The sequence below is a fragment of the Haloarchaeobius marinus genome (assembly GCF_051207415.1).
Classification (GTDB): Archaea; Halobacteriota; Halobacteria; order Halobacteriales; family Natrialbaceae; genus Haloarchaeobius.
In genome coordinates this window covers 56,827-111,823 of sequence record NZ_JBPKGD010000004.1, presented here as the reverse complement: position 1 = coordinate 111,823, position 54,997 = coordinate 56,827, and the positions used below count along the sequence as shown (strand labels likewise).

General features: G+C 67.9%; 55 protein-coding genes and 1 tRNA gene (2 of these 56 running past the window's edge). 29 read left to right on the top strand and 27 right to left on the bottom strand.

Translation table 11 applies throughout. The annotated features are described in order from the left end of the window. On the bottom strand, positions 1–1,433 hold the 5' portion of the coding sequence (locus tag ACSC1W_RS15505; protein ID WP_435348470.1) for an ABC transporter substrate-binding protein. It extends 238 nt beyond the left edge of the window; only the first 1,433 of its 1,671 coding nucleotides appear in the window; it begins with the start codon at positions 1,431–1,433; its stop codon lies beyond the left edge, outside the window. 178 nt (positions 1,434–1,611) lie between these two features. On the opposite strand from ACSC1W_RS15505, the gene ACSC1W_RS15500 reads away from it, so the two are divergent. From ACSC1W_RS15500 to ACSC1W_RS15485, 4 genes are all read left to right on the top strand, one after another. After that, positions 1,612–2,277, top strand: a complete 666-nt coding sequence (locus tag ACSC1W_RS15500; RefSeq protein WP_435348469.1) for a type 1 glutamine amidotransferase — start codon at positions 1,612–1,614, stop codon at positions 2,275–2,277. 67 nt (positions 2,278–2,344) lie between these two features. Continuing rightward, the gene (locus tag ACSC1W_RS15495) at positions 2,345–3,586 is read left to right on the top strand and encodes a M20 family metallo-hydrolase (protein WP_435348468.1); all 1,242 of its coding nucleotides are present in this window, start codon (positions 2,345–2,347) and stop codon (positions 3,584–3,586) included. A gap of 163 nt (positions 3,587–3,749) precedes the next feature. Next, the gene (locus ACSC1W_RS15490; RefSeq protein ID WP_435348467.1) at positions 3,750–4,571 is read left to right on the top strand and encodes an IclR family transcriptional regulator; all 822 of its coding nucleotides are present in this window, start codon (positions 3,750–3,752) and stop codon (positions 4,569–4,571) included. Between the two features lie 1,153 nt (positions 4,572–5,724). Continuing rightward, positions 5,725–6,456 (top strand): cupredoxin domain-containing protein, encoded by a 732-nt coding sequence (locus ACSC1W_RS15485; protein WP_435348466.1) that lies wholly within the window; start codon positions 5,725–5,727, stop codon positions 6,454–6,456. Between the two features lie 50 nt (positions 6,457–6,506). Here the strand turns inward: ACSC1W_RS15485 and ACSC1W_RS15480 are convergent, their stop codons facing one another. Next, entirely contained in the window at positions 6,507–6,869 is a 363-nt protein-coding gene (locus ACSC1W_RS15480; RefSeq protein ID WP_435348465.1) for a DUF7344 domain-containing protein, read from the bottom strand. Positions 6,870–6,908: 39 nt separating this feature from the next. Beyond that, on the bottom strand, positions 6,909–8,249 hold the full coding sequence (locus tag ACSC1W_RS15475; protein WP_435348464.1) for a bacterio-opsin activator domain-containing protein: 1,341 nt from the start codon (positions 8,247–8,249) through the stop codon (positions 6,909–6,911). A 153-nt stretch (positions 8,250–8,402) separates the two neighbouring features. On the opposite strand from ACSC1W_RS15475, the gene ACSC1W_RS15470 reads away from it, so the two are divergent. Beyond that, positions 8,403–9,122: an SDR family NAD(P)-dependent oxidoreductase gene (locus ACSC1W_RS15470; protein WP_435348463.1), complete on the top strand. Its 720-nt coding sequence runs from the start codon at positions 8,403–8,405 to the stop codon at positions 9,120–9,122. A gap of 131 nt (positions 9,123–9,253) precedes the next feature. Further along, positions 9,254–9,937, top strand: coding sequence for a rhodanese-like domain-containing protein (locus ACSC1W_RS15465; RefSeq protein WP_435348462.1), 684 nt, complete (start codon positions 9,254–9,256; stop codon positions 9,935–9,937). On the opposite strand, the gene ACSC1W_RS15460 is transcribed toward ACSC1W_RS15465, so the two are convergent. The 5 genes from ACSC1W_RS15460 to ACSC1W_RS15440 form a co-directional block, all read right to left on the bottom strand. Beyond that, complete coding sequence (locus ACSC1W_RS15460) at positions 9,938–10,090, bottom strand: hypothetical protein (RefSeq protein WP_435348460.1); 153 nt, start codon at positions 10,088–10,090, stop codon at positions 9,938–9,940. A 122-nt stretch (positions 10,091–10,212) separates the two neighbouring features. Then, positions 10,213–11,550, bottom strand: a complete 1,338-nt coding sequence (locus tag ACSC1W_RS15455) for an oxidoreductase (protein WP_435348459.1) — start codon at positions 11,548–11,550, stop codon at positions 10,213–10,215. Between the two features lie 108 nt (positions 11,551–11,658). Continuing rightward, a complete protein-coding gene (gene cgi121, locus ACSC1W_RS15450) occupies positions 11,659–12,183 on the bottom strand; it encodes a KEOPS complex subunit Cgi121 (RefSeq protein ID WP_435348458.1) in 525 nt (174 codons plus the stop codon). After that, positions 12,183–14,567: an ATP-dependent DNA helicase gene (locus tag ACSC1W_RS15445; RefSeq protein ID WP_435348457.1), complete on the bottom strand. Its 2,385-nt coding sequence runs from the start codon at positions 14,565–14,567 to the stop codon at positions 12,183–12,185. Before ACSC1W_RS15445 ends, cgi121 begins: the two co-directional genes overlap by 1 nt. Before the next feature lie 52 nt (positions 14,568–14,619). Beyond that, a complete protein-coding gene (locus ACSC1W_RS15440) occupies positions 14,620–15,051 on the bottom strand; it encodes a hypothetical protein (RefSeq protein ID WP_435348456.1) in 432 nt (143 codons plus the stop codon). A gap of 105 nt (positions 15,052–15,156) precedes the next feature. Here ACSC1W_RS15440 and ACSC1W_RS15435 point away from each other — a divergent pair, with 105 nt between their 5' ends. Beyond that, complete coding sequence (locus ACSC1W_RS15435) at positions 15,157–15,405, top strand: ferredoxin (protein ID WP_435348455.1); 249 nt, start codon at positions 15,157–15,159, stop codon at positions 15,403–15,405. Between the two features lie 61 nt (positions 15,406–15,466). Next, a complete protein-coding gene (locus ACSC1W_RS15430) occupies positions 15,467–17,443 on the top strand; it encodes a bacterio-opsin activator domain-containing protein (protein ID WP_435348454.1) in 1,977 nt (658 codons plus the stop codon). 368 nt (positions 17,444–17,811) lie between these two features. Here the strand turns inward: ACSC1W_RS15430 and mdh are convergent, their stop codons facing one another. Then, the gene (gene mdh / locus ACSC1W_RS15425) at positions 17,812–18,726 is read right to left on the bottom strand and encodes a malate dehydrogenase (protein ID WP_435348453.1); all 915 of its coding nucleotides are present in this window, start codon (positions 18,724–18,726) and stop codon (positions 17,812–17,814) included. A 152-nt stretch (positions 18,727–18,878) separates the two neighbouring features. Here mdh and ACSC1W_RS15420 point away from each other — a divergent pair, with 152 nt between their 5' ends. Continuing rightward, entirely contained in the window at positions 18,879–19,571 is a 693-nt protein-coding gene (locus ACSC1W_RS15420; protein ID WP_435348452.1) for an Sjogren's syndrome/scleroderma autoantigen 1 family protein, read from the top strand. A gap of 12 nt (positions 19,572–19,583) precedes the next feature. Here the strand turns inward: ACSC1W_RS15420 and ACSC1W_RS15415 are convergent, their stop codons facing one another. From ACSC1W_RS15415 to ACSC1W_RS15385, 7 genes are all read right to left on the bottom strand, one after another. Beyond that, positions 19,584–22,031: a DEAD/DEAH box helicase gene (locus ACSC1W_RS15415; protein ID WP_435348450.1), complete on the bottom strand. Its 2,448-nt coding sequence runs from the start codon at positions 22,029–22,031 to the stop codon at positions 19,584–19,586. A 102-nt stretch (positions 22,032–22,133) separates the two neighbouring features. Then, the gene (locus ACSC1W_RS15410) at positions 22,134–22,742 is read right to left on the bottom strand and encodes a dolichol kinase (RefSeq protein WP_435348449.1); all 609 of its coding nucleotides are present in this window, start codon (positions 22,740–22,742) and stop codon (positions 22,134–22,136) included. Between the two features lies 1 nt (position 22,743). Beyond that, on the bottom strand, positions 22,744–24,474 hold the full coding sequence (gene glyS / locus ACSC1W_RS15405) for a glycine--tRNA ligase (protein ID WP_435348448.1): 1,731 nt from the start codon (positions 24,472–24,474) through the stop codon (positions 22,744–22,746). Then, positions 24,467–25,321: a CBS domain-containing protein gene (locus ACSC1W_RS15400; RefSeq protein ID WP_435348447.1), complete on the bottom strand. Its 855-nt coding sequence runs from the start codon at positions 25,319–25,321 to the stop codon at positions 24,467–24,469. The genes glyS and ACSC1W_RS15400 overlap by 8 nt, the downstream gene beginning before the upstream one ends. Before the next feature lie 165 nt (positions 25,322–25,486). Beyond that, positions 25,487–29,071 carry a DNA polymerase II large subunit gene (locus ACSC1W_RS15395; protein ID WP_435348446.1) on the bottom strand — a complete coding sequence of 1,195 codons (3,585 nt, stop codon included), beginning with the start codon at positions 29,069–29,071 and terminating at the stop codon, positions 25,487–25,489. Next, the gene (locus ACSC1W_RS15390; protein WP_435348444.1) at positions 29,072–29,491 is read right to left on the bottom strand and encodes a PPC domain-containing DNA-binding protein; all 420 of its coding nucleotides are present in this window, start codon (positions 29,489–29,491) and stop codon (positions 29,072–29,074) included. It lies immediately after the preceding gene. Positions 29,492–29,630: 139 nt separating this feature from the next. Continuing rightward, complete coding sequence (locus ACSC1W_RS15385; RefSeq protein WP_435348443.1) at positions 29,631–29,801, bottom strand: DUF7556 family protein; 171 nt, start codon at positions 29,799–29,801, stop codon at positions 29,631–29,633. Positions 29,802–30,065: 264 nt separating this feature from the next. Between ACSC1W_RS15385 and ACSC1W_RS15380 the strand changes: the two genes are divergently transcribed. The 8 genes from ACSC1W_RS15380 (at position 30,066) to ACSC1W_RS15345 (ending at position 40,284) form a co-directional block, all read left to right on the top strand. Then, on the top strand, positions 30,066–31,925 hold the full coding sequence (locus ACSC1W_RS15380) for an ABC transporter substrate-binding protein (RefSeq protein WP_435348442.1): 1,860 nt from the start codon (positions 30,066–30,068) through the stop codon (positions 31,923–31,925). Between the two features lie 159 nt (positions 31,926–32,084). Next, entirely contained in the window at positions 32,085–33,170 is a 1,086-nt protein-coding gene (locus ACSC1W_RS15375) for an ABC transporter permease (RefSeq protein ID WP_435348441.1), read from the top strand. Between the two features lies 1 nt (position 33,171). Then, entirely contained in the window at positions 33,172–34,986 is a 1,815-nt protein-coding gene (locus ACSC1W_RS15370) for an ABC transporter permease (protein ID WP_435348439.1), read from the top strand. Continuing rightward, a complete protein-coding gene (locus tag ACSC1W_RS15365; RefSeq protein ID WP_435348438.1) occupies positions 34,986–36,371 on the top strand; it encodes an oligopeptide/dipeptide ABC transporter ATP-binding protein in 1,386 nt (461 codons plus the stop codon). The genes ACSC1W_RS15370 and ACSC1W_RS15365 overlap by 1 nt, the downstream gene beginning before the upstream one ends. Next, complete coding sequence (locus ACSC1W_RS15360; RefSeq protein ID WP_435348436.1) at positions 36,368–38,032, top strand: ABC transporter ATP-binding protein; 1,665 nt, start codon at positions 36,368–36,370, stop codon at positions 38,030–38,032. Before ACSC1W_RS15365 ends, ACSC1W_RS15360 begins: the two co-directional genes overlap by 4 nt. Before the next feature lie 3 nt (positions 38,033–38,035). Then, positions 38,036–38,509 (top strand): DUF7555 family protein, encoded by a 474-nt coding sequence (locus ACSC1W_RS15355; protein ID WP_435348435.1) that lies wholly within the window; start codon positions 38,036–38,038, stop codon positions 38,507–38,509. 63 nt (positions 38,510–38,572) lie between these two features. Beyond that, positions 38,573–39,130 carry a DUF7529 family protein gene (locus ACSC1W_RS15350; protein ID WP_435348434.1) on the top strand — a complete coding sequence of 186 codons (558 nt, stop codon included), beginning with the start codon at positions 38,573–38,575 and terminating at the stop codon, positions 39,128–39,130. 68 nt (positions 39,131–39,198) lie between these two features. Next, positions 39,199–40,284, top strand: a complete 1,086-nt coding sequence (locus tag ACSC1W_RS15345; protein ID WP_435348433.1) for an aminopeptidase — start codon at positions 39,199–39,201, stop codon at positions 40,282–40,284. Positions 40,285–40,440: 156 nt separating this feature from the next. Here the strand turns inward: ACSC1W_RS15345 and ACSC1W_RS15340 are convergent, their stop codons facing one another. Both ACSC1W_RS15340 and ACSC1W_RS15335 read right to left on the bottom strand, forming a co-directional pair. Then, positions 40,441–40,875 (bottom strand): MaoC family dehydratase, encoded by a 435-nt coding sequence (locus ACSC1W_RS15340; RefSeq protein ID WP_435348432.1) that lies wholly within the window; start codon positions 40,873–40,875, stop codon positions 40,441–40,443. Positions 40,876–40,941: 66 nt separating this feature from the next. Then, the gene (locus ACSC1W_RS15335; RefSeq protein WP_435348431.1) at positions 40,942–43,239 is read right to left on the bottom strand and encodes a histidine kinase N-terminal 7TM domain-containing protein; all 2,298 of its coding nucleotides are present in this window, start codon (positions 43,237–43,239) and stop codon (positions 40,942–40,944) included. 360 nt (positions 43,240–43,599) lie between these two features. Here ACSC1W_RS15335 and ACSC1W_RS15330 point away from each other — a divergent pair, with 360 nt between their 5' ends. Further along, on the top strand, positions 43,600–44,964 hold the full coding sequence (locus ACSC1W_RS15330; protein WP_435348430.1) for a PQQ-dependent sugar dehydrogenase: 1,365 nt from the start codon (positions 43,600–43,602) through the stop codon (positions 44,962–44,964). 29 nt (positions 44,965–44,993) lie between these two features. Here ACSC1W_RS15330 and ACSC1W_RS15325 read toward each other — a convergent pair whose 3' ends face one another. Further along, positions 44,994–45,260 (bottom strand): hypothetical protein, encoded by a 267-nt coding sequence (locus tag ACSC1W_RS15325; protein ID WP_435348429.1) that lies wholly within the window; start codon positions 45,258–45,260, stop codon positions 44,994–44,996. Positions 45,261–45,409: 149 nt separating this feature from the next. Continuing rightward, positions 45,410–45,484, bottom strand: a tRNA-Arg gene (locus ACSC1W_RS15320). A 110-nt stretch (positions 45,485–45,594) separates the two neighbouring features. Between ACSC1W_RS15320 and ACSC1W_RS15315 the strand changes: the two genes are divergently transcribed. After that, on the top strand, positions 45,595–45,759 hold the full coding sequence (locus ACSC1W_RS15315) for a hypothetical protein (protein WP_435348428.1): 165 nt from the start codon (positions 45,595–45,597) through the stop codon (positions 45,757–45,759). Here the strand turns inward: ACSC1W_RS15315 and ACSC1W_RS15310 are convergent. Then, positions 45,741–46,118, bottom strand: a complete 378-nt coding sequence (locus ACSC1W_RS15310; RefSeq protein WP_435348427.1) for a YccF domain-containing protein — start codon at positions 46,116–46,118, stop codon at positions 45,741–45,743. The genes ACSC1W_RS15315 and ACSC1W_RS15310 overlap by 19 nt on opposite strands. Positions 46,119–46,202: 84 nt before the next feature. On the opposite strand from ACSC1W_RS15310, the gene ACSC1W_RS15305 reads away from it, so the two are divergent. Then, complete coding sequence (locus ACSC1W_RS15305; protein ID WP_435348425.1) at positions 46,203–46,775, top strand: AAA family ATPase; 573 nt, start codon at positions 46,203–46,205, stop codon at positions 46,773–46,775. Beyond that, positions 46,772–47,191 (top strand): RNA-binding domain-containing protein, encoded by a 420-nt coding sequence (locus tag ACSC1W_RS15300; protein ID WP_435348424.1) that lies wholly within the window; start codon positions 46,772–46,774, stop codon positions 47,189–47,191. Before ACSC1W_RS15305 ends, ACSC1W_RS15300 begins: the two co-directional genes overlap by 4 nt. Here the strand turns inward: ACSC1W_RS15300 and ACSC1W_RS15295 are convergent. Both ACSC1W_RS15295 and ACSC1W_RS15290 read right to left on the bottom strand, forming a co-directional pair. Beyond that, positions 47,188–47,403, bottom strand: coding sequence for a DUF7561 family protein (locus tag ACSC1W_RS15295; protein ID WP_435348423.1), 216 nt, complete (start codon positions 47,401–47,403; stop codon positions 47,188–47,190). The genes ACSC1W_RS15300 and ACSC1W_RS15295 overlap by 4 nt on opposite strands. Before the next feature lie 25 nt (positions 47,404–47,428). Further along, a complete protein-coding gene (locus ACSC1W_RS15290; RefSeq protein ID WP_435348422.1) occupies positions 47,429–47,713 on the bottom strand; it encodes a hypothetical protein in 285 nt (94 codons plus the stop codon). A gap of 162 nt (positions 47,714–47,875) precedes the next feature. On the opposite strand from ACSC1W_RS15290, the gene ACSC1W_RS15285 reads away from it, so the two are divergent. Genes ACSC1W_RS15285 through ACSC1W_RS15275 form a run of 3 tightly spaced genes read left to right on the top strand, consistent with a single transcriptional unit; the run spans position 47,876 to position 50,452 of the window. Beyond that, positions 47,876–48,763 carry a YkgJ family cysteine cluster protein gene (locus ACSC1W_RS15285; protein ID WP_435348421.1) on the top strand — a complete coding sequence of 296 codons (888 nt, stop codon included), beginning with the start codon at positions 47,876–47,878 and terminating at the stop codon, positions 48,761–48,763. A 58-nt stretch (positions 48,764–48,821) separates the two neighbouring features. Further along, positions 48,822–49,739 carry an NAD(P)H-binding protein gene (locus ACSC1W_RS15280; protein ID WP_435348420.1) on the top strand — a complete coding sequence of 306 codons (918 nt, stop codon included), beginning with the start codon at positions 48,822–48,824 and terminating at the stop codon, positions 49,737–49,739. After that, entirely contained in the window at positions 49,736–50,452 is a 717-nt protein-coding gene (locus ACSC1W_RS15275) for a DUF7530 family protein (RefSeq protein ID WP_435348419.1), read from the top strand. Before ACSC1W_RS15280 ends, ACSC1W_RS15275 begins: the two co-directional genes overlap by 4 nt. On the opposite strand, the gene ACSC1W_RS15270 is transcribed toward ACSC1W_RS15275, so the two are convergent. After that, positions 50,449–50,622 carry a DUF5786 family protein gene (locus ACSC1W_RS15270; RefSeq protein WP_435348418.1) on the bottom strand — a complete coding sequence of 58 codons (174 nt, stop codon included), beginning with the start codon at positions 50,620–50,622 and terminating at the stop codon, positions 50,449–50,451. The two genes, ACSC1W_RS15275 and ACSC1W_RS15270, sit on opposite strands and share 4 nt — an antisense overlap. A gap of 119 nt (positions 50,623–50,741) precedes the next feature. On the opposite strand from ACSC1W_RS15270, the gene ACSC1W_RS15265 reads away from it, so the two are divergent. Beyond that, entirely contained in the window at positions 50,742–51,749 is a 1,008-nt protein-coding gene (locus ACSC1W_RS15265) for a DUF5784 family protein (protein ID WP_435348417.1), read from the top strand. Positions 51,750–51,789: 40 nt separating this feature from the next. Here ACSC1W_RS15265 and ACSC1W_RS15260 read toward each other — a convergent pair whose 3' ends face one another. After that, positions 51,790–52,080 (bottom strand): DUF5789 family protein, encoded by a 291-nt coding sequence (locus tag ACSC1W_RS15260; RefSeq protein WP_435348416.1) that lies wholly within the window; start codon positions 52,078–52,080, stop codon positions 51,790–51,792. Between the two features lie 136 nt (positions 52,081–52,216). Between ACSC1W_RS15260 and ACSC1W_RS15255 the strand changes: the two genes are divergently transcribed. Then, positions 52,217–52,996, top strand: a complete 780-nt coding sequence (locus ACSC1W_RS15255) for a PHP domain-containing protein (protein WP_435348414.1) — start codon at positions 52,217–52,219, stop codon at positions 52,994–52,996. A gap of 64 nt (positions 52,997–53,060) precedes the next feature. Next, positions 53,061–53,222 (top strand): DUF6757 family protein, encoded by a 162-nt coding sequence (locus ACSC1W_RS15250; RefSeq protein WP_435348413.1) that lies wholly within the window; start codon positions 53,061–53,063, stop codon positions 53,220–53,222. 140 nt (positions 53,223–53,362) lie between these two features. Here the strand turns inward: ACSC1W_RS15250 and ACSC1W_RS15245 are convergent, their stop codons facing one another. Then, on the bottom strand, positions 53,363–53,683 hold the full coding sequence (locus tag ACSC1W_RS15245) for a tRNA-binding protein (RefSeq protein ID WP_435348412.1): 321 nt from the start codon (positions 53,681–53,683) through the stop codon (positions 53,363–53,365). 71 nt (positions 53,684–53,754) lie between these two features. On the opposite strand from ACSC1W_RS15245, the gene ACSC1W_RS15240 reads away from it, so the two are divergent. Both ACSC1W_RS15240 and ACSC1W_RS15235 read left to right on the top strand, forming a co-directional pair. Beyond that, positions 53,755–54,222, top strand: a complete 468-nt coding sequence (locus ACSC1W_RS15240) for a cupin domain-containing protein (protein ID WP_435348411.1) — start codon at positions 53,755–53,757, stop codon at positions 54,220–54,222. A gap of 42 nt (positions 54,223–54,264) precedes the next feature. Next, a complete protein-coding gene (locus ACSC1W_RS15235; protein WP_435348410.1) occupies positions 54,265–54,660 on the top strand; it encodes a thiol-disulfide oxidoreductase DCC family protein in 396 nt (131 codons plus the stop codon). A 67-nt stretch (positions 54,661–54,727) separates the two neighbouring features. On the opposite strand, the gene ACSC1W_RS15230 is transcribed toward ACSC1W_RS15235, so the two are convergent. Next, on the bottom strand, positions 54,728–54,997 hold the final stretch of the coding sequence (locus tag ACSC1W_RS15230) for a phosphotransferase family protein (RefSeq protein WP_435348409.1). It continues 690 nt past the right edge of the window; the window shows 270 of its 960 coding nt (coding positions 691–960); its start codon lies off the right edge, out of view — the gene reads right to left on this strand; the stop codon is at positions 54,728–54,730.

The following is a 54,997-nucleotide window of genomic DNA, read 5'->3' as shown; positions in this document are numbered from 1 at the left end:
CCGGTGAAGAAGAACGCGCCGTCCGGGTGGAGGAACTTGTAGAAGGACACGTCGGGGTAGTAGAGCGCGAGGTAACTCGACGTGGTCGCCTGGAAGTTCCGGTCCGTGTAGACGTCGCTGAGCCACGAGTTCCACGTGATGCGCTGGATGTCGAGTTCGATGCCGACCTCGCTGGCCTGGTCCGCGATTATCTGTGCGGCCTGGACCTGCGCCGGGTACGACTGCGGAATCTTGAACGAGACCGAGAACCCGTCGGAGAGGCCGGCCTGGTCGAGGTGCTGCTGTGCCTGTTCGAGGTCGCGCGGCCGGGGTTCGATGTCCGGGTGCTCCCACGGACTGCCCGGCGGGGCCGGGGTCGCGGTGGCCTGTCCGGTCCCGTAGAGGGCCGCCTCGGTGGCGTCCTGCTTCGAGAACGAGTAATCGAGCGCGAGTCGTGCGTGCTTGTCGTCGAAGGGCGCCTCGTTGCAGTTGAGTCCGAGGTAGACGAGCGCCTTCGGGAAGATGGACTCGAAGTTGACGCCCGGGTCGTTCCGGACCTGCTCGACCTCACGCGGCGGGATGCCGTTGATGAAGTCGTACTCGCCGGCGCGGAACGACTGCAGGCGGACGCTGGGGTCGGTGATCTCGGACTTGACGACCTCGTCGAGGTAGGGACCGTCCACCTCGTCGTTCCAGTAGTCGTCGAACCGGGACAGCGTTATCGAGGACTCTATCTCGCGGCTCTCGTACTGGAAGGGACCGGTCCCGACGGGTTCGGTTATCTCGTCCTTCGCGGCCTCCGACTCTGGTAGTATCGCCAGTTCTGCGGTCGAGAGCTTCGCGATGAACGGCGCGAACGGCTCTGCGAGGTCGATCTCGAACTGGTAGTCGCCCGGTGCGGCCATCGACTCCACGTTCTGCATGAAGCCGTAGGAGATGTACGCCTCGTTGTTCCTGACCCGTTCGAGGGAGGCCATGACGTCCGCGCTGGTCATCTCGGAGCCGTCGTGGAACGTCACGCCCTGTTCGAGTTCGAACGAGAGCGTCGTGTTGTCTTCGCTGGTCTCCATCGACGACGCCAGGTGCGGCGAGAACGTCAGGTCGTAGTTGAGCTGGACGAGCCCTTCGTAGACGTTCTCGAAGACCCGGGCCGACGCCGCGGCGGTCTCGAGGTGCGGGTCGAGCGTCTGCACGGGGACGGCACCGCCCCACCGGAGCGTGCCGCCCATCTTCTGTTCCTCGGTCAGTCCCGTATCCTCGGGTTCGGTCCCGGTGTTGTCACCGTAGCCGCCCTGGTCCGAGGTCTGGGTGTTCTCGGAATCGTCGTCGTCTCCCCCGAGACAACCGGCCAGCGCGAGCGCCCCGGTCGCCGCTGCACCGCCGAGGAACCGACGACGGCGGACGAACCGGTCGATACGCTTCCCCTCACTGCACCTTTTGCTATCGCGTGCCATACACCGAGGAATATAGTCTACCATAATAAACTTGTGGGAATCCGTATTTTTGTTGATGGATGTCGACCAGATGGAATCTTACAGCCCCGGAGTATGACCAGGGTAGCTGGATACCTGTGGGAAACACATTTCTATACGGAGTCTGAACCCTACGTTCGTCGAATCTACTGGATCAGTCATGCACGTCGCTTATCTCGTTCCCCCGGACAGGCTGGATTACGCAACGGGAATCGGTCGGTCGCTCGACCGGCGGTTGCCGGACGAACTGGCCGAGACCCGCTTCTCCCTCGCCGACGACGAGTGGCCGGCCGACCCGGGGCGGTTCGACCTCGTCGTCGTCACGGGGTCGGAGACCAACGTCTCCGACTCGGCCGCCTGGTTCGACCCCCTCGGGGACGTCGTCGACGAGGTGATGGCCACCGGGACGCCACTCGTCGGCGTCTGCTTCGGCCACCAGTTCCTGGCGACCCACCTCGGGGGAACCGTCGACCGCCTCCACGACAGGCGCGAGGGCGTCCGGACCATCGAACTCACCGACAGGGGCCGGACGCACCCGCTCTTCGACGGCTTCGACGCCCGCTTCGAGAGCTTCGTCTATCACGAGGACGTCGTGATCGACCTGCCGCCGGACGCGGTCGAACTCGCCCGTGACGGGGCCGGGTTGCAGGCGTTCGGCCTCGAGGGGTCGCCGGTCGCGGGCATCCAGTTCCACCCCGAGTTCGACGACGAGATGGCACGGCGCGTCCGCATCATCGACCCTGCGGTCGACCGACGGGTCGCGGCGAGTCGTGCCGTCTACGCCAACGCGCTCCGGGTCGGGCAGGCGAAACCGAAGCGAGAATAGCGACGACCACTCTCCGTTCTGGCAGGTAGCGCAACGGTCAAGTGGGTCCCCGGAAAAGCGTGCCAGCATGCCTATTCGAACGGGACGCCTCCGGGAGGACCTCGAGACCAACGCCCGGTTCGGGGCCGTCGAGGGACCGGGGCACGGTCGAACCGTCCTCACCGGGACCGACGCGGACCGGAAGGCCCGGGAGCACTTCGTCTCCCGACTCGAGGACGCAGGCCTCTCGGTCCGCGTCGACGCCGTCGGGAACGTCGTCGGCCGATGGACGCCGGAGAGCGCCGCCGCCGACGCCGCACCGGTGGCCGCCGGGAGCCACCTGGACTCGGTGCCGGAGGGCGGCATCTTCGACGGCCCACTCGGCGTCTACGCGGCGCTCGAAGCCGTCCGGGCCATGCAGGAGGACGGCGTCGAACCTGCCCGACCGGTCGAGGTCGTCTCGCTCACGGAGGAGGAGGGACAGCGGTTCGGCGGCGGCGTCGTCGGGTCCTCCGTCGCCAGCGGCTCGATGTCCGTCGACGAGGCGCTCGCGCTGACGGACGACGGCGAGACCCTCGAATCCGCCCTCGAGTCCATCGGGTTCCGGGGTGAGGATGTCCTCGACGCCAGCGAGTGGGACGCCTGGCTCGAACTCCACATCGAGCAGGCGACCCGACTGGAGGAGGCGGGGGTGCCCGCCGGCGTGGTGACGACGATTACGGGACTCACCCGGTGTGCGGTCGACATCGAGGGCGAGTCCGACCACGCCGGGTCGACGTCGATGGCGCGTCGGACCGACGCGCTCGCGGCGGCCAGCGAGTTCGTCCTCGACGTCGAGGACGCCGCACGGTCCCGGGGAACCGAATCAAGCACCGCCGTCGGGACCGTCGGCCGCGTCGACGTCACGCCGAACGCCCCGAACGTCATCCCCGGGCGCGTGGAGACGACCATCGACGTCCGCGACGTCGAGACGGCGTCCATCGACGCCATCGTCGAGGCCGCGGGCGAGAGCCTCGACAGACTCGAGGCGGAGCGCGGCGTCCGGACGTCCCTCGACCGGGCGTGGGACCACGACCCCGTCCCGATGGACGACCGGGTCCGTGACGCACTGCACGGCGCGGGGTCGGCGGCCGGCGTCGACACGATGGACCTGCACTCCGGTGCGGCCCACGACACGATGTACATCGGGCGGGTGACCGACGTCGGACTGCTGTTCGCGCCGTCGCGGGACGGCCTCTCGCACACCCCCCACGAGTGGACGGACTGGGAGGACTGCGCCGCCGCCACCGAGGTCCTCGCCGGTGCCATCACCGAACTGGCCACGGACTGAACGGCGTCCCGGCGGGCGTCCCGTTCTCGAACCGAGAACAGCGTGCCGACGAACGTCGACAGGTGACCGAGGTCCCGCAGGAATCCTCGTGGCACCTGGCCACGACGCGGGCGCTGTTCTCGTGACGCGAACACCTATTGTGGCTCGATTCCTTGGGGTGAGCATGCCGGAACGCGAACCGAGTACGGATTCGCCGCGGACCCACTCGACGGTCCGGAACGCACTGGACGTCGTCCGTGCGCTCGAATCCCTCGACGGGGCCGGGGTAACCGAACTCGCGAACCACCTCGGGCTGTCCAAGAGCGCAGTGTACAATCACCTCGGGACGCTCCGCGAGGAGCGATACGTCGTCAAGGAGGGCACCACCTACCGGCTCAGCCTCCAGTTCCTGCTGCTCGGCGAGTACGTTCGCAATCGACACGTCCTGTATCGACACGGCAAGGAGGAGATAGAGCAGCTGGCCCAGGAGACGGGCGAGTACGCCCACCTCTCGACGGAACAGCACGGACTGAGCGTGAACCTCTACAAGGTGCAGGGCGAGAAGGCGGTCGGCAGCGACTACCAGACCACGAAGCTCCAGAAACCGGACTACCTGCACTTCTCCGCCACCGGGAAGGCCATCCTCGCACACCTGCCCGAGGAGCGCGTCGAGCGCATCATCGACCGCTACGGGCTGGTCGGGAAGACCGAGAACACAATCACCGACCGGGACGAACTGTTCGCGGAACTGGACCGCGTGCGCGAGCGTGGATACGCGACGAACGAGGAAGAGGAGATAAAGGGCCTCGAGGCGGTCGGGGCACCCATCCTGGACGCCAACGACCGCGTGCTCGGTTCGGTGTCGGTCTCCGGCCCGGTCAACCGCATGCAGGAGTCCGAGTACCACGCCCACGTGGTCGACAGCGTCACCAGCACGGCCAACATCGTCGAGGTGAACATCAACATGGCCGACACGGACACCGAACTCCCTGACTTCGGGGGTTGACGGGACCGGGGACGGCGCGTTCAGTTCGTCGTCGAGTGACAGACGGCGATTCCGTTCTCGAAGCGAGAACGGGGTTCCGATCCGGCACCGTTCCCGGCGTTACACTCCTATGGATGTAACGGAACGTTCCAGCGTGGGCCCGGCGACGGGTCCGGCCGAGTGTGAACCGGCAGGACCGTTCGCGTCTTCGCCTCGAAGGTCGTTCGTCCGAGGGTACCGAAGGAGAAACGCTACCGGGAATTATAATCCTGTAGTATTATTTCGAGATATGTCACGTATGCGCTCCTGACCCGAATCGCCCCGGACCTTCGACGCCGACGGCTACCCCGACCGTGGGCCATCGCGTTCCCTTCGTTCGCCTCCCTTATCGGGCCGCACACGTGCGAAACTGTTCGTACGGCACGTTGGGCCGATACGCGACCGAACAGTTCCGGGCGTCCCACTCGACGCGGACACGGGTGCTGGTCGAGTTCCATCTCTCCCGGTCCTGTACGGCGTTCTCCTCGACTCTGTGGCCCGGAAACCGTCTGTACGTTGCCGGTCGAGCCGCGCTGGCAGGGTCGACTACACGTCCCTGGACGAACGAAACAGCTAATCGACAGGACCGTTTAAAGGTAACATTCCTGTCTTACAGTCCGTGGTTTCACAGGGATTCGATGTGGGTGCCCTGGTTTCGTCGTGTTCCAGGGACCCGGCGAGTGCTCGCCGTCGGTGGTTCGTCGTCCGCGCCGTAGCGTCGGACCCGCCGGGCGGCCGGTCTCGACAAGAGGGGTCGCACTCCGTACGTAGCGTCCCGACCGAATCGCGACGCTGTGTGCTGTCTAACTACCAACGAGGAGGCGAACCGGGCAGTCGACAGGTGACGGGTCGTGGCCGCGTCGATAGATACCGACGAGGGTAACGCGGGTGGCGAGTACGTCCGCTGGCTTGCCGAGATTCACGGCCGTGAACCCCGACGGGACCCCGTCGGCCCGGTCGACGTCGCTCACGCGGTGGGGACGGTCGACCCGGAACCGGGCCCGGAACGACCCTCCGAGCGTAGCGTGACGACCTATCGTCGTCTCTCCCGTTGCCTGTACACATGACGCGCGACAGGGAGTCATCTCGGACCGAGGCATCGACTCGCGACCGATTCGGACTCGGACGGCGGCCGATGTTGAAGGCGCTCGGCGTCGGCGCCGCGCTCTCGGTCGGCAGCGGGGCGGCGGCCGCGGACCACCGCGACCAGAGGCAACCACGAATCGACCCGTACTACGGGTACACGACGCCGGACGCCGCCAACCTGCCCCAGTCGCTGGCTCCGGACCACGTGGTAGAACTCCACGTCGAGGACCCCTCGCCGGGTGAACACGGGCCACTCTTCCACTTCGAACCGACGGGCCTGTCCGTGGACCCGGGGGACGTCGTCCAGTTCACGTTCACGACCCCCGACCACACCATCACTGCCTATCACCCCGCACACGGCTTCCAGCGTCGGGTACCCGAGAACGTGCCGCCGTTCTCGTCGCCGGTCGTGAACGCTGGCGGGGCCTGGCTCTACCGGTTCGACCGACCGGGACTGTACGACCTGTACTGTGCGCCACACCACATCCTCGGGATGAACATGCGGATCGTCGTCGGCGACCTCGCCGAGGAGGACGTCCCGGCGTACGAAGACACGTTCCAGGGGTCGCAGGGGCCGCCGCCGCTACTGGCTCCCTTCAGCGAAGCGTTCCTCGAAGGCGAACTCCAGCACTTCAGCGACCCGAACGAGAACCAGTCCCCGGAGTGGGTGTGGCTGACGCCCCAGGAGGTACTCGACGCGACCGCGCTGGACCCCGCGAACATCCCGTCGGGGAATGGGACCGTCTCGTTCGAACAGGTCCGGTCCGAACTCGGCCTCTGAGGCCGGACGGCCCGCCGGCCAGTCGCCCCAATCGGATTCCCGGTCCCTCCCTACCTCCAGTTGCCGGGGAGTCGTTCGGGGTTCTCGTAGAAGAGTTCGAGCAACGGCCGGATGCGCTCGAACGCCGGCCCCGTCAACACCTCGTGCCGGTCGCGGTCCCAGTGGACGAATCCGGCGGCCTCCAGTTTCGGGAGGTGTGTGTGGTGGAGCTGTGTCGTGTACGGGTCGATGGCACCGTCGCGGTCCCTCAGTTCGCCGTACGTGAACGCCGCCTCGCGTCGCGAACTCGCTTCGACGAGGGCCGATAGAACCCGGCGCCGCTGTGGGTGGCTGAGCGCCTCGAACGCGGCGTCGAGGGTGTTCGTCTCGCGGAGGTCGTGGTCGCCAGTCTGCCTCTCGTGCCGTATGGACATGAGACGATACTACAGGGCGACGGCCCAAAGCGACTGGCGCTAGATAGCTAGCTCGTCGAAGAACGACCGGACGAGCGTCCGCTCCGCCTTGCGAAGGTGGCGGAGCCACGTCGAAGAGGCGACGCCCATCGACGCCGCGACGTTCTCCGCCGTGCTCTGTCGCGGCCACTCGTAGTACCCGGCCAGGAAGGCCGCCCGGAGCGTCTCGAGTTGTCGGTCGGTGAACCGGTCACGCAGCGAGTCGTGGTACTGTCGCGTCGTCATGAACGGACGACTCAGCGTCCGCTTGGCGACGAACTCGGAGTCGGGGTACCGGTCCAGGAGGGCGTCGATGACGCCGTGGAGGTCTGCTTCCGGAGCCGTTTCGGCGACGATGGTCGCATGGCCCCCCTCGGCGGCCACCGTTCGACCGCTCGCCCCGGCCGCTATCAACGTCTTCACCGCCGAGGTCTCCAGGTCGACCTCGAAGAGCGCGTCCCCCTCCGACCGATGGACCACCCGACAGTCGTCGACCTCGGGGGTCGCTTCGGCCACCGCGAGCACGTCCTCCGGCGGTGCGCCGTCCACCCGCACGTAGTGCAACATCGTCTCGTCCGTCGTCGAGACCATGCCCTCGAACGTACACCGGCAGTCGAGGCGGTCGGAGACCGAGACGAAGAAATCGCCGTCGTCGGTCGTCTCGAACTCGACCTCGACGACCTCGTCGGCGTAGAGGGTCTTCTGGTACTGCTGGGCGCGGGCCCGTTCGCTCTGCAACTGGGCTTCGACCTCCCGGTACTCGGTGACGTCGCGGAGGATGGAGAGGTGCCGTCCGGGGAGGACGTCCGTGGTCGCCCCGAACTCGACGACGCGCTCCTCGCCATCGGCCCGGACCAGGGGGAAGAGGCCGCGGTCGGCGTCCGACTCGTGGAACGCGCGCCAGGCCGACTCGACGTCGTAGTCTTCGGCGGCGAACTCGGTGATGGACCGACCGACGAGTTCCTCACGCGGGAGGCCGAAGAGTTCGCAGGCGGCGGGGTTGGCGTCGACGTACCTGGCGTCGTCGTCGGCGATCAGTATCGCGTCGAACGCCCCCTCGAAGACCGCCCGGAAGGTGCCCTCCTCCGTATCGAGCGTCCCGTCGGACCGGCCGTCCCCGGAAGCTACCGACGTGTCGCTCTCGGCCGGCAACCACCAGACGCGACCCCTGGCTCCGACCTTCTTCGTCCGGAGGGTTCCGTCGTCGACCAGGTCCTGGAGTTTCCCGTACGCGGTCGTCCGTGCGCAGTCCAGCCGGTCCGCCACCTCGCTCGACGTGTACGGCTCGCCGGACGGTGCCGCCTCGAATATCGCCACCGCGGCGTCCCTCGAAATCTTCGGGTCGGGTCCCCGTTCTCCCATGGTCCCCGGTGGCGACGAGCGACCAAAACCCCATCGTTGACGGTTCGGTTTCGAACCAAGGTCACGGAACCCGTTCGGGTCCGAGGGTCGCTCGCGGCGAGCGCGTCTCGAACTACCAGAGAAGTGATGCCCCTCGCACTCGCAGTGGCCTCTATGACCGACAGTGCGATGGTGGTGGGCGCATCTTCGGGCATCGGCGAAGCCCTGGCGCGCAAACTCGCGGCCGAGGGCTACGAGGTAGGGCTCGCAGCCAGGCGGCGCGAGCGACTCAAAGAGATCGGTGCGTGCCTCCCGACGCAGGCGTACGTCGCCCGCATCGACGTGACCGACGTCGAGGACGCACGGCAGGGCTTCGCGGAGGTGGCCGACGCGATGGACGGCATCGACCTGGTGGTGCTCAACGCGGGCGTGGGGTTCGAGAACCGCGACCTGGACTGGGAACCCGAGCGCGTCACGGTGGACACGAACGTCCGGGGGTTCGTGGCGCTGGCGACGGCCGCGATGGACCACTTCGAGCGCCGGGGGCACGGCCGACTCGTCGGTATCTCCTCGGTCGCGGCGCGCTTCGGTTCGGGGCTGGGCCCGGCGTACAACGCCTCGAAGGCGTTCGTCTCGACGTACCTCGACGGCCTCAGGTACCGGGCGCGGACGCTCGACGCGGACGTCGGGGTCACCACCATCGAACCGGGGTACGTCGACACGGCCCTCGCACAGGGGACGTTCTGGATGGCCGCGCCGGAGACGGCGGCGGACCAGATATACGGGGCGATCCGGCGCGGGAAGAACCACGCGTACGTCACGCGGCGGTGGCGACTGGTCGCGGGTCTCGTCGACCTGTTGCCCGACGTGGTCCGGCGACGACTGTTCTCGTAGGCCGGCCGTCGCACCCACGGGCCGACTTCACGTGGAACGACTGCGTATCCACGGGTGCCGATTTCCAGTCGAAACGAAGGGGGTCGACCGGCACCAACACCGATTTCTACCCGCACTCCATAGGCCTGCGCATGCAACGTCGAAGGTTCCTCGCGAGCGCGAGCGCGGTTGCCGCCGGGCTCGTCGCAGGCTGCCTCGCCGGCGGAGACGGGAAGACGACGACCGTAAACGGGGAGACGATACGACTGATGCCGGTCGACACGACGTACGAGTGGCACCAGGACGAGTCCGCCCGGTTCGTCGACGCCCGTGGGATCACCCAGTACGAGCGGTCCCACATCACCGGCGCCGTGAGTAGCCCGGCCAACACGGCCGGCAGTTCGGACGACCCGGTGATGGACTGGCCGACGGACACGCGCATCGTCTGCTACTGCGGCTGCCCGCACCACCTCTCCTCCATCCGGGCCGCACACCTCCAGCAGAACGGCTACACGGACGTCCAGGTCATCGACGAGGGCTTCTTCGAGTGGGTCGACCGGGGCTACCCCGTCACCGGGAGCGCCAGCAACGCCTACTACGAGATAACGGGCCGCACCGACCCCGCGTACGCCGGCGAGATGGTCTGGGTGCGCGACGTCGCCCGCGACCAGCTGGAGGCCGCGCCCATCCGGAGCGACGGGTCGTACACGGTCCACGTCCGATTCTCCGGGCTGACCGAGGAGTCGGTGCTGTCGCTCGAGACGCCGACGTACACGCTGGAGCGACCGCTGGCTGCGCTCGTCGACGGCGTCGTTACGGGACCGACGGACGAGTAGTCAGTCCCGCGCCTGCTCCAGCAGACAGCCGATGCTGCAGTAGTAGTGCCGAATCTTCCGGGTCGAGCCCTTGTACTCCATCGGTTTGACGACCACTATGTGCGTGTCCTCCTTCTCGTCGACGTCGTCCATACAGACGTTACATTGTGGCATGGTCCTGGCACCCCCGACCTGCGAGTCGTGACCGCTCGTCCCCGGTGCGGTCCATGCGAACCACCGGGGCGAACGGTGATAAATATTGTAGCCACCGGCCGTGTTCGCACCGGAGGAGCCTTCTACCGGTTATTTCCGTCGGAACCGGCGGCCCGCCCGTCGGTGTCGTACGCGCCAGCCCTCTCGTGGCGACCGCGTTCGCGCAGGACGCTGGGGGTGCGACACTGCCCCGGTGCGCCCGTCACCTGCGGGACGGTGCAGTTGTTACAGCTCTCGCAGACGACGCGGGTGTCGTCCGTCGCGTCGCCCCCGAGCAGTCGTGCGGGCAGGCGCGGTTCGGCGTAGAACGGGCGCGCCATCCCGACGAGGTCGGCGGCGTCGCCCAGCAGGCGGTCCATCCGGCCGCGTTCCCGGACCCCACCCTCCAGCATGACCGCGCAGTCGACGGCGTCGCGCACGCGCCGGGCGACGTCCGCGTTCCACGCCGGTTCGAAGTCGTAGGCGAACGACTCCAGCCAGTTGCCCAGCCGGACCGCACCGGTCCGGAGCCGACCTCCGAACGCGGCACGGTAGCCCGGCTGGAAGGACGACTCGCGCCACGCCCGGTCGGGATACTCCCCACGGACGATGCTCATGTCCCAGACCACCGACGTCTGCACCGGGACGACCGCGTCGTACCCGACGTCGTCCAGTCGCCGGGCGATGGTCACCGCGTCCTCGACGCCGATCCGCCGGCGGACGACGCCGGGCGGGGCCGGCGTCTCGACGGGGACCTTCGTCACGAGGGGTGCATCGCCGGCACGCTCCCTGAACTCGTCGTGGAGCAGTTCGAGGAACCGCACGCCGTCGGCGAACTCGTCGTCCCGGCGGTTGTAGAACGGCGAGAGGAACTGCTGGACGATGCCCATGTTCGCCCCGGCCACGTGGACCCCGTCGTAGCCCGCGTCGACGGCGCGTGCCCCCGCGACGGCGAAGTCCCGGGCCAGTTCGCGCGCCTCGACGGTCGTGAGGACGTGCGGGTCGAACGAGAGGAAGCCCAGGCGGTCGAGCGACCGCAACTGCCACGGCGGGCGCGACACCGCCAACTGCTGCTGGTCGGGGTTCGCCCGTCGATACTCGGCGTGCCAGGTCTCCATGCTCCGGAGTCCCCCGTGTTCGACCTGCAGGAAGATGTGACTCCCGTGGTCGTGGACCCGGTCGGTTAGCCGTTCGAGGTCGGCGACGAACGCCGGGTCGTGGACCCGGGTCATCCCCGGGGCCGCACACCCTCCGTCCTCGCGGACGATGGTCGCCCCCTGGCAGACGAGGCCCGCACCCGACGCCGCGGCCGGTTCGAGGTGTCGTATCAGCGCGTCGACCGCGTCCGGACCGTTGCCCGCACACTCCAGCAGCGGGGCGCGATAGAGCCGGTTCGGGAGGGTGAGCGACCCGACCGTGACGGGGTCGTCAAGTCGCGGCATGGCAGTCGTTTCGGGTCCGGCGGGCAAAAACACGGAGGGTGCGCCGTGCCGGCGGTCGCGCGAACGGGCGTCCGACCGTTCGTGCCAGGACTCCCGTGGTGGCTCGACTCACTTGTCGACGACCAGCAACGAGACCCGTTCCCTGACCAGTTCCGACAGCGTCGCGTCGGTCGCCGCGAGTTCGGCGTCGGTCACGTCGAAGAACGACCTGATGCGACCGGCGTCGGCCTCGCTCCCGAGCACGTCGCCGGGCCGGAGGACGTCCGCGAGCGCGTCGACCGCCGCCGTCTCCCGGACGTCTGTCTCGAACGGGTCGTCCGGGAACGCCGAGACGACGACGGCGACGACCGGGACGGCCTCGCCCTCGCCGACGCCGAGTTCGAGCGCCTGCGATATCTGGCGACGCCCGGCGGCGTACAGCAGCACCTCGACGCCCGGGTCGTGGGCGATGGCGTCGTCGCGTCGCCACGCCCGGGCGGCGCGGTCGACGGCCGTCTCGAGGTGCGCCTCGTCGACGACGTAGCGTGCGTCGAACGCCTGAATCACGCAGTCGTGCTCGTCGCCGAGGTCCGACAGCGTCGCGACGAACTCGTCGACGTCCTCGACCGTCGCGAACCCGTCGACCACCCGCATCAGAAGTCACCCAGGCTAGTCTGGCTCTCGTCGGCGTCGTCGGTCTCTCCACCGGCCCGTTCGAACGTCGCCGCCGGCGCGGCGTCCGGGTCGGGTTCGACCCCCTCCATCGAGGGGTCCTCGCGCCCGACGTTCTCCAGGACGTTCTCGGCGGTCTTCCGACGCCCCTCCAGCGCCGCCAGCACGACCGACTTCGGGACGGTCCGGAGGTCGTCGGGCGACTCGATGCCCGCGCCGTAGAGCCGTCTCGCGCGCTTTCGCCCGACGCCGCGAACCGAGACGAGTTCGAGCAGTTCCTCGCGGACGCCGTCCTCCACGCGCTTTTTCGCCTCCCGGACCCCGACCGTGACCGCCCCGGGGAGGTCGAGTTCGCCCGAGATGCGTTCGGCCGCACCGAGCAACCACTCCGCGGTCTCGACCTTCCCGCGCAGGTCGCCCGGACCGACGTCGTACCTCTCGGTGATGCGAGCCTCGTCGACCTCGTCGGCCCAGTCTTCGAGCAGTCGGGCGGTCTTGAGCGCCGAGAGCCAGTCCTCGAAGCGGTGCTCCTCGTACTCCGAGGGCGGCGCCCCGAGCAGTTCGGTCTCGCGTTCGTAGAACACCTCGGTGTAGGTCTCGCGGTCGCCCGCCTTCAGGTAGAGTTCGTACATGTCCGGCGTCCGGGAGACGAGCTGGTACAGGCCGAGTGCGGTCGGTTTCTCGACGCGGGAGTCGGCCGCCTCGTCTTCCCCGGCGTCTTCGTCGTCGATGCTGTACGTCTGGAACCCGGCTTCTCCCTCCGTCGCCGCGTAGCCGTCGGCGTCGGCAGACGCGGTGGCCGTCCGGTCGCCGGCAGACCGGAGTCCGTCGATGATGGTGGCGGCGCTCATCGGGTCGAGGTAGAGCGTCGAGACGGTGTGGCCGACGTTCGTGGCCGTCAGCGTGTCGCCGTCCCGTTCGACGAACCCGTTCTGTACCAGGTAGTCGACGACGCTGTCTGCGACCCGTTCGAGTCGCCCCTCCTCGGTGGACTGGGTCGCGTAGAGGGTCCGTTCGAGGAACGACAGGAGCTCCGAACGGGTCCGGGCGAACCCGGACGCGATGGTCGCCAGCACGTGCGTCCGCATGGCCGGTTCGGCGGCGAGTTTCGACCGCACGTCCTCTGGTTCGGCGTGGACGTACCGGTCCTGCAGGTCCTCCAGGTCCTCGTGGCTGTTCGCGAGCAGGACCGCCTCCCCGTACGGGTCACGCCCCGGCCGGCCGGCCCGGCCCATCATCTGGTGGACTTCGAGTACCGACAGGGGGCTCATCCCGGTGCCGTCGTAGCGACGCCAGTCGCGGACGACGACGCGACGACTCGGCGTGTTGACCCCGGCCGCGAGCGTCGGCGTCGCGGAGACGACCTTCAGTTTCCGGTCGCGGAAGGCGTCCTCGACGAGGCTCCGGTGCTCCCGGGCGAGGCCGGCGTGGTGGAACGCCGCCCCACGGGCGACCACGTCGGCGAGGTCGTCGCTGGTGTCGGCGTCGCTCACGTCCCTGATGTCGTCGGCCAGGTCCGCGAGTTCGGCCGTCGTCTCCGGGTCGAGGAACGGTTCGACCACGTCCGCGAGTCGCCGGGCCGAGGCCTCGGCGTTGCGCCGCGAGTTGACGAACACCAGCGACGACCCGCCCTCGTCGACCACGTCGCGGACGAGCGCGGCGGTCTGTTTCTCGCCGCCCCGGACCGGCACCTCGCGGGTGGTGCCGTCGTCGAAGTGGAGCGCCTGTCCGTAGTGGACGCCCTTCCGGAGGTCGATGGGGCGCCAGTCGTCGTCGACGAGTTCGGCGTCCAGCCACTCGGCGACGTCCTCGGCGTTGCCGACCGTCGCCGAGAGCGCGACGACCTGCAGACCGGGGTTGAGCTGTCGGAGTTTGGCGAGGGTCACCTCCAGCGTCGGCCCGCGGTTCCGGTCGTCGATGAGGTGGACCTCGTCGGCGACGACGCAGGTGAGGTCGTCGATCCAGGACGCGCCGTTGCGCACGAGCGAGTCGACCTTCTCGCTGGTGGCGACGATGACGTCCCTGTCGGCGAGCCAGCCACCCTCGGACTCGTAGTTGCCGGTGGAGACGCCGACGCTGACGCCGAACGCCTCGAACGCCTCGAACTCGGCCTTCTTCTCGGCGGCCAGCGCCCGGAGGGGGACGATGTAGAGCGCCTTCCCGCCGCGCTGGACGGCCGAGAGCATGGCGAGCTGGGCGACGAGCGTCTTCCCCGAGGCGGTCGGGATGGAGGCGACGAGGCTCGTCCCGTCGGTGACGCCCGCCTCGACGGCGGCCGCCTGGGGCGGGTAGAGTTCCTCGATGCCCGCCTCGTGCAGTTGCTCGACGAAGGGCCCTGGCACGCCCGGCACGTCCGCAGTCTTCATCTGTGCTGGTTTGGAGCCTCCCGTGGTTTAAACTGTCGTGTCGGGTTCGCAGTCACGAACCGCGGAACTGGGCGAGGGCCGCACCGGCGAAGCCGGTGATGGCGAAGTCGACGATGCGCAGGACGCCGACCTGCACTGCGGCGCCGAGAACCGTGGCGCCGTCGGCGCCCAGTGGCGAATCGAGCGCGAACGCGACGACCAGGGCGTAGCCGGCGAACACGGCGACGCCGCCGACGAGACCGATGGTGAGGGCGATGCTGCGGTACTCCGTGGACACGTCCACGTCGGTCCCGGTCCAGTAGCCGAGGCCGAACACGGCGACGGGTGACAGCAGGAACGCCACGAACGTCAGCCCCAGCGCGAGTCCGGGCGCCTCGCCCGGTCTGGTCCCCACGACGATGGGCAAGAGCTGGGCCACGGACGAGACGATACCGACGAGCAGGCCGAGGAGGGCGGCGGACAGCGCGAGATGGCGACTGTGCACACCGTCGACTGGTAGACACCACCGCCATAAGGGTTGCCTTCGAGGGTCGACTCGACCGACGCCCGCTCCGTCAACGATATACACGCGACGGGCGAAGCCCCGGACATGCGAATCGAGTACGACCGGGACACCTGCATCGGGATGTTCCAGTGCGTCGCCGAGTGGGGCGAGGGGTTCCAGCGCGACGAGGACGCCGGGAAAGCGGTCATGGTCGACGGAACGGAGACGGAGGACGGCCTGTTCGTCCGGGAGGTCCCCGAGGACGCCGAACTCGACGCGAAGTTCGCCGCCAGGGCCTGTCCCGTCGACGCAATCCGGGTGTTCGACGACGACGGCGAACAACTCGTCCCCTGACCGGTCGCGCCGAACGCCTTCGCGAGCCAACTTCTTTACGCCCGCGGTCGAACGGGGAGACATGAGTACAGAGACACGGGTCCTCCTCGTCGACGGGGACGCTGCGCGGGCGGCGGAGACGACGAGGCTACTACCGGACGTGGGACCCGACGCTGTCGACGTCGTCGACGACGGCGACGAGGCGCTGGCGGCCATCGGACGACGCGTACCGGGGTGCGTCGTGAGCGAGTACGACCTCGGCGAGTCGACGGGGGTCGACCTGCTGGAGACGGTTCGGACGGTCCACGGCGACGTCCCGTTCGTGCTGTGTACGGCCGACGGGAGCGAGGCGACGGCCGAACGGGCGGTCACCGCGGGCGTCGACGGCTACGTCCGCCGCGGCGTCGGCGACTGGGAGGACCGCCTCCGGGCCCGCGTCGAGGACTGCCTCGACGACGACACCGGCACCGACCGACTGAAAGAGCGCGCGCTGGACGAGGCGCCCGTCGGCATCACCATCGCCGACGCGACGGCGGAGGACACGCCGCTCATCTACACCAACGCGGCGTTCGAGCGCCTCACCGGCTACGACCGCGACGACTCTATCGGGCGCAACTGCCGGTTCCTGCAGGGCGAGGACTCCGACCCCGCCGCCGTCCAGGCGATGCGGGAGGCCATCGAGAACGAGACGTCCGTGACGGTCGAACTGGTCAACTACGACGCCGACGGCGAACGGTTCTGGAACCGCGTCGACATCGCGCCCGTCCGGGCCGGCGACGGCGAGGTGACCCACTTCGTCGGCTTCCAGACCGACGTGACCGACCGCGTCGAGGCCGAACGGACGGCCGAGCACCACGCCGCACAACTGGCCGCCGAGCGCGAGGGCCTCGAACACCTGCTCGACCGCATCAACGGCGTCGTCCAGGAGACGACCCGGGGACTCGTCGAGGCGACGAGTCGGACCGAGATCGAGCGCAACGTGGTCGCGTTGCTCGCCGACACCGACCCGTACACCTGCGCCTGGGTCGGCGAACCCGACCTCGCCACCGACAGCGTCAGTCCGAGCGCCATCGTCGGCGGGTCGGAGGACGGCCCGCCCCTCGAACTCGCAGAGAGCGACGGGCCGGTCGCCCGCGCCGTCGAGACGGGCGAGGTGCAGGTCGCCGCCGTCGACGACCTGCCGACCGCCGACTGGCACACCGGACGAACCGACGAGTCGTTCGCGACGCTCGCCGCGATTCCGCTGGTCTACCGCGACGCCCGGTACGGCGTCCTGACCGTCTACTCCGCCGACCCCGACGCGCTCGACGACCGCGAGGTGACCATCCTCGCCGCGCTCGCCCGGATGATCGCGACGGCGGTGTCGGCCGCCGAGACCCGGCGCACGCTCACGGCCGACAACATCGTCGAACTGCGGTTCCACGTCGGCGACCGCTCCGTGTTCTTCGTCGACGTCGCCGGCCGCGCCGACGCCGTGCTGTCCTACGCCGGGTCGGTCTTCCGCGACGACGACTCGCTGGGGATGTTCTTCACCGTCGAGAGCGACGACCCCGACCACGTCGTGTCGGTCGCCGAGGAGCACGACGGCGTGGAGGCGGCGACGGTCGTCACGCGCAACGAGGGCGTCTCACTCGTCGAGTTCACGGTCCGGAGCTCCGGCCTGCTCTCGACGCTCGCCGAGTACGGGGCCGACGTCATCGAGATAGAGGCCGACCCGAACGGCGCGACCATCGACGTGGAACTGCCCCGGGAGGCCAACGCCCGGACCGTCGTCGACCACGTCGAGGCCGAGTTCGACGAGGTGAGCCTCGGCGCGTACCGCGAGCGCGAGCGCGCCGCGACGACGAAACAGGAGTTCATCGCGGCGCTGGAGGCAGAACTGACGGACCGCCAGTTGACGGCGCTCCAGCGCGCCTACTTCGGCGACTTCTTCGAGTGGCCCCGCCCGACCAGCGGCGACGACCTCGCGGACTCGATGGGCATCGCGCGCTCGACGTACCACCAGCACCTCCGGGCGGCCGAGCGCAAACTGGTCGGCGAGTTCTTCGACCGACCCTGAGCCGGCCACCCGGGACCGCTTCGACACCAGCACGCGCCTGGTCGCACAGGCAACGACCGGCGTCGCCGGCGGGGGACGGAGCCGTCGGAACGCCCCCAATCCACCGGCCCAGAACGCCTATCTTCAGGCTGCGAGAGTCGGGACAACAGTTATGATTATTCGTGTCGATGCGTCCCATACGACCCATGGCCGCAGACGATCACACTGCCCGTCTCCGGGAGTGGGCAGAACTGCTCGGCGTTCGAGTATCGGAGTCGGACGCACGTTCCGCACGTACCGAGGTCGCGGGACCGCCCAGGTCGTCCCGCGACGGGGACCCGTAGCGTACGTGCGGGCACGCCGTTAGTCGCGGGCGCCGACTGCCGTCGTTACGCTATCTTGTCGTACTGCTCGCCGAGCTTGTCGGCCGCCTCGCCGAGCTGGTCGCGCTCGTACTCGGAGAGGTCCCACTCGACGACCTCCTCGACGCCGTTCGAGCCGAGTTTGCACGGGACGCCGAAGGCGACGTCGTCGTGACCGTACTCGCCCTGGAGCGTCACGGACGCCGGCAGGACCTCGCCGGTGTCGTGCAGGATGGCCTCGACCATGTGGGCGACGCCGGTCGCCGGGCCCCACTCGGTCGCGCCCTTGCGCTCGATGACGTTCATCGCGCTCTCTTTGAGGTCGCCCAGGATCTCCTCTTTCTCGTCGTCGGAGAACTCGGGGTCGGCACCGTCGACGCGGACCTTCGAGAAGACCGGGACCTGCGCGTCGCCGTGTTCGCCGAGGATGGTGGCCTCGACGTTCTGGACCTGCGTGTCGAAGCGCTCGGAGAGCACGTACCGGAAGCGCGCCGAGTCGAGGCGGCCGCCGAAGCCGACGACCTGGTTCCGGTCGCGGTCACCCGTCTCGTAGAGGTGGCGGTTGAGCAGGTCGACGGGGTTCGAGGTCGTCACCGTCACGAAGTCGTCGTTGTGCTCGGCGAGCGAGGAGCCGATGTCCTCCATGATTGGTGCGTTGTCGCCCGCGAGGTCGATGCGGGTCTGGCCGGGCTGGCGCGGGATGCCGGCCGTGATGACGACGACGTCGGAGCCGGCGGTGTCCTCGTAGCCGCCCTGGCGGACCGTCGTGTTCGAATCGTACGCGACGCCGTGGTTCACGTCTGCGGCCTGTCCGACCGTCTCGTCTTCCTTGTCCGGGATGTCCACGAAGACGAGTTCGTCGACCACGTCACGAAGTGCGATGTTGTAGCCTGCGGCGGCCCCGACCGTTCCGGCCGCGCCGACCACGCTAACTTTCGCCATAACACTCGAAACTGCACCCGATTCCCGGTTAAACGTGTCGAAGTCGGCACTGTTGACCTGCCCGACGGCGACCGGTTCGGTCGCCGCCCGCGAACCCGACAGGCCGCCGAACAGTCGCAGGGCTTTCGGTCTCTGACGTACTCTGGACGGGTATGAGCGAATTCGACAAGGAAGCAGAGCGGGAGAAACTTCGAAAGCAGTTCGAGGCCGAGGAGCAGGAACGCGAGTCGACGCGGCGCATGAGCGAACTGCTGTTGAAGGGTGCGACGATGACGAACAAGCACTGCAACCGGTGTGGCGACCCGATCTTCCGGTACGACGGCCAGGAGTTCTGCCCGACGTGCCAGGCCGCCGGGCAGGCGGCGGCCGTCGAGGAGGCGCCCGAGACGGTCGACGCCGAGACGGCGCCAGCGGCCGAGTCCGGCGTCGAACCCGACCAGTCCGCCGAGGCAGCGGCGGCCGGGGACGAGACGGCGCCTCCGGAGGAGACGACCACCCAGCCACCGGCGTCGCCGGCGGAGGCGTCCCGTCGCGCCCCGCCGTCACGGACTGGCGAGTCGCTCGGACGCGACGACGGTGAAGAACAGACTCCCGAGAGTGGACCCGCCAGCGCTGGCCAGCGCACCGGCGCGTCGGTGCCCACCCGTACCACCACCGCCGGCGCCACCGACGCCGACGCCGACGCCGCCGGCGACGGCGAGTTCGACGAGGCCGAGGCCGCCATCGTCGCGACGATTCGGCGGTTCAGCGACGCGGCGGCGACCACCGACGACCCCGCCCGCGCACGCGAGTACCTGACGACTGTTCGCGAGGCGGCGGACGCACTCGACGCGTTGCGCCGGTGAGACGGGCGAGAATCAGGGTTCGTACTGGCTGCCGACGACCGTCCGGATTCGCTCCGCGGTGACCGACCCGACGCCGTCGACGTCCAGCAGGTCCTCCTCCGGGGCCGAGAGCACGTCCTCGACCGTCCCGAAGTGTGCGAGGAGCGACCGTGCCGTGACCGGGCCGATGTCCGCGATGGACCCGACGACGTACTCCTGCTGCTCGGTCAGGGTCTTCTTGGACTTCTCGCCGTGGACCGAGACGGACCGGTCGTTGGCCGTCTGTTCGCGACTGGCGACGACGGCGAGCAGGTCCCGGGTGTCGGCCTCGCTCTCGGTCCGGAGGACGCTCACGCCGAAGTCCACCGCGAGCGAGGCCAGCGCGCCCCGGATGGCGTTCGGGTGGATGTCCCGCGACCCGACGAGGCTGTCCGTCCCCTCGACGACCAGGACCGGCCGGGCGTAGTGACGCGAGAGGTCGCGTATCTGCTCGAACACCGACCGGTCGCTCCCGGTCAACGTGTCGAGGAAGTCGGAGACGGACTTGCGTTCGACGGCGACGCGGTCCGAGAGGACGTAGTCGCCGACCGAGAGCGTCTCCAGTCGGGTGGTCACGTCGTCCCGGGTCGAGAGGTCGCGGGGAATCGAGGAGTCCATCTCGCGCTGGTCGACGACGATCTCGACCGCGTCGTCCTCGCCGTCCATCTCGGGCGTGGCGACGACGCCGTCGTCTTCCTCGTCGGGGCCGTCCTCGTCGTTCACGTCGGGGTCGTCCTCGTCCTCGTCTTCGTCGTCGTCCTCGCCGCCTCCCGACCCACCGTCGGTCGAACCGAACTCCTGCAGTCCCGGTTCGACGTCCTCGGCCGGGTCGCTCGCTGCGTCACCGTCGCCGCCGTCGAACTCGCCGAGGCTGGTCTGGCCGTCGTCCAGTTCCTCGGTCATCTCGTCGGCGACGCCTTTCAGGTCGCGGAGTTCGGACTCCATCCGCTTCTCCTTGCGCCGCGATATCCAGAAGTAGGCCTCGTCGCGGGTGTCCTCGGCCATCAGGACGACGACCCGTCCCTCGTCCTGTCGCCCGGTCCGGCCCTTGCGCTGGATGGACCGGATGGCCGTCGGGACGGGTTCGTAGAACAGCACGAGGTCGACCTCGGGCACGTCCAGTCCCTCCTCGGCGACGCTGGTCGAGACGAGCACCTCGAACTCGCCGTTCTTGAACGCCGAGAGCGTCTCCTGCTGTTGTTTCTGGGTCATCCCGTCGGAGCCGTCCTTGTCGCCCTGCCCGACGAACCGGCGGACCTCGAAGTGGTTCGAGAGGAAGTCGGTCAGCGCCTCGGCGGTGTCGCGGGACTCGGTGAAGACGATGACGCGCTCGCCGTCCTCGATGCCGAGCGTCTCGGCGAGCAGGATGCGCGCCTCGCGGTACTTCGGGTGGATGTCGTCGAACGACTCCGCCTTCCGGATGGCCTCGCGGACCTTCGGTTCCGAGACCATGCGCTGACTCGCCTTCGACGCGCCCGACGCCCGGGCGGCGTTCCGCTGGCGCTCGAAGTACCGGCAGGTCGCCTCGACCGACTGCGTCTCGACGTACGTGACGGCCGTCCGGAGCTTTCGCACCTCGGCGAGCAGGCTCATCCCCTTGTAGCCGGCCGACTGGTCGTTGTTCATCATCGCCCGTAGCTGGGACTGGATGTCGTTGACGTCCCGCTCGGACAGGTCGGGCGAGGTCTTGCGCGTCACGCCGAGTTCCTTGAGCTTCGACAGCCGGTCGGAGATGACCTCGTTCAGTCCGTCCCGGATGTCGAGGACCTCCTCGGGGAGCTGTATCTTCTTCCACTCGACCTCGGTGTCGTGGGTGTACTCGGAGACGTCGGCATCCTCCTCGGTCATCACCTCGACCTCGCGGATGCCGAGGTTCTCGCACACGTCGAGTATCTCCTCCTCGTCGCCACCGGGTGAGGCGCTCATCCCGGTGACGAGCGGGTCCTCGGCGTCCTGGTGGTAGCGCTCTGCGATGTAGTTGTACGCGTAGTCGCCCGTCGCCCGGTGGCACTCGTCGAAGGTCAGGTGCGTCACGTCCCGGAGCGAGATGCGCCCGCCGACGAGGTCGTTCTCGACGACCTGCGGCGTCGCCATCACGACGGTCGCGTCCTCCCAGAGTTCCGCCCGGTCGTCCGGCCGCACGTCGCCGGTGAACACCACGACCTCGTCGTCGGGTATCTGCAGCGCCTCCCGGTAGAACTCGGCGTGTTGCTGGACCAGCGGCTTCGTCGGCGCGAGCAGGAGCGACCGGCCCCCGACCTCGTCGAGTCGGCGTGCGGTCACCAGCAGACTCACCGTCGTCTTCCCGAGTCCGGTCGGGAGACAGACCAGCGTGTGGTCCCCGGTGGCGGTTCCCGCCAGCCTGAGCTGGTAGAGTCGCCGTTCGAGGACGCCGGACGTGAGCAGGGGATGTTCGATGGACTCCCCGTCGGTCGTCGCCATTCACTACGGCGTTCGTCGTCGTCGCTGTTAAGGGTTCGCCGACCGCGGCGAAAGTGAAACGCCGGGCGAGACGGCGCGACGGGCGGCCGTCGACCGCCAGGGTCAGACGACGATGGGGTACACCGGGTACTCGGTCACGATGAGTACCGCGGCCGCGGTCACCGACGCCATGATGGGGATGGTGAGGTTGTCGTCGATGACGTACGTCGCGACCACCGGTTTCACCCCGTCGGCCAGCGTCGCCGCCAGCGCGGCGGCCGTCGCCGCCAGCACCGGGAGGAAGGGGAGCGCGAACGCCAGCGAGACGACGAACATCGCGACGAGGACGCGCGGTCGCTTGACCGTCTGTAACTCGCCGGACCCGAGCAGTCCGCTGATGGGGTCGCCGATGGTCAGCATGTACATCGCCGGGACGGCCACCTCCGGGATGAACAGCACGCCAGCGACCGTTCCACCGATGATGTACAGCGCGTAGCCCGCGAGGTTCTCCTGCTCGTACTCGCGGGTGAGCTTCTCGAAGATGACCCAGTCGAGACCGACGAACAACCGGACGAACTCCAGTCCCAGCGCTACCGCGGTCGCCAGCAACAGGACGGTGCGGACCACCGACCAGGGGAGCGTCGGGACGCCGTCGAGCTGTCCGACGACCCACGCGGTAGGCAGTATCGCGCCGCTCGCGTGGACCAGTCGCCGGGCGACCTCGTCGCGCATCTTACAGGTCGTCGAACGACCGGTCGCCGGTTCGGAGGTCGGTCAGCACGTCGACCAGGTCGTCGAGGTCGACGCGAACCTGCTCGGTCGAGTCGCGCTCGCGGACGGTCGCCGTGCCCGCCGGGTCAGCGTCGAGGGTGACGCAGAACGGCGTGCCGACCTCGTCCTGGCGACGGTAGCGCCGACCGATGGACCCCGAGTCGTCGTGGGTGACCGAGAGGCCGGCGTCGCGCAGGTCGCGGGTGACGTCCAGTGCGCGCTCGGGCAGCCCGTCGTGGTCCGTCAGCGGGAAGACGCCGACGAACGTCGGGGCCACCTCGGGTTCGAGCGCGAGGTACGTCCGGGCCTCGCCCTCGACCTCGTCCTCGCGGTAGGCGTGGTGGACGACGGTGTAGAGCGCGCGGTCGACGCCGAAGGACGGTTCGACGACGTGGGGCGTGATGTGCTCGCCCGCCTCGGTGACCTCCTCGACGCCGAAGTTCACGTGCTCGGTCGGTATCTCGTAGCTCTCGCCGTCGACGCTGACGGTCACCGCGTCGCCGTCGAACGCCGTCCGGTCGCGCCCGGCCAGCGTCTCGAGTTCCTCGGCGATGGCGCCGGCCGCGCCGCCGAACTCGGGACCGAGGTAGCTCATGTCGGGGTCGACCGTCGCGCGCTCGACCGTCTTCGACTCGTCGTACTGCTTGAACAGCGTGAAGTCGTCGTCGGAGTGGGACGCGTGCTTCGAGAGGTCGTAGTCGCTCCGGTAGGCGAAGCCGGCGAGTTCGATCCAGTCGCCGTCGACCTCCGCCTCGGCGTCCCAGCAGTCGGCCGCGTAGTGGGCCAGTTCGCCCGGGAGATGCTGCCGGAACCTGAACCGGCCCATGTCGACGCCGACGCGGTCGTACCACTGCCTGGCGATACCGAGGTAGTACGCCACCCACTCGTCGCCGATGACGCCCGCGTCGACGGCCTCGCCGATGGTCCACTCCGTCGCCTCGGCGTCGGCGTCAGCCTGCATCTCGGCGGAGTACAGCGGCGCGGCGACGTCACGGACGGCCTCGAGGTTCGGTTCGTCCTCCTCGGGGTCGACGAACAGTTCGAGTTCCGCCTGCGTGAACTCGCGCACCCGGAGCAGGGACTTCCGGGGCGATATCTCGTTGCGGTACGCGCGACCGATCTGGGTGACGCCGAACGGAAGCTGGTTCCGGGCGTACTCCTTCAGCTGCGGGAACTCGACGAAGATGCCCTGTGCCGTCTCGGGTCGGAGGTAGCCCGGCTGGGACGAACCGGGACCGATGTTCGTCTCGAACATCAGGTTGAACGTCGTCACCGCCTGACCGGCGAGGCCGGCGCCGCAGTTCGGACAGACGAGTTCGTACTCCGCGACGAGGTCCTCTATCTCCGGGATGGGGAGCGTCTCGGCGTCCTCGATGTCGGTGTTGTCCTCGATGATGTGGTCGGCCCGGTGGCTCTCGCCGCACTCCGGGCACTCCACGAGCATGTCGTCGAAGCCGTCAAGGTGACCCGACGCCTCGAACACCGCCTCGGGGGCCACCGTCGGCGCGTCGACCTCCAGGTTGCCCTCCTGGATGGTGAACCGGTCGCGCCACGTGTCCTCGATGTTCTGCTTGAGCGCCGCGCCCTGCGGGCCGAACGTGTAGAAGCCCGAGACGCCGCCGTACGCGCCGTTCGCCTGGAAGAAGTACCCGCGTCGCTTCGCCAGTTCGACGACGGTCTTCGTCTCAGTCATACAGCGCCTCCAGCAGGTTCACGTCCCGGACGATGCCGACGAGCGGTTCGCCCGACACCATCGGAATCTGCTCGATGTCGTGGCGGATCATCAGCTGTGCGGCGTCGAGGACGCTCATCTTCTGTGAGACGGTGATGAGGTCCGCGGTCATGAACTCCGAGACGGGTTCGGTGGGGATCTCGACGTTCCGGGTCGGCAGGTAGCGCCCACCGACGGCCTTGATGCCCTCCCACATCCACTCGTCGTCCTGGTTCGCGATGGAGTCGCCGGTGTCGTCCTCGCCCTCGACGATGCGGGCGACCTCGAGGATGTCGACCTCCGTCAGCATGCCGGCGAGGTCGGTCTGGTCGTCGAGGACGACCGCGTAGGGGACGTTCGCGAAGTAGAGTTCGCGCTCTGCGACCGGCAGCGGTGTGCCGCTGTAGGTCGTGTTCACGTCGCGGGACGCGAGTTCACCGACGACGGCGTCCGTCTCCACGTCCCCCGACGCGATGGCGTGGACGACGTCCGTCACGGTGACGATGCCCTCCAGTTCGCCGTCGACGACTGGGATGCGTCGCTCCCCCTCCTCGACCATCAGGCGCGCGACCTCGGTCAGGTCGGTGTCCTGGGTCGTCGTCGGCACCTCCTCGTCCATCAGGAGCGCTAACTGGTCCTCGTCCGGTCGTTCGATGAGCAGGTCGCGGGAGACGAGACCGCGGTACGCCTCTTTCCCGTCGGTCTCTTTGACCACGGGAACCGACGAGAACCCGTGGTCCTGGAGGTACTCGAGCACGTCGTCGCGAGTGCCCGGCAACTCGACGGTGACCAGCTCTGAACGCGGCGTCATCGCGTCGGCAACTTTCATATCAGCGGGATACGGGCAAAACCCGCTTAAAGGCCTTGTTTCTGTGCTGCCCCGTCACGTGGCCCCCGGAACGCGCTCGTTCACCCGGTTCGACCCCTGTCCTCGCCCGGTTACTCGGGAGCGCCCCAAACTCGGGCGGGGAGAACCGACGGCAGACGCCGGGTATCACATGAAGTCGGCGATGCCGGATTGCTTGTTCGTGTCGTCCTCGAACACCGAGTTCAGCGCCTTCTCCAGTTTCTCCAGTCGCTGTTTGGTGTAGTCCCGGCAGCCGAACTCCTCGGCCACCGTGATGGCGGTCTGCATGTACTTGTTCACGGACCCACGGTGGACGGTGAGGTTCACCCGGCCGCCACACTCCCGGCAGTCGTCGGTCAGCGGGACGCGCCGGTACTTCTCGCCACAGTCCAGACACCGCGTCTCCTGCCGACTGAACGCCCGGAGGTTCCCGATGAGGTCCGGCAGGAAGTGGTACTCGATGATGCGCTCTGCCACGTCGGTCTCGTCGACACCACGCAGTTTGCGCGAGAGGTGTAACTGCGCGTCCATCTTGTCCTGCATCGACCCGAGCGTCTTGTACGCCGACAGCGCCGGCCCCAGGTGGATGTCGGTCGTGTCGTGGGTGTGGGCGAAGTCCGTGTACTCCCGGTCCGTCCCCAGCGTCTCCTCGGCTATCTTCATCACGTCCTCGACGTCCTCCGGGTCGGCCAGCTCCCGGGTCGCCTCGTAGAACTCCTTGGGGTATTCCCACATGATGTCCATGTTGTGCGCCTCGTCGTCGATCTCGGACGGGTCGATTCTACTGGACATTACCAATGGTGCGTCCATCCTTCCACCCCGCTGGTTTGGCAAGAACGTCTTCGAGAAGTTCAGGAGGCCGTCGAGAAGGAGCATGACGCAGTCCTCGTCGCCGTCGCAGTTCCGGCGCTTCGCCGCGTGGAAGTACGGGTGCGCGTACCCGACCGCCGCGCTGGTGAACCCGACGACCCGGCCGACGGTCGCGGCGGAGGTGTGGGGGGCCATCCCGAAGACGAGTTCGCCGACGAGGTCCTCGCGCTCGTCCATCTCGTAGAAGGGTTCGACGTCGTAGTACTGGGTGAGCAGGTCGTCGACGAAGTCGGCGGTCTTGAGCATGTGCTCGGCCGCGCCGTCGGAGAGGACGATGTCCTGGACCTTCAGTTCGACCAGCTGGTCGTCGTGGCGGAGTTCGTCGCCGTGGACGTCGGTCTCGTAGCCGAGCGCCTGGAACTGGTCGGCCGTGGTGTCGAGTTCGCTCGGCCGGACGGCGGTGACGGGCAGGTCGGTCATGTCGTAGCGGACCGTACCGTCCTTGAACGCGGTGACGCCGTGTTTGGCCCGGAGGACGCCCTTCTCCATCGGTTCGGGCGTCTTGTTCGCCGATGAGAGCCCCTTGACGCCCTTGAGCTGCCCGAAAGCGTTCTCGCGCTCGCCGACGCTGGCCATGGCGTCCCGGTACTCGGCCTTGAGGTCGAGTTCGTGGAACTCGACGCTGGTGCCGTCGACCTCGCACCGGTCGCAGTGGACGCGACCGGCGTCGTCGAGTTCGAGTTCCCGTTCGCAGGAGGGACACCAGTAGTACGGCTCGGTCCGGGCGTCGCACTCGGGACAGCGCGTCCTGTAGGACTGCTCGCCGCAGGCGGTGCACTCGCGGGTGCCGACCTGCGCGTCGATGCGTCCGGGCGTCGACTGCATGTCCGGGGCGTGCGTCGCGGCCTCGGCGACCGAGCGCTGACTCCCGCCGGCTTCGCCGACGGGGAACAGGGTGTGGACGGCGGGCGAGAGGTCGCGGGACTCGGACTTCTCGGGGCGGCCCATCCGGTTCCCGATGCGCGTCGGTGCGCGCTCTCGCACCCGGAAGGGAGCCACCTCGTTGACGGCCTCGATGGCGTTGGTGCCGGTCGGTCGGTCGTCGTCCGGGTCGGCGCTGGCGGCGTCCTCCGTCCCCCACGTCAGGGCGTGCTCGGAGAGGTCGTCGAGCGTCCACGTCCGCGTGAGGTCCTCGTCGACGCCGAGGCTCCGCAGGAACGGGACGTAGTCACGTAGCAGCAGTTCGTCCGCGGTCTGGTGGTGGGGTTTCAGCAGCGTCTCGACCGTCTCGCGCACGTCGCCACGGCGCGGGACGTGGAGGACGCCGTCCTCGACGAAGCCGTCGGTGACGGCGTCGGCGAGTTCGTCGTACTGTGCGACGGAGACGTCGTGCCAGACGTACGTGTACTTCGGGTGCAACGGCGCGTCGTAGTGTTCGACCCACGACAGCGCGTCCTCGGCGCTCGGGTCGGAGAGGTCGACCCGGGGGGAGTCCTGTAGCGCCTGCACGTCGCATCCCGCGTCGTCCAGTTCCTGGCGCCACCACTCGACGGTGTAGGAGGCCGGCGCGAGGGGGTGGTTGTTCTCGACGAACTCCCCGTAGTTCACGAGGTACTCGCCGAGGTCGAGGATGCGTTCGACGCCGTTGCGTATCTCGAGGGCCTCCTCGGGGTCGTCGACCCGTCGGACGTCGCCGTTGGCGAGGCGGACCGTCGGTCCCTCGATGCTGTCGACGGGAACGACGCCGGCCGCCTTGCCGGGGCGTTCGGTCTTTATCTGCGTGCCGGTGGCCAGGAAGTCGTCGACGAGGTGCATCGTCGCCGGGTGGACGCCGGCCGTCGCGAACCCGTGGTTGCGCGAGCGCCCGTACCGGAGTCGGAAACCGCCGGACTCGCTCGGGTGCGAGAAGACGGGCCGTCCGGCGATGAGGTCGCGCAAGTACTTCGCCGCCGGTTCGACGCGGGGCGGTCCCGACGGGTCGTCCGCGTCCTCTGCTGCGTCGCCGCCCTCGTCGGCGTCGGCCGTACCGGCGTCGTCGGCGTCCTGGTCGTCGTCGCCCGCCTCCTCGTCCCCGGCGTCGTCGTAGTACGTCCCGTCGATGAGGTCCTGGAGCCACGGCCAGTCGACCTCGTCGAGGTTCCGGGTGTAGCGCTGTATCTTCGGGGCTTTCAGCGCGATGCCCTCTGCGAGGACGAGACACATCCCCCCGCGGGCGGAGTTGGTGTCGACCCGTTCGAGGTCGCGGAAGCCGGAGACCTCCTCGTCGCCAGTGGCCTCCCCGTCGAGCATGATGGGCATGTGCTCGGCGATGAACTTCGTCTCCGTGCTCTTGGGCGAGTACTGCAGGCCCGTCTCCTTGTCGTAGAGACCGACCTCCTCGGCGTAGCGCTCGACCTCGTCGCCCCGTGCCTTGTACTGGTCGATGTCGAGCAAGGCGCGGGCGTAGTCGGCGACGAGCACGGAGAGCGCCTGTGCGGTCCCGCCGGCGGAACGAATCGGGCCGGCGTAGTAGACGTTGATGAACTCCGTGCCGTCGTCGTTCGTCAGCAGTTCGACGCGGTCGATGCCCTCGATGGGGGCCGCGACGACCCCCTCGGTGAGGAGTGCGACGGCGGTCCTGACCGCGCCCTCGACCTTGCCCTCACGACTGTCGTAGTCGCCGACGGTCCCCTCGACGAAGTCCTCGACGAGTTCGAGCGCCGCCTCCTCGCGGCTCATCTCCCCCTCGAGTTCGCGGACGCGTTCGGCGACGCCCTCGATGCCGAGGATGTTCTCGACGCGGTCGGCCATGTCCCGCGCCGTCGGAATCTCGACCTCGGGTTCGGGGTCGCCCCCGTTGTCCTTGGCGCGCTCGGCGAGGTCGAACGCCTCGTCGAGTCGCGATTCGATCCGTTCGAAGTACCGTTCGTCAGCCTCGCGCATCTATAGCCAGAGGTCCAGGTCGGTCACGTCGTCGTGTTCCCGGACGAGTGGACGGTCGAACGCCCGCACGTACACCTCGCCGGCCCAGACGGTGCCAGCGTTCAGGTGGCCGGCGAGTGCGCGCCCGCTCGGCCGCGAGAGGACGGCGTGGGTGTGGGCGAACGGGTCGCCGTCGAGGTCCGCGATGTTCCCCACGCACGCCGCCACCTCCAGCGGTTCGTCGAAGGTAACGGCGTCGTACTCGCAGGTATCCTGGTCGTAGAACCACACCTCCGCGTCCTGTACCGCGCCAAGCCCGGTGAACCAGGCGGCGGCCAGGTCCTCGTCGGCGGCCAGCGTCTCCAGTTGCGTGCGCCAGTCGCCGCCCGTCTCGAGTCTGCAGAGGAACTCCTGTTCGGTGGCGACCTCCCGGTAGTGCATGTCAACGTGAACGGCGGACGGTGGCAAAAAGGTGGTGTGTCTGGATTCGCGGCGCGGCCGCGCCAGGCGGTCGCGAGACTCGCCAGTGGGGGTCGCCGGAAGAACCGCGCGCGAGAACCGACTGCGAGAAGTGCGTCCGTTATCGCCAGGATGGGAGGTCCGGCGCGTCGTCCGCGCGCATCGAAAGCCAGGCGCCGTCTTCTGTAATGTCTGCGATGACGTAGTCCTGACTGGTGCCCTCACCATCGACAGACGCTACGACGTCGCGCTCGTCGGGGAACTCCGACGAACCGGACTCGGAAGCTGCCATGTGCGGTGCTTTGTCATGCCCACTCATAAACGCGTCGAATCGACAACCGAGTTTCTCACTCGATGGATAGGTACCGCGAACGGAGAGTAAGGTCTCCCTATATGAGCGGTGTGTTACCAGCAACTATATCGTGCCAACGCATACCACGGGCGGCAGGAGAGACACGCAGACGGCGACGGGGGTAACTTAAACATTAGGGTATGTAAAACGGCCACAGACCATAACGGTAATTTTAACCATATCGTCTCGAAAGGGGTGCGTGGGATGACAGACAGTAACAGCATTGACCGTCGTCGCTTCCTCAAGGCGACCGGCGGCGCAGCTTCTGCGGTTGCAATCGCGGGTTGTATCGGTGGGAACGACGATGACGGCCCAGCCGACACCGACACCACGGCGGATGACGACACGTCCACCGCCACCGAACAGACCACTCGCGACACGGAAGACCGCGAGATGCTGGACATGACGTTCCAGCTGACCAACTCCACGATGAGCACACTCGACCCAGTGGCCGCGACGGACACTGCGTCCGGTCGAGTCATCCAGCAGGTCTTCGACGCCCTGATGAACTACCCCAACGGGGAGGTCGAAGTCGTGCCGCTCCTCGCGGAGGACTACCAGATCTCGGACGACTACAAGACGTACACGTTCAACCTCAAGGACGCGCAGTTCCACAACGGTGACGAGGTCACCGCGTCCGACTTCGTCTACTCGTTCGAGCGCCTGGCGGGCTCCGAGCACACGGCTCGTTCGTACTTCATCCTCTCGTACGCGATGAACGTCCAGCACGAGACGGACTCCGAGGGCGCCTACGTCCCCGGTTCGCTCGCGGTCAACGCCGTGGACGAGAAGACCCTCGAGATCACGCTCACGAACCCGTTCGCGCCGACGCTCGAGATGCTGGCGTACACCTCGTTCTCCGCGGTTCCGGAGGGAATCGTCGGCGACGTCGAGGGCTACGACGGCGAGATGGCCTACGAGGACTTCTCGCGGAACAACCCGATCGGCGCCGGCCCGTTCGAGTTCGAGAACTGGGAGACCAACACGCAGGCGTCGGTCGTCCGGAACGAGAACTACCACGGTCCGGTCCCGTTCGTCGAAGGCGTCCACTGGCAGGTCATCAGCGACCCCGACGCCATCTACAACTACGGCCAGAACAAGAACTCCGACCTGGCCGCGATTCCGACGTCCAAGTACGACCCGAGCCTGGTCAGCGTCGAGGAGGAGGACTCCAAGGGCCGCGAGATCGGTACCTACGGTCCGATGCGTAACGGCGAGACCGCGAACTACCTCAAGTACTCGACCATCAACACGTTCTACATCGGCCTGAACGCCAAGAACGTCGAGCCGGCCGCCCGGAAGGCCATGGCGTACGCCATGAACCAGGAAGAGGGCGTCAACGAGGTCTTCAAGGGCCGCGGCAAGGGCGCGTACCACCTCACCCCGCCGGGCATCTACCCCGGCCAGGGTCCGGCCTACGACCAGCACGCCGAGCAGAACTACCCGTACGGCTACAACACGACCGACCTGGAGTCCGCACGGCAGGTCATGGAGGAAGCCGGCTACGGTCCGAACAACGAGTACGACCTCACGTTCACGACCTACCAGTCCGACACGTGGCAGGGGCTCGGGACCATCCTCCGCGACAAGCTCGCGAACGCACACGTCAACCTGACGCTCGAGGAGGCACCGTTCTCGACCCTCCTCAACCGCGGTCGCAGCGGTAACCTCGCGGCCTACTCGCTCGGGTGGATCATGGACTGGCCCGCGGCGGACAACTTCCTCGGGCAGGTCGTTCCGGAGCTCACCAACACCGACCAGGAGGGCGGTGCGCAGGGCTTCTACCTCGACTGGGACGACTCCGAGACCGACGCGCCGCAGCGCGCGTCCGAGGCGTGGGACACCATCAGCAACAACACGGCGCCGACCGAGGAGGCACGCGCCGCACGCGAAGAGGCGTACGTCAAGATCGAGGAGGCGATGTGGGACGACATGATCCTCCTGCCGACGTACCACTCCACCAGCGAGCGCTTCGCGTACGACTGGGTGGAGATGCCGCGCACCGGCGCCGGTGGCTTCAGCCGTCAGAAGCTCAACAACGTCTACCTGAACGAGCGCAGCTAATCGGTCGTCCACGACTTCCGAATTTTTCATTTTTCGGCCGCGTAGCCACCGGTACGTCGCTAAATACGGCAAGTAAGGAACGCAAGACATAACCATGGGTGCAAAATACACTATCAGTAGAACAATGGTGATGGAAGTGGATCACCGGAGGGAAGTGCTATGAGCAGGTGGGGGTACTTCGCCCGCAGGCTCCTTCTGGCAATCCCTGTGGTATTGTTCGGCACGACGATTACGTTCATGATTCTACGACTGGGTCCACTCGACCCGGTCGCAGCGATCCTCGGGCAACAGGTCCCCCCGTCCCAGTACGAACGGGTCGAGGCCATGCTCGGCCTCGACCAGCCGCTGTGGGAGCAGTACTGGGACTACATGTTCGGGCTGCTCACGTTCGACCTCGGTAACTCGTACGTGATACAGCAGGATACGAAGGCGATGACGCTCATCGTCCAGCACGCGCCCCGGACCCTCTGGCTGGGTTTCTGGTCGGTGCTCATCCCGCTGTTCATCGGCATCCCGCTGGGCTTTTACGCCGGTCTGAACCCCAACACGCTGAGCGACTACTTCGCGTCGTTCGGCGGTATCGTCTGGCGTGCCATGCCGAACTTCTGGCTCGGCGTCATCCTGCTGTCCGTGCTGAGCCAGTCGCAGGACTACACGTCGATGCTCACGCTCGGGCTCGTCGAGGTCGAGTGGCAGACGCTGTTCGTCGAGACGAAGGTCACGACGCCACCGCCGCTGGACTTCTACGACCCCAACGGGATGGAACTGTTCAGCATCGGTGGGACGACCATCTCGCTGTTCGAGTTCGACACGACCATGTTCCTGCAGGCGGTGAAGATGGTCCTCCCGCCGGCCATCGTCCTCGGGTCCGCGTCGATGGGGAACGAGATGCGCCTGGGACGGACCGCGGTCCTGGAGACCATCAACTCCAACTACGTCGAGACCGCTCGCGCCAAGGGTCTCTCCCGGCAGAAGATCGTCTGGAAGCACGTCTTCCGGAACGCCCTGATTCCACTGGTGCCCATCATCCTCAACGAGGCGTTCCTCCTCATCGGCGGCTCCGTCATCCTGGAACAGATTTTCGCCATCAACGGCATCGGCTACCTGTTCCTCCAGGCGGCCATCCAGGGCGACATGCCCCTGGTCGGCTCGCTGATGTACATCTTCATCCTCGTACTGGTATTCATGAACATCATGCAGGACTTCCTGTACACGCTCATCGACCCGCGAGTGGGGTACGAATAATATGAGTCAGCCAACCGAATCCGAGACGCTACGGGACCGAATCGTCGCGCATCCGGAGCCTGCGCTCATCTGGCTCGCCGGTGCGCTGTTCCTGCTCGTGTTCGAGTTCAGCGCGCTCGTCGATGGACTCGTCCTCTTCGGAGACCAGGTCAACCCGCTCATCGGCGGGAGCAAGGACGTCGGAACCTGGTACGTCGACCAGATGTACAACACGCTCGGCGTCGCCGGCGGGACGGTGATGTCCGCACTCGGCGCGGTCGTCGTCCTCGCCATCTTCTCCGTGCTCGTCAAGGCGGCGTTCGTGCCCTTCAGCATCGTCGAGAAGCTCGGTCTCGAGGACCTGCCGATATCGGTCGACTTCCTCGAACGCTTCATCATCGGCGTCGTGCTGGCCGTGCTGTGGGTCGTCCTGCTGTACGAACCGCTCTCGGTCCTGCCGGCCCTGCCGCTCATCGGCGAACCGTCGCTCGCACAGCTCATCCACGGGTTCGCCCAGACGATGGCGGGCATCGCGGACTGGATAACGGCGAACGTTCCGACGTTGCTCTCCCGTGACGTCATGCCCAACAGCGGGTTCAACCCGCCGGCCGGTGCGGAGTCGCAGTACCCGCCGGGGAGCGAGATACTCGGCGTTCGCATCGCCATCGGCCCGTTCCACGACACCTTCCTCGGGCTGGCACCCGCCTACGCGTGGGCCATCCGCGTCTTCGCGATCTACACCTACTCGTTCGTCTGGCTCCTCTGGGTCTGGTTCGGCTACAAGACGTTCCGTCGCCACTACCGCTACGCGGACTGGACGCCCCGCGACGACATGGTCGACCGCCTGAGCTCTCACTACTGGGGACTGTTCGGCTTCGTCATCGTGTTCGGGTTCCTGGTGATGGCGATGTTCGCGCCCGCCCTCGGCCCGACGACGACGGCGGCGAACATCTACAACCCGTACGGACACGAGTTCCAGTACGTCACTGAACAGGGAACCGTCGAGAACGTCACCCACGGGTCGGCGAACATCGCGAGTCGCTCCGAGGGGACGCCCGACGCCAACTACGGCCTGCTCAGCTACGACGACCACGGGCGGTTCCACCCCATCGGGACGATGACGAACGGGAAGGACCTGTTCACGTTCATGGCCGACGGGGCACGCGTCTCGCTGTTCATCGGCCTGTTGTCCATCCTGTTGAGTGGCTTCGTCGCTAGCGCGCTGGCGATGGTGACGGCGTACTACAAGGGACTCACCGACCTCGTCGTCGTGGTCGGCAGTGACTCGGTGCAGGCGTTACCGGGACTCCTGGTACTGATACTGGTGTCCGTCGTCTTCGAGAACCACCCGATATCGTCGGTCTACAGCGGCGGGCTGTTGCTGGCGCTGGTCTTCGCGGCCATCGGCTGGCCGGGGCTCTGGCGCGCCATCCGTGGCCCCGCACTGCAGGTCTCCGAGCAGGAGTGGATCGACGCGGCCAAATCCTACGGGCAGCGACCCTCGGCGACGATGCGAAAGCACATGCTTCCGTACGTCGCGGGCTACCTGCTCGTCTACGGTTCGCTCACGCTCGGCGGCATCATCATCAGCGTCGCCGCACTGTCGTTCCTCAGCCTCGGCGTGAGTCCGCCGACGCCCGAGTGGGGGCGTGCGGTCGACATCGGTCGGCAGCACGTGACCACGGTCTCGTGGCACATCTCCACGATTCCGGGCGTGATGGTCGTCCTCGTCGTCACCGGTTTCAACGCGTTCGGCGACGGCGTGCGCGACGCCATCGACCCGCAGGCTGGCGGGGCGAGTGCTGACGAGACCGCGGCCGCAGGGGGTGGTGGGTGATGTCGATGCAGACCCAGCGCGAGGACCCCATCCTCCGCATCAAGAACCTGCAGACCTCCTTCTTCACCGACAAGGAGGTCATCCGCGCGGTCGACGGCGTCAACTTCGACATCGAGCAGGGCGAGACGGTCGGCATCGTCGGCGAGTCCGGGTCGGGCAAGTCCGTCACCGCCCGGTCCATCATGGGACTGGTCGAGAGCCCCGGCCGCGTGCTCCAGGGGAGTTCCATCCAGTTCCGTGACCCCGACACGGTCGAACGCTTCGCCAACACGTACACGAGCAAGACGGTCGACATCGCGACGCTCGAAGGACGGGCCGACCTCGCCGAAGTGGTCCGCGACGCGATGGACCAGCACGGCGCACAGCCCAGCGAACTGACGGAGGACCCGAGGTACGCGGACCTGCCGGCCGAACAGGTCAACCCCAACGAGATGGTCGCCGACGGGGCGGTCCAGTGGGACGACGTCATCGCATCCGGCTACGCCGACCGCCTCAACCTCATCGCGTCCGACGACTTCGTCTTCGTCGAGGAGGGCGTCACCGGCGACGACGGCGTCCGCGTCGACCGCGGCTACGTCGACGTCACCCGTGCAGGCCAGCGCGAACTGCGCCGCCTGCGCGGCGGGAACATCGCGATGGTGTTCCAGGATCCCCTCACGTCGCTGAACCCGGTCTACACGGTCGGGAACCAGATAGAGGAGGCGCTCCAGCTCCACCAGGGGCTCCGCGGCAACGAGGCGACCGAGGAGGCCATCCAGCTCCTCGAATCGGTCGGCATCCCCGACGCGCGTCGCCGCGTGCGCGAGTACCCGCACCAGTTCTCCGGCGGGATGCGCCAGCGTGCCGTCATCGCGATGGCGCTCGCGTGCGAACCGGAGCTGCTCATCTGCGACGAGCCGACGACGGCGCTCGACGTGACCATCCAGGCCCAGATTCTGGAACTCCTGCAGGACCTGCAGGACGACCGTGGGCTCTCCATCATGTTCATCACCCACGACATGGGCGTCATCGCGGACGTCGCAGACCGCGTGAACGTGATGTACGCCGGCGAGGTCGTCGAGACGGCGGACGTCGAAGAGGTGTTCGGAAACCCGAAACACCCCTACACGCAGGGACTGCTGTCGTCCATCCCCGGTCGGCAGGAGGGCGACCGCCTCACGACCATCGAGGGCGACGTCCCGACGCCGAACGAGGAGGCGACGTACTGCCGGTTCGCCCCCCGGTGTCCGAAGGCGTTCGCCGAGTGCCAGGCCGTCCACCCCGAATCGGTGTCGGTGGCCTCCGCCGACGACGACCACGTCGCGGCGTGCCTGCTGTATCCGCAGGACGTACCGCAGACAGAGGCAATCGAGATACACAAGGCGAAAGGAGGGACCAGAGAATGAGCAAGCAAGTGATCTCCCAGCCCCAGTCGACTGCACAGACCGAGCCGATGATATCGGTGCGAAACCTGAAGACGTACTATCCCGGCGGCGGGCTCATCGACGACCAGCCGGTGAAGGCGGTCGACGGGGTCTCGTTCGACATCGAGAAGGGAGAGACGCTCGGCCTCGTCGGCGAGTCCGGGTGTGGCAAGTCCACCCTCGGTCGGACGCTCGTCCAGCTCGAGGACGCGACCTCGGGCGTCAGTCGGTTCCAGAAGCCCGACGTCGTAGAGGAGATGGCGAACACCTTCACCCGCCGTACGGTCGACCTGCGCGAGGTGTACGCCGACAACGACACGGTCGACCTGGTGACGAAACTGTTCGCCGACGGCGTCCAGCCCAAGGCGGTCGCCCCCGACCAGGGGTACGAGGACGTCGGTCCGAGCGACATCGACGCGGTCGACTTCGTCGCCCAGACGCGCGTGGACGTCCCGCACCTCGTCGACCAGGGCTTCGGTCCGCAACTCGGCCTGTTCGACGAGAGCGACTTCGTCTTCCTCGAGGAAGGGCGCATCGAGAACGGCGTCTACTCCGTCGAGCGAGGGTTCATCGACGTCACCGCCGCCCCGCCACGAGCGCTGAAGAAGCTCCGTGGCAAGCAACTCGGCATCGTCTTCCAGGACCCCGAATCGAGCCTGAACGACCGGATGACGGTCGGCGAGATCGTCCGCGAACCGCTGGACGTCCACGGCTGGAAGACGCCCCAGGAGCGCAGACAGCGCGTCCGCGACCTGCTGGAGACGGTCGGGCTTCGTCCGGAGCACTACTTCCGGTACCCACACCAGTTCTCCGGCGGGCAGCGCCAGCGCATCGGTATCGCCCGTTCGCTCGCGCTCGAACCGGACTTCCTGGTGCTCGACGAACCGGTGTCGGCGCTGGACGTCTCGGTGCAGGCGAAGATCCTGAACCTGCTGGAGGACCTCCAGAACGAGTTCGGACTCACGTACCTGTTCATTGCACACGACCTGAGCGTCGTCCGGCACATCTGTGACCGCGTCGCGGTCATGTACCTGGGCAACATCATGGAGATCGGCCCCACGGAGGGGCTGTTCGAGTACCCCGGGAACCCGTACACCTACTCGCTCCTGTCGGCGATTCCGGAACCGGACCCGACCGCGAACAAGGACCGCATCACCCTGCGCGGGACGCCGCCGAGCCCGCGCGACCCGCCGGTCGGGTGTCCGTTCAGCACGCGCTGTCCGGTGAAGATACGGCCGGACGAGTACCAGTACGTCGAGGACGAGGTCTGGCAGCGCATCGAGGTGTTCCGCGAGGTCGTCCGCGAGCGGTCCCGTGCCGACCGGTCGCTCACGGACCGCGCCAGGGAACTCCTCGGCCGGAGCACCCGGTTCTCCGACGTGACCGAGATCACCGACGAACTGTTCGGCGACGTCAACGTGCCGAACGAGGTGGCCGAGGACCTGCGCGAGGCGGCGAGCTACATCGAGCAGGGCCACGACAACAAGGCTCGGCAGTACCTCTTCGAGCAGTTCGGGAGCGTCTGTGACACGAGCAAGCCGAAGCACTACGTCGTCAGCGACGACGGTCGGACGAGTTTCTGTCACCGACACGTCGACGGCTACGAGGACCCGTCGAGGGAGTTCGAGAACCTCAAACAGTGACGGATGAGTGACGACCCGCCACCGGAAGTCGTCGGCGCTCTCCGGCTCGGGCGCAAGAGCCTGGACGCGCTGTCGTACGCGGCGGTGTTCGTCGCGGTCGTGGTAGGCGTCTCTGCGTTCTTCGAACTGTCCGCGCGAGGCACGCTCACCGGGACCAAGTACGTCCTGTTCTGGTTCGGGTTCGCCCTGCTCGCGTACGCGTCGCTCCAGCTACGACCGCCGCCGCCGGGGTCGTCCGACGACCAGTCGCAGTCGTTCACGACCGCTGGCGACGACCGGCACAGGAAGGCGTCGGGAACGGTCGGCTCCAGGTCGCTGACCCGGTTCGAGCGTCTCGTCGACGTGCTCCCGCCGATGCGGTGGGTCGACGTGGCCGTCGACGACCGGTTCACGCCGCACGCGAAGTTGTTCCTCGCGGCGCTGTTGATGCTCGCCACGTCGGCGACCATGGAGTTCGTCTTCGGCGTGCCGGGGTAGGCCGGCCGTCGCTGGCTGACGCGGTGAGATACCCTTATCCGGCTTCGTTTCCTGTGTCCACGTATGCCAGACGTGCCGAACAGTGGACAGGAAGAGGACTACGCCGAACGAATCGCGAACAACGCGGACGTGCTCACGGGTGCGTGGGAGCGGACGCTCGAGGAACTGGACGCGCTGGCCGAGGAACGGGCCGAGGAGGGCTGGGAGACGGTCACCGTGATGGCGGGCAACACCGCACCCCAGAACCGCGACGCGGGCGACGAGGACGACGACCGCTTCGGACTGGTGTTCGTGGTGCCGTCGAACCACGGCGAGGAGTTCACCGACGCCTTCGAGGGCAAGGACTTCCCGGAGTACGAGGTCTACCGGCGAGAGGTCGACGGCAACGCGTTCCTCGTCGTCGAGTACCGCGACCCGGACACGGAGACGGCCATCTTCGTCGCTGGCCAGTACGAACTCCGGCACGCCGCCGGGATGGTCCACGACGCAGAGGAGGCGGGCGAGTTCTACACCTACCTGCAGAAACTCGACCAGACCATCCTCGGCGTGTTCAGGCACGATTCCCACGAGAAGTTCGTCCCCTACGCCGACCGGATCGACGACTGGTCGCCCGCACTGTGAGTCGCGGTCGAGTCTGACGCGTCTTCTGCATCGAAACGGCTAACCGAGCACCGTCGCCACTATCCGGTATGGATCCACGAGTTCGGGAACACGCACAGATCGTCGCCAACCACTCGGCCGAACTCCAGCCGGGTGACAACGTGGTCATCGACGCGCATCCGGTCGCCGAGGACCTCGTGACGGCGCTGTTCGAACAGTGCGCCGACGTCGGTGCGAACCCCCTCGCAGTCAGCCAGCGCACCGGGTCGCGCTACCGACGGGCGTACCTGCGAAACAGCGAGGACACCGACTTCGACCTACCGAGCCACGAGATGGCGCTGTTCGAGGAGATGGACGTCTACGTCGCCATCCGGGCGGGCGCGAACGCGACGGAGACGTCGGACGTGGACCCGAAGGTGACCAGCGAGTACGACAAGGCTCGTCGACCGTTGCTGGACGAACGGCTCTCGAAGCGCTGGGTACTCACACAGTACCCGGCCCCGGCGAACGCCCAGTTGGCCGAGATGTCCACCGAGGGTTACGAGAACTTCGTCTGGGACGCCGTCAACAAGGACTGGGACGAGCAGGGCGAGTTCCAGGAGCAGATGGTCGAGATACTCGACGGCGCCGACGAGGTCCACATCGTCTCCGGCGAGACCACCGACGTCACGATGTCGGTGAAGGGGAACGTGACCCTGAACGACGTGGGCAAGCACAACATGCCCGGTGGCGAGGTGTTCACCGCACCGGTCCCCGACTCGGTCGAGGGCGAGGTGCTGTTCGACAAGCCGCTGTACCACCACGGCCGCGAGGTCACCGACGTCCGCCTCGTCTTCGAGGGCGGTGCGGTCGTCGAACACAGCGCCGAGAAGAACGAGGGTGTCCTCGACGAGGTGCTCGACACCGACGAGGGCGCGCGTCGTCTGGGCGAACTGGGCATCGGGATGAACCGGGACATCGACCGGTTCACGTACAACATGCTGTTCGACGAGAAGATGGGCGACACCGTCCACATGGCGCTGGGCCGCGCCTACGACGACACCGTCGGCGAGGGCAACGAGCAGAACCAGTCCGCCGTTCACGTCGACATGATCGTCGACATGAGCGAGGATTCGTACATCGAGGTCGACGGCGAGGTCGTCCAGCGCGACGGGACGTTCCGGTTCGAGGAGTAGGGAGGTTCTTCGCTACGCTCAGAACCTCCAGTACGCGAGCGGGGAGCGAAGCGACCCGCGAGAAGTAGCGAGGAACCTCCAATCGGAACGGCGAACGGAGTGAGCCGTGGAGACGGGTCGGAGGTCAGCGACCCGGTCAGACGCTACCGGGGTCCGTCACCGTTGCTCGTACAGGACGCGCCCGACGAACGTCTGTTTCAGTTCGCCGTCGGCGTCGAGCGTCTGCACGCGACTCCGGACGAGTCCGACGCCGGGTCGGTAGTCGGCCGTCTTCTCCAGCACCTCGGTCTCCACGTGGAGTTCGTCGCCCGGGCGGACGGGGTTGGGCCAGCGCAGGTCGTCGACCCCGACGGCACCCATCGCTGCCGTCCCCGGGAAGATGCCGTCGACCAGCAGGCGCATGGTCATCGCACCGGTGTGCCAGCCGCTGGCGACCAGGCCGCCGAACAGCGACCGGGCGGCGGCCTCGGGGTCGGTGTGGAACGGCTGGGGGTCGTACTGCTCGGCGAACGACACTATCTCGTCGTCGTCGACGACGTACGTCCCGTACTCGCGGGTCTCGCCGACCTCGATGTCCTCGAAGTACTCCATGGTCGGGAGTCATCCGGGGGCGACAAAAACGTGCCCGTGTAGGCAGTCGGCGGCGGCGGGTCCGTCTCAGTCCTCGTCCTCGAAGAAGGCGGTGAACAGCCGATTCTCGGCCTTCCGGAGGTGGGCGAGCAACGTCGGGGCGCTGATGCCCATGGCCTCGGCCACCTCCTCGGCGGTCGAGTCGCGGGGCCACTCGAAGTAGCCGGCACGGAACGCGGCCTCGATGGCCTCCTGCTGGCGGTCGGTGAGCGCGTCCAGGTCGTCGTCGTCGTCCTCGACCATGACGCTCAGGGGTCCCTCGCGCTCTCGCTTCGCGACCAGGCTCGTGTCCGGGGCGACGTCGTGGACGGCCTCGACAGTCGCGCGCACGTCCGAGTCGCGTCCGAGGGCGGCGACGACGCGGAGTCGCCCGTCGGACACCGTCGCCCGCTGGATGACGGCCCCGTGGTCGACCAGTGGGAAGAGGACCGACCGGTCGACGAGCACCAGTTCGACCGTCTCCTCGGTGACGCGGCCCTTCTCGACGCCGGGCATCGACTCGGCCACCTCGAGGACGACGTCGGGGTCGCCGCCGTCCACGTGGAGGTACAGCAGGACGCCGCTGCCGTCGGCGGGGACGACGCCCGACACCTCGAGGTCGGCCTCGGCCTGACGGGCGATGGCGACCAGCGCGTCCGAGGGTTCCGCACAGAGCAGTTCGACCTCGGTGACGGTCTCGGCGACGAACAACTGCCGGCGCTCGACCGTGCTGATGGCGTGGCCGATGGTATCGCCGAGTTCGTCGAGGACGGAGAGTTCCTGGACGCCGAAGGCGTCCTCCCGCGGCGTCGTCAACACGAGGACGCCGTGGATGAGTGGTCCGTTCGCCAGCGGGACCAGCGCCCACGAACGCGACCGGCCGTCGGTCGAGGCGACGGTGCCGTCGACGACGGTCGGGTCCGCTTCGACGGCCGAGTTGTCACTCAGGGCCTCCAGCGCCGCGAGCAGTTCCGGGTCGGTCGACGGCGACCCGTCGTCGACGGTCGGCGCACCGGCCGGCGAATCGTCACGTGCGTTCGCTCCCCCGTCGGGCGTCGGCGCGGCCGGCCGGGTCGTCCCGGAGACGACGTCCACGTCGGCAGCGTCGCCCACGTCGACGTCCTCGATGACCCAGGCGCCGTCGTACAGGGTCGTCGTCGTCAGGCGGTCACAGACGGACGTCTCTATCTGGGTCCGCGTCGTCGCCCGGACGAGCACCTGGTTGACGCCCCGGATGGCGTCGTTCAACTGGTTCACCCGCTCCAGTTCCACGCGCTGGCTCCGGAGGCGACGCTCCCGGCGCTTGCGCTCGGTGACGTCGCTGAATATCAACGTGTACCCGATCTCGGCGTCGTTGCGGTCCGTGATGGTGGAACTCCGCACCTCGTACGTACTCCTGCCGAGGGCGACCTCGGCGGGGAGCGTAGCCCGGTCGAGGTCGAGTGCGCCGTCGGGCGCGAGGTCGGTGACCGGCGTCGCGAGCGAACTCCGCTGGTCGCAGTCGAGGATGGACGCGGCGCGCTGGTTGAGGTACACGACGCGCGACGCGTCGTCGAGGATGACGACGCCCTCGTTCAGGTCTGCGATGGCCGCCTGTCGCCCCAGTCGCCGCGTCGCCGGGACGATGTCGAACAGTTGCCGGCGGAAGACCGCGTAGCCGAAGGCGAGGCCGGAGACGCTGAAGGCGTAGGGCGTCATGTCCAGTGCGACGCCGGCGACCGGCATCACCTCGAGGACGGTCAGTGCGTTGACGACGGTCGGAACGGCGAGGCCGACCACCAGCAGGAGCGCCTGGTCGGTGTAGAGGTAGTCGGAGAGGACGACGAGTCGAAGCAGCAGGAACGAGCCGACGGCCACGAGGACGTAGGCGTACACCATGAAGCCCCACAGCCACGGCCCGAACGTCTGGTCGAGCAGGACCAGGCCCTCCCTCGTGACGACGTCGTTCTCCGTCCAGACGAGCGACTGGTATCGGCTGGTCCAGACGAGCACTGCCGTCACGGCCGGGACGACCGACACGGCTCCGAGGGTCCGTCGCGTCAGGAGGTCCTCGTGTCCCGTGTACTCCAGCGCGAACGCCAGCCAGAAGACGGGAATCGAGACGGTACCGGCCCACTGGACGTTCTCCAGTCCCATGCGGAGCGCGTCCCCCATCCCGAGCAGTCCGGGATAGGCGAACAGGCTCAGCAGGTGCGCCCCGGAGTAGACCGTGAACGAGAGCGCGAGCACGCTGAACGAGCGCGCACCCGGTTCGACCCGGTTCTGGTGGGCGTAGCCGGCGAGCGCCCCGGTCGTCACCGTCGAGACTACGAGCAAGATGACGTGAAGTACCGTGCTGAGTATCATCTCTCACCTGGAATCGCACGCGTCACGACGGCCCGAAGTCGCTCGGGCAACGTCCACGGAGGCGCTGGTCCGGTCCCCCCAGACCGGACACGGATGTCGCTCTCCTCGGTCCCGCTCCCTGACGCGCGTCACGCGAGACCAGCACGTTCCCCCGGCGGTCCCCGCCACGCGCGTCACCCATACGTCGAGCCCCACGGCCCATCAATGCGGACGCTATCCTATTAGTGTTCGTGATTTTCCGACCCGAAATGTGGAATACGAGGTCCCAATCTGGGGTTTCTGCCCGACGGCATCCCGACGGCTGTCGTTCGCCCGGGCGGGTCGGACGAGTTATTTCCCGCTGGCCGCCGACGGTCGAGTATGGAGCGCATCGCCAATCGACGACGCTTCCTCGCCGCCGTCGCAGCGTCGACGACGGCGCTCGCAGGGTGTTCGGACGCCGGTGGGGGGCTCGTCACCACCGGCGGCGGTCCACCAACCGACGGCAGTCAGCCCACCGACGACGAACCGGGAACCGGCGACGGAACCGGCACCGACGACGAACCTCCTGGAGTGCCCGCCGCCGTCGGACTGGAGGCCGTCACGGTGGGGATGCAGGCACCCCTCGACGTGGCGGTTCACCCCGACGCCGACCGGCGCTACGTCGCCGACCAGGCCGGCGTCGTCTACGTCCACGACCCCGACGGCCGCCGCGACCGCCCGCTCCTCGACCTCCGAAATTCGGTCGAGTTCGGCGGGGAGAAGGGCCTGCTCGGCATCGCACTCCACCCCGAGTTCGCCGAGAACGGGCGGCTGTTCGTCCGGTACAGCGCCCCTCGTCGGTCGGGCACGCCCTCGTCGTACAGTCACACGTTCGTCCTCGCAGAGTTCTCGGTCGGGGACGACGGCCTGCGGGCCGACCGCGACTCCGAACGGACCGTCCTGGAGGTTCCCGAACCGCAGTCGAACCACAACGCCGGCGACCTCGCGTTCGGCCCCGACGGCTACCTCTACGTCGCCGTCGGCGACGGCGGCGCTGGCGGCGACCGCGGCCCCGGCCACGTCGACGACTGGTACGACCGGACCGCCGGGGGCAACGGACAGGACGTGACCGAGAACCTGCTCGGGAGCATCCTCCGTCTCGACGTGGACCGTGGCGACCCCTACGCCGTCCCCGAGGACAATCCCCTGGTCGGCAGGGCTGGCCGCGACGAGCACTACGCGTGGGGCCTGCGCAACCCCTGGCGGATGTCCTTCGACGGGTCGGACCTGTTCGTCGGCGACGTCGGACAGAACCGCTACGAGGAGGTCTCGCTCGTCCGGAAGGGCGGCAACTACGGCTGGAACGTCAAGGAGGGCACACACTGCTACCGGACCGACGACTGCCCGGACCGGACGCCGTCCGACGTCCGCGGCGGCGAACCCCTCGTCGACCCAATCGTCGAGTACCCCCACAGCGGCGCCACCGTCAGCGGGACGAGCGTCATCGGCGGCTACGTCTACCGCGGGAGCGCCATACCCGGCCTCTCCGGCCGGTACGTCTTCGGCGACCTGCGACCGGACGGCCGACTGTTCGTCGCCAGCAGACCCGACGGCGACGGCCGCTGGCCGACCGACACGCTCGACGTCGCCGGTGACGGCCTCCAGCGACTCCTCTCGTTCGGCCGGGACCGGGACGGCGAACTGTACGCCCTCGGCATCGGGGCCGACGGCGGTGGGCTGTACCGGGTCGTTCCGGCGGAGTGACCTCCCGCTCTCTGCCCCCGGCGCGTGTTCTAGTACCGACCGTCGTCGAACAGTCCGGGCACGACGAGCGCGACGGCCAGGATGACGACGGCGAGGACCAGCAACAGGGCAGGCCCCAGCTGTGGATCGACCCCGATGGTCTGGGCGAGCCCTCTGGCGACGGGGGCCGTCTCCGTCTCGACACCCTGGCCGGCGACCCCGGTCGCACCGACGCCGATAGCCGCCGTGATGACCGCTGGCGGGCCACCTGCTTTCACGGCACGAATCGCCCTGCGAGGGCTAACCTGTCCGGGCATGTGGCCAACTGAAAGGCGGCGCCGGTAAAAGGATTCCCCGGACCCGGGCCGCACCTGTGGAGACCCTCGCAGAAAGCGAGCACGATGGGAGTCCCGCGAGCGAGCGAAGCGAGCGAGGGGGACTACATCGTGCGAGCGAACGAAGTGAGCGAGCACGATGGGATTCGAACCCACGACCATCGGATTAGAAGTCCGACGCTCTATCCTGGCTGAGCTACGTGCCCTCGCACCCGGCTAAGACCCCCTCGTAAAAAAGCAGTCGGGATTCGACGGACGACGGCACACCTGCGAGCGCCGCACACACCGGTCGGAGCGTTTTCACGGGGCGTGTCCGGTGGAGCATGCAGCGACGACGGAGCGAGCGCTCGGAGCTGGGCTGTGGCCGCAGTACCGCACCCTCGACGCGTGTCCGTGGTCGGTCGCGCTGGCGGAGGGACTGGGCTTCGAGCAGTTCGCGACGGGGTCGCTGGTCGTCGTCGCTCAGCCGTGGAACCGGTAGAGCGAGGTGACGTACGGCAGGTAGTTGAACATGATCACGGCGATGGGGAGGCCGAGGATGGTGACGGCGAAGGCCCAGGCGACGTTGGCCCAGAGCAGGCTGAACCACCAGCCGACGAAGACGAAGTAGACGGCCCGGACGAGCAGGGACCGCTGGCCTCGCGCCTCGCCGTCGACGTCGGACCGCCGGTCGGATTCCTTCAGCGTCAGCAGCGTGGGTACGCGGTTGATGAGCTTGATGCCGAGGGGGATACCGATGATGGTGATGTTCAGGAACCACGCCACGTTGATGGCGATGAACGTCAGCCACCAGCCGACGAGCAGGAACCAGACGGTACGGAGGAGGAACGAGCGCGCCATACGGGGATAGAGGCGCCGATGCACGAAAAGGATTGCCGACGGAGAGCGGTGGGGTTAAGCCGCCGTCACGAGTACGAATCGTCGATGACCGTCATCGGAACCGTCGGCCTGCCCGGCAGCGGGAAGGGGGAGGCGGCGAACGTCGCCCGCGAGCACGGCGTCCCCGTCGTGACGATGGGCGACGTCATCCGACAGGAGTGTCGTGACCGCGGGCTGGACCCGGCGGAGCACCACGGTCGAATCGCACAGGCCCTGCGCGAGGAGAACGGCCCCGACGCCGTCGCCCAGCGCTCGCTCCCGTTGATCCGGTCTCACCTGGACGACCACGACACCGTCCTCGTCGACGGACTGCGCTCGGACGTCGAACTCGACGCGTTCGAGGCGGCTTTCGGCGACGACTTCGTCCTCGTGAGCATCGAGGCGCCGTTCGAGGTCCGGAAGGAGCGCCTGGCCGAGCGTGGCCGGGACAAGGGCGAGGACGAGGGCGGCGAGACGCTGCGGGAGCGCGACGAGCGCGAGCGCGGGTTCGGCATGGACGATGCGATGGACCGGGCGGACGTCGTCGTCGACAACACGGGCACCCTGTCGGCGTTCCGGTCGAAGATAGAGGCGCTGCTGGCCGATGGGCCGGACGCGGTGTCGGAGGTGGGCGGATGATATACCGCGTCGACGTCCAGATAACGGCCCCGGTGAAGGACACGGAGGTCACCGACCGGGTGCGCGACGCCATCACGAACATCTTCCCCGAGGCGACCGTGTCCGAGTCGCCGGGCGAACTGATCGCCGAGACCCACCAGGTCGACCACTTCTCCGAGCTGTTGCACGAACAGGCGATACTCGACACCGCGAGAGGGGCGTTCCTCTCGAACCGCGACGACGACACCATCCAGTTCTCGCTGAAGAAGCAGGCGGCGTACGAGGGCGTCGTCAACTTCGCCGTGGGGAACCCGGACGAACTCGGCGACATCGACGTCAGGATGCGGGTCACGGACCCGTCGGTCGAGGCGTTCGTCGACTTCGTCGCACCGCCGACGGAGGAGGGGAAACCGGTCACCGACGCGGACGACCGCTAGCGCTCCCGGTCGTCGAGCGCGTCGACGTCTGCCCGGGTGGGGTCGTCCGGCAGGCGGTCGATGCAGTCGAAACAGAGGAAGTGCTCGGAGCCGTCGGCGTCGAACGTCAGGGCCATCCCGCCGCCGTCGGAGTCGGCGAAGGTCCAGAGGTCGGCGATGCCGCCGCGTATCTCGACGGGTGCGCCACAGCCGTCACAGGGGTCTCTGCTCACGTGCCGTTTCAGGGTCCCGACGGCGTTAGGTCTTTCCCGTGCGCCGAACCAGCCACGCCACGCCGATCGCGAGCACGTACAGGTACGCCGCAAAGAGCGCGTAGAACGTGTAGGCGGTCCTCGAGGCGCCCGCGAGCGCCGGAATCACCGTTTCGACGACGCCGTAGCCGACCATGAGCAGATCACCCGGTATCTGCAGTGCCCGGAGCGTCGTGAGTCGTTCCAGTGCGATCAGCGACGCCAGCAACGCGTAACTGGCTATCACCTCCCGGTTGAACACGGAGTACACCGTCCGTCCTGCCGCCACCATACTCCGGCCTTCTCACCACTAGATGGAATGTCTTTGGGTGGCCAAAAGAGTCATATATACTGAATTAACGTGCGGTTAGAGACCCACTTCGTACCGGTTTACTGACGCCATCGACTGGAGCGACGCCATCGCTTTTGCTGGTCGACCCCGAACAGGACCCGCATGAACGTCGATTGCGAGGGCTGTGCTGGCTGTTGCATCGACTGGCGGCCGCTCTCGGACCGGCCGAGTGCACACGACCACGAGCGGCGTGGCCCCCACGACCCGCTCGACGACACCTACAACCTCGTCCCGCTCACGCGCGAGGAGGTCAGGGGATTCTGCGACGCCGGGTTGGGCGACGTGCTCGTGGCGAGGCTCTGGTTCGCCCCCGACGGGGACGGGACGGTCGTCGACGGGCACACGGTCGCCGCCGTCGACGGCAAGCCGGCGTTCTTCGTCGGCCTCCGCAAACCGCCGAAACCGGTCGCACCCTTCGGGCGTGACGACGACCGCTGGCTCCGGAGTTGCGTGTTCCTCGACCCGGCGACCCTGCAGTGTCGCATCCACGACGACGACCTGTACCCAAACGAGTGCGCCGAGTACCCGGGACACAACCTCCTGCTCGACCGGGAGACCGAGTGCGAGCGCGTCGAGGCCGAGTTCGGCGGTGAGCGACTCCTCGACGGGGGCCCTCCGGAGTCGCTCGACGGCCTGTTGCTCGGTCCACAGGCACTCGGCGAGAAGGTGTTCGTCCACCCGCGCCCGGCCGACCTGGCCGGCGTCGTCGAGCGTGCGGTGTCGCGGACCCTGACCCGGGCAGACCGGGCCGAGTTCGTCGGCTGGGCGGCGGCCTCTGCACCGGGGACGACCGACCACAGCGAACCACACTACGAGCGCTACCGGGAGGCGGCGCTGACGGCCGACTCGTGGGCCGGCCGAGCCATCGACGAGTGGGAGGCCGCCGCCGGCGGTGCGGGAACCGAAGCCGACGACGCACCGTCGGCCGGGTCGGTCGAGGCCGACCGGGGTGCGCCGGGGACGCCCGGCTGGGACGCGGTGTCTGAGTGAGGTGACATGGGTCTCGTCGGGGTGACGGATTAAGTGGTGCCCCGTCGTGCGTGGACACATGCGCGTACTCGTCACCGGGGCGACCGGCTTCGTGGGAGGCCACCTGGTCCCCGCGCTCCGCGACGCCGGCCACGACGTAGTCGCACTCGTCCGCGATCCCGACAGGTACGACCCACCGGCGGGCGTGACGGTCGTCGCCGGCGACCTGCTCGACCCCGAATCGTTGCCGCCGGCGTTCGAGGGGGTCGACGCGGCCTACTATCTCGTCCACTCGATGCGGTCCGGGGCGGACTTCGAGGACCGCGACCGACGCGCCGCCCGGGCGTTCGCCGATGCGGCCACGGCCGCGGGCGTCGACCGCGTCGTCTACCTCGGTGGGCTGGGCGAGGAACGCGACCGGCTCTCGGAACATCTACGGTCGCGTCGCGAGGTCGAGCACCTGCTCGAAGAGGGGTCGTACGACCTGACGACGCTCCGTGCGGCCATCATCGTCGGGAGCGGGAGCGCGAGCTTCCAGATGGTCCACCAGCTCGTCAAGCGACTGCCGGTGATGGTGACCCCGCAGTGGGTGGAGACGCCGTGTCAGCCCATCGCTATCGACGACGTGGTCGCCTACCTCGTCGGGGTCCTCGACGTCCCCGGGACGGCCGGCGAGACGTTCGAGATCGGTGGGCCGGAGGTGCTCACGTACCGGGAGATGCTCGAGACCACGGCCCGGATAACGGGGCAGCGCCTCCGGGTCCTTCCGATTCCGGTGCTGACCCCCGAGCTGTCGGCGTACTGGGTCGACATCGTGACCGACGTGCCACGGGGCGTCGCCAGGCCGCTCATCGCCGGCCTCCGGAACCCCGTCGTCGTCACCGACGACCGCATCACCGAGTACGTCGACGTCGAACTGACGCCGTTCGAGGTGGCAGTCCGGAAGGCGCTCTCGCGCGACCCCGCCGCGCCGGACCCGACGGGGGCGACGGGATGAGCGAGGAGTTCGGCGAGACGTGGGTGTTCGAGAGCTTCGTCGGTGCGCTCCCCGGGGTCGACATCTCGGAGTCGCTCGCGGTCACCATCCAGTTGCTCACCTTCGAGGTGTCGTTGCTCGTGCTGGCGTGGTACTACGACCTCTGGACTGCGGTCCCGGCGGGGACGGCGGCGGTCGCGCTGGCCGCCGTCGGCAGCGCGTTGATGCTCCGACTCGGGGACTCTATCCGTCGACTGCCGACGCCGGACCCGTACCGTCGACTCCTGTTCGGGTCGAGCGTCGAGGTGGTCCTCGGAGTGCTGGCGTTCATCGCCGTCGTCACGCACCTGTTCGTCGTCGACCCTGCGCGCACGGACGAGACGCTGCTGGACTTCCTGTTCGGCCCGGAACCACCCGTCCTCGCCGTCTACCTGATGTTGCTCATCCTGTGGGACGTCGCCTACCGCATCGGGACGGGGTGGTGGGCGGCGGTCACCGCCATCTGGCGGGCCTGGGTCTACGACTTCGACCGGGAGACGTCCTGGGCGTTCGCAAAGACGGACCTGCTGAACCTGGGGTTCGCCGTCGCGCAGTTGCTCCTGGTCCCGTTCGTTCTCGGTCGGCCGGTGCTATCGGCGGTGCTCGTCGGGCACGTCGTCGCCGTCACGCTGGCGACGTCGCTCTCCGTGGGACTCAGTATCCGTCGGCAGAACACGTCGAACCCGTCCGATTAATCCGACTTGATCTCCTCGAACTGCTTCAGCAGGTCCTCGGTCGAGTCACCGGAGTCGTACTCGACGCTGCCGTGGTACGTGGTCCGCTCGTCGTCGAAGTCGGTGTCGACCCGACTCGCCTGCTGTTCGCGCCGCTCGTGTTCTTCCTCGTCATAGGCACCCATTGACATGGCAATCCGACCCAAACTTTGTGACTGCCCCATATCAATGTATCGCCGATTCAGTCGTCCAGGATGGGACACGACAGCCGACCCGAACGACGTTTAACAGGCGAGGTCCTACCATCGATGTGGCACGACCCCTTCGATTTCGTCGATCGACCGAACGCTGGGACGACGGTCGGGTCCGACGAGACCTGCTGGCAGACCTCGACGAGAACCTCGGTGCGCAGCTCGAGACGCCCCACTACAAGCCGCCCCACGGCTGGGAGGCGTGGCGGTTCGAGATGGACAACGGCGACATCGCGCTCTTCTGTTACGACGGCGACGTGGCGTACTGGCTCGGCAACACCGAGACGCCGAGTGCGCTCTGGCGCACGGACAAGTCCGAGTGGAACGAGATACCGTACCCCGTCGCCCGGTGGGCCCAGCGGGAACTCATCGCCGACCTCTCCGTCGAGTCGCCGTGGCTCGACGACTACCCCCACGTCCGCTGGTTCTTCCTCACCGTCCTCATGTCGAAGGACGGCCGCGAGACGACCCGCGAGTTCCTCTACGACCGGGCCTGCGGGTTCCCCGACGCGGACCCGGAGGAGGCGCTGTCGTTCCTGGAGTCCGTGCTGCGACCCGGCACGCTCGACGAGTACCGGGACGTGATGGCCGGGAAACTCGGCACCAGCCAGACGCTCGACCAGGGCCGGATGAGCGCGGCCATCGCCGAGTTCGTCGCCGCGAAGGTACTCACCGACGCGGGCTACGAGGTCACGCCCGAGATCGAGGTGACGACCGGGCACTTCCTCGACTACCGTGCGACCGCCCCCGACGGGGACAGCTACCTCGTCGAGGTCACCCGGCCGCGTCCCCCGTCGCGGCGAAGCACCGACAGTCCCATCGCCGCCGTCCGGGACACGGCCCAGGTCAAGACGACCGGGCAACTCGCGGACCACGGCGGGGGCGTCGTCCTGTTCGTCGACTGCTCGAGCTTCACCGACGAACAGTGGGCGGCGCTCCGGGGCGAACGACCGGACGTGCGCCACCGGCCGGCGATCGTCTACCGTGCCCGGCCCGACGGCTCGGTGGAGGGGTACCAGAAGGGGGACGTCCCGCTGGACCTGTCGAACGCGATGACGCTTCTCTAGGTGGCGAGAACGGTAGCGTGACGACGGTCGTCAGAGGGCTTCAGAACGAGACGACGTCGGGACCCTCGGGACTGCCCACCGGGGTCGGGTCCCGGTCGGAGTACTGCTTCCGTCCGATGGCCTGGTCCGACACGCCTCCGTAGAGCGTGTAGCGCACGTCCTCGGGCGTGTGGAAGGTCTCCTCGCAGGCGAGTCGCTTGAGGACCTCGCCGACGGTCTCGGTGCAGGCGGGGAGTTCGAGTTCGGCGTCGCCGAGTTCCTGCTCGAGTTCTGTCGCTGTCAGTGGGTAGGTCTGCTCTTCGATTCGGTCGCCCGTTCCGTTACGGAACATACCCAGTCGTACGTGAACAATAATTATAAACATTGTCCATAAACGACCTTGGTCGCATTGAGGCCCATTACAGACATTAATCGTGATAAAACACCGGTCCGGAAGGCGTTTCCCGACACCGTCCGAAGCGCGGCGTATGGTGTATGCGGACCTCCACGTCCACACGACGAACTCGGACGGGACGATGACTGTCGACGAGGTGCCGGCCGCTGCCGACCGGGCCGGCGTCTCGGTCGTCGCCGTCACCGACCACGACCGGCCGCACCCGGACCTCGACGACCCGGTCTCCGAGCGCGACGGCGTCACCGTCGTCCACGGCATCGAACTCCGCGTCGAGGCGGGCGACCAGCGCGTCGACCTGCTCGGCTACGGCGTCCGCCGGACCGACGACCTGCTCGGACTGGTCGACCACGTCCAGACCGACCGTGAGCAGCGCGGACAGGCCATCATCGACTGCGTGGAGGACCGCCTCGGCGTCGACCTCGGCATCGAGGGTCGGTCCGGCCTCGGCCGGCCACACGTCGCCCGGGCGGTCGCCGACCACCCGGACGCCGACCACGACTACGGCGACGTCTTCGAGCACCTCATCGGCGACGACTGCCCGTGCTACGTCCCGCGCGACGTGCCGTCGTTCGACCGCGGCCGCGAGGTGCTGGACGAGGCTTGCGGACTGCTCTCGCTCGCACACCCCCTGCGGTACCCCGACCCCGCGTCCGCCCTGGAACTCTGTGCCGACCTCCCCGCGGTCGAGCGCTACTACGCGTACGGTCACAAGGTGGACGAGTCGCCGGTCGCACGTGCCGTCGAGGAGTACGACCTGCTCGTCACCGGCGGGAGCGACGCCCACGACGACAGCCTCGGCCTCGCCGGCCTCGAACGCCAGGAGTACCAGCGGGTGGTCGAACGCCTCGGCTGACGGTTCGGCACGGCGAACGTCCGCGAGCGTAGCGTTCAAATCACTTCGCCGCCAAGGGGGTCGCATGAAGTGCCACTACTGCGACCGGGATGCCGCCTTCGCTGCCGAATCCGACGGCATCAAGGTCGGGCTCTGTGAAGAGCACTTCCGCGACCGTCTCGAAGACCTCGCGGAGGCCGACGAGCTACAGCAGCTCAAGGAGAAGGTCGACGTCGACCGAACGTAGCCCGGTCCGCCGCTTCTCGTTCGTTTCCCCGTCCGTTCGTGTTCCACGCTCCAGCGTCCGCTACGCCCAGCGTCTCGGGTTCTTCGACCGGTCCCCGGACGGCGGGGCCGTCGTGCTCTACCGCCCGACTCAGCCCCGACTCAGTACAGGTCACCGCCGACGGGCACGTCCTCGTCCGGGACGACCAGCACCGGGTTGCCGTCGTCGCCGGGCACGCCGACGGTCAGCGCCTCGGACTCGAACCCGGCGATGCGCACCGACCCGAGGTTCGTCGCGGCCAGCACCTGCCTCCCGACGAGGTCCTCGACGTCGTGGTGGTAGCCGAGCTGGGCGGCCGACTGCAACCGCTCGTCGCCGAGGTCCAGCACGAGTTTCACGAGTTCGGGCTTGTTCGCTTCCGGGAACGGTTCCGCCGAGACCACCTCTGCGACGCGAATCTCCACGTCGAACGGGCCACTCATGCCCGACCGGACGCCCCCGGGATACCTAAATCGTCGCCTCCCTTTTTGCCCGCTCCCGTCCACCCACACCCATGGAGAAGGTGACCATCGACGCGGTGGACTCGTGGATGGGTCCGGCCGACGTGAAGCGCTCCCTGACGAAGCCCCTCGGCACGACGGACCTCGCCATCAACTACTACGAACTCGCCCCCGGCGACAGCCTCGGCTTCGGCTACCACAGCCACGAGGACCAGGAGGAGGTGTTCTACGTCCAGTCCGGCACCGTCACGTTCGAGACGGAGGGCGACGACGTGCCCGTCGCCGCCGGCGACGTCGTCCGGTTCGGCCCGGGCGAGTCACAGCTCGGCACCAACGAGCACGACGAGCGCGCCGTCGTGCTCGCCATCGGCGCGCCCCAGGACCCCGGCGAACTGCACATGGTCCGGGAGTGTCCACGGTGCGGCGAACGGACCGAACAGGACATCAGGCCGACCGAGGAGCGCGACGCCCTGCTCACCGTCTGCGTCGAGTGCGGGGCGGAGACCGGCCGGTTCACCTGACCCGTCCGTCCTTTCTTGACGCACGCCCGCCTACCGTCACGTATGGAACAGCGCCCCACCATCGTCTACGACGACGACTGCGGGTTCTGTACGTGGTGCGCCGAGTACGCCCTCGCCCGGGGCGCGTTCGACGTCGTCGGGTTCTCGGACCTCACCGACGAGCAACGGGCCCGACTGCCACCGAACTACGAGGAGTGCGTGCACCTGCTCGTCGGCGACCGGGTGTACTCCTGCGGTGCGGCCACCGAGGAGGTGCTGGCCCGCCTCGACTCGCCGGAACGATTCGCGGTGACGGCGTTCCGGGTGCTCCCCGAGGACGTGCGACGGTCGGTCCGGGAACCCCTCTACCGGTGGGTCGCCGGACATCGCGACTGGTGGGGGAGGGTCCGTCGGCGAGAGCCCCCGGCGGGGGGCCGAGGGAACCGCGATGGAAAGTAGACGCGGGCTGACGTTCCGGCCCCGTCGTAAAGTCGGATTCGCCACCGGCGGTGGTTGCCCCTTCCTCCTACGACGGTCCGGCCAGTTCGTCGAGCGCGTCGAAGACGAACTCGCGCATCCACTCGGCGCGTTCGCGGGTCGTCTCGGCGTCGTGCTGGTCCTGCAGGTAGAGGCTCCGTAGGTACGAGACGGTCAGGACGGCCTCGTACACCCGTGCCCGTCGGTCGAACCCGTCCGAAAGCGGGCGGACGGACTCGTACCCCGCCCGGAACGCCCCGGCCGCGCAGTCGCCTGCGTCCGAACGGAGCGGGAGCAGCGTTCGCCAGACGTCGTACGA

Coding starts and splice junctions, on each gene's coding strand:
- ACSC1W_RS15500 (WP_435348469.1), top strand. CDS start 1,612: ATGCACGTCGCTTATCTCGTTCCCCCGGACAGGCTGGATTACGCAACG.
- ACSC1W_RS15495 (WP_435348468.1), top strand. CDS start 2,345: ATGCCTATTCGAACGGGACGCCTCCGGGAGGACCTCGAGACCAACGCC.
- ACSC1W_RS15490 (WP_435348467.1), top strand. CDS start 3,750: ATGCCGGAACGCGAACCGAGTACGGATTCGCCGCGGACCCACTCGACG.
- ACSC1W_RS15485 (WP_435348466.1), top strand. CDS start 5,725: ATGTTGAAGGCGCTCGGCGTCGGCGCCGCGCTCTCGGTCGGCAGCGGG.
- ACSC1W_RS15480 (WP_435348465.1), bottom strand. CDS start 6,869: ATGTCCATACGGCACGAGAGGCAGACTGGCGACCACGACCTCCGCGAG.
- ACSC1W_RS15475 (WP_435348464.1), bottom strand. CDS start 8,249: ATGGGAGAACGGGGACCCGACCCGAAGATTTCGAGGGACGCCGCGGTG.
- ACSC1W_RS15470 (WP_435348463.1), top strand. CDS start 8,403: ATGACCGACAGTGCGATGGTGGTGGGCGCATCTTCGGGCATCGGCGAA.
- ACSC1W_RS15465 (WP_435348462.1), top strand. CDS start 9,254: ATGCAACGTCGAAGGTTCCTCGCGAGCGCGAGCGCGGTTGCCGCCGGG.
- ACSC1W_RS15460 (WP_435348460.1), bottom strand. CDS start 10,090: ATGCCACAATGTAACGTCTGTATGGACGACGTCGACGAGAAGGAGGAC.
- ACSC1W_RS15455 (WP_435348459.1), bottom strand. CDS start 11,550: ATGCCGCGACTTGACGACCCCGTCACGGTCGGGTCGCTCACCCTCCCG.
- cgi121 (WP_435348458.1), bottom strand. CDS start 12,183: ATGCGGGTGGTCGACGGGTTCGCGACGGTCGAGGACGTCGACGAGTTC.
- ACSC1W_RS15445 (WP_435348457.1), bottom strand. CDS start 14,567: ATGAAGACTGCGGACGTGCCGGGCGTGCCAGGGCCCTTCGTCGAGCAA.
- ACSC1W_RS15435 (WP_435348455.1), top strand. CDS start 15,157: ATGCGAATCGAGTACGACCGGGACACCTGCATCGGGATGTTCCAGTGC.
- ACSC1W_RS15430 (WP_435348454.1), top strand. CDS start 15,467: ATGAGTACAGAGACACGGGTCCTCCTCGTCGACGGGGACGCTGCGCGG.
- mdh (WP_435348453.1), bottom strand. CDS start 18,726: ATGGCGAAAGTTAGCGTGGTCGGCGCGGCCGGAACGGTCGGGGCCGCC.
- ACSC1W_RS15420 (WP_435348452.1), top strand. CDS start 18,879: ATGAGCGAATTCGACAAGGAAGCAGAGCGGGAGAAACTTCGAAAGCAG.
- ACSC1W_RS15415 (WP_435348450.1), bottom strand. CDS start 22,031: ATGGCGACGACCGACGGGGAGTCCATCGAACATCCCCTGCTCACGTCC.
- ACSC1W_RS15410 (WP_435348449.1), bottom strand. CDS start 22,742: ATGCGCGACGAGGTCGCCCGGCGACTGGTCCACGCGAGCGGCGCGATA.
- glyS (WP_435348448.1), bottom strand. CDS start 24,474: ATGACTGAGACGAAGACCGTCGTCGAACTGGCGAAGCGACGCGGGTAC.
- ACSC1W_RS15400 (WP_435348447.1), bottom strand. CDS start 25,321: ATGAAAGTTGCCGACGCGATGACGCCGCGTTCAGAGCTGGTCACCGTC.
- ACSC1W_RS15395 (WP_435348446.1), bottom strand. CDS start 29,071: ATGCGCGAGGCTGACGAACGGTACTTCGAACGGATCGAATCGCGACTC.
- ACSC1W_RS15390 (WP_435348444.1), bottom strand. CDS start 29,491: ATGCACTACCGGGAGGTCGCCACCGAACAGGAGTTCCTCTGCAGACTC.
- ACSC1W_RS15385 (WP_435348443.1), bottom strand. CDS start 29,801: ATGGCAGCTTCCGAGTCCGGTTCGTCGGAGTTCCCCGACGAGCGCGAC.
- ACSC1W_RS15380 (WP_435348442.1), top strand. CDS start 30,066: ATGACAGACAGTAACAGCATTGACCGTCGTCGCTTCCTCAAGGCGACC.
- ACSC1W_RS15375 (WP_435348441.1), top strand. CDS start 32,085: ATGAGCAGGTGGGGGTACTTCGCCCGCAGGCTCCTTCTGGCAATCCCT.
- ACSC1W_RS15370 (WP_435348439.1), top strand. CDS start 33,172: ATGAGTCAGCCAACCGAATCCGAGACGCTACGGGACCGAATCGTCGCG.
- ACSC1W_RS15365 (WP_435348438.1), top strand. CDS start 34,986: ATGTCGATGCAGACCCAGCGCGAGGACCCCATCCTCCGCATCAAGAAC.
- ACSC1W_RS15360 (WP_435348436.1), top strand. CDS start 36,368: ATGAGCAAGCAAGTGATCTCCCAGCCCCAGTCGACTGCACAGACCGAG.
- ACSC1W_RS15355 (WP_435348435.1), top strand. CDS start 38,036: ATGAGTGACGACCCGCCACCGGAAGTCGTCGGCGCTCTCCGGCTCGGG.
- ACSC1W_RS15350 (WP_435348434.1), top strand. CDS start 38,573: ATGCCAGACGTGCCGAACAGTGGACAGGAAGAGGACTACGCCGAACGA.
- ACSC1W_RS15345 (WP_435348433.1), top strand. CDS start 39,199: ATGGATCCACGAGTTCGGGAACACGCACAGATCGTCGCCAACCACTCG.
- ACSC1W_RS15340 (WP_435348432.1), bottom strand. CDS start 40,875: ATGGAGTACTTCGAGGACATCGAGGTCGGCGAGACCCGCGAGTACGGG.
- ACSC1W_RS15335 (WP_435348431.1), bottom strand. CDS start 43,239: ATGATACTCAGCACGGTACTTCACGTCATCTTGCTCGTAGTCTCGACG.
- ACSC1W_RS15330 (WP_435348430.1), top strand. CDS start 43,600: ATGGAGCGCATCGCCAATCGACGACGCTTCCTCGCCGCCGTCGCAGCG.
- ACSC1W_RS15325 (WP_435348429.1), bottom strand. CDS start 45,260: ATGCCCGGACAGGTTAGCCCTCGCAGGGCGATTCGTGCCGTGAAAGCA.
- ACSC1W_RS15310 (WP_435348427.1), bottom strand. CDS start 46,118: ATGGCGCGCTCGTTCCTCCTCCGTACCGTCTGGTTCCTGCTCGTCGGC.
- ACSC1W_RS15305 (WP_435348425.1), top strand. CDS start 46,203: ATGACCGTCATCGGAACCGTCGGCCTGCCCGGCAGCGGGAAGGGGGAG.
- ACSC1W_RS15300 (WP_435348424.1), top strand. CDS start 46,772: ATGATATACCGCGTCGACGTCCAGATAACGGCCCCGGTGAAGGACACG.
- ACSC1W_RS15290 (WP_435348422.1), bottom strand. CDS start 47,713: ATGGTGGCGGCAGGACGGACGGTGTACTCCGTGTTCAACCGGGAGGTG.
- ACSC1W_RS15285 (WP_435348421.1), top strand. CDS start 47,876: ATGAACGTCGATTGCGAGGGCTGTGCTGGCTGTTGCATCGACTGGCGG.
- ACSC1W_RS15280 (WP_435348420.1), top strand. CDS start 48,822: ATGCGCGTACTCGTCACCGGGGCGACCGGCTTCGTGGGAGGCCACCTG.
- ACSC1W_RS15275 (WP_435348419.1), top strand. CDS start 49,736: ATGAGCGAGGAGTTCGGCGAGACGTGGGTGTTCGAGAGCTTCGTCGGT.
- ACSC1W_RS15270 (WP_435348418.1), bottom strand. CDS start 50,622: ATGTCAATGGGTGCCTATGACGAGGAAGAACACGAGCGGCGCGAACAG.
- ACSC1W_RS15260 (WP_435348416.1), bottom strand. CDS start 52,080: ATGTTCCGTAACGGAACGGGCGACCGAATCGAAGAGCAGACCTACCCA.
- ACSC1W_RS15255 (WP_435348414.1), top strand. CDS start 52,217: ATGGTGTATGCGGACCTCCACGTCCACACGACGAACTCGGACGGGACG.
- ACSC1W_RS15250 (WP_435348413.1), top strand. CDS start 53,061: ATGAAGTGCCACTACTGCGACCGGGATGCCGCCTTCGCTGCCGAATCC.
- ACSC1W_RS15245 (WP_435348412.1), bottom strand. CDS start 53,683: ATGAGTGGCCCGTTCGACGTGGAGATTCGCGTCGCAGAGGTGGTCTCG.
- ACSC1W_RS15240 (WP_435348411.1), top strand. CDS start 53,755: ATGGAGAAGGTGACCATCGACGCGGTGGACTCGTGGATGGGTCCGGCC.
- ACSC1W_RS15235 (WP_435348410.1), top strand. CDS start 54,265: ATGGAACAGCGCCCCACCATCGTCTACGACGACGACTGCGGGTTCTGT.